55 protein-coding genes and 1 tRNA gene (1 of these 56 cut by a window edge) are annotated in these 56,143 nt (G+C 62.2%); 33 read left to right on the top strand and 23 right to left on the bottom strand.

The genetic code is table 11. The annotated features are described in order from the left end of the window. Positions 1 to 347, bottom strand: partial view of a diaminopimelate epimerase gene (gene dapF / locus WFP44_RS11790; RefSeq protein ID WP_336926760.1) — the 5' end (the start) only. Its footprint begins 466 nt before the window's first position; 347 of the gene's 813 nt are visible here — the first part of the coding sequence; its start codon is at positions 345 to 347; its stop codon lies off the left edge, out of view. 77 nt (positions 348 to 424) lie between these two features. Beyond that, entirely contained in the window at positions 425 to 2,128 is a 1,704-nt protein-coding gene (locus WFP44_RS11785) for a putative bifunctional diguanylate cyclase/phosphodiesterase (RefSeq protein WP_336926759.1), read from the bottom strand. Between the two features lie 137 nt (positions 2,129 to 2,265). On the opposite strand from WFP44_RS11785, the gene WFP44_RS11780 reads away from it, so the two are divergent. Next, positions 2,266 to 2,676 (top strand): EVE domain-containing protein, encoded by a 411-nt coding sequence (locus tag WFP44_RS11780; protein ID WP_336926857.1) that lies wholly within the window; start codon positions 2,266 to 2,268, stop codon positions 2,674 to 2,676. An 87-nt stretch (positions 2,677 to 2,763) separates the two neighbouring features. Next, positions 2,764 to 2,934, top strand: coding sequence for a CsbD family protein (locus tag WFP44_RS11775; RefSeq protein WP_336926758.1), 171 nt, complete (start codon positions 2,764 to 2,766; stop codon positions 2,932 to 2,934). A 60-nt stretch (positions 2,935 to 2,994) separates the two neighbouring features. Here the strand turns inward: WFP44_RS11775 and WFP44_RS11770 are convergent, their stop codons facing one another. Then, positions 2,995 to 4,650, bottom strand: a complete 1,656-nt coding sequence (locus tag WFP44_RS11770; protein WP_336926757.1) for a thiamine pyrophosphate-binding protein — start codon at positions 4,648 to 4,650, stop codon at positions 2,995 to 2,997. A 138-nt stretch (positions 4,651 to 4,788) separates the two neighbouring features. Here WFP44_RS11770 and WFP44_RS11765 point away from each other — a divergent pair, with 138 nt between their 5' ends. Next, the gene (locus WFP44_RS11765) at positions 4,789 to 4,992 is read left to right on the top strand and encodes a hypothetical protein (RefSeq protein ID WP_336926756.1); all 204 of its coding nucleotides are present in this window, start codon (positions 4,789 to 4,791) and stop codon (positions 4,990 to 4,992) included. Position 4,993: 1 nt separating this feature from the next. On the opposite strand, the gene WFP44_RS11760 is transcribed toward WFP44_RS11765, so the two are convergent. Further along, positions 4,994 to 6,313 (bottom strand): MFS transporter, encoded by a 1,320-nt coding sequence (locus WFP44_RS11760; RefSeq protein ID WP_336926755.1) that lies wholly within the window; start codon positions 6,311 to 6,313, stop codon positions 4,994 to 4,996. Positions 6,314 to 6,445: 132 nt separating this feature from the next. Between WFP44_RS11760 and pgsA the strand changes: the two genes are divergently transcribed. Further along, positions 6,446 to 7,039 (top strand): CDP-diacylglycerol--glycerol-3-phosphate 3-phosphatidyltransferase, encoded by a 594-nt coding sequence (gene pgsA / locus WFP44_RS11755; protein WP_336926754.1) that lies wholly within the window; start codon positions 6,446 to 6,448, stop codon positions 7,037 to 7,039. Positions 7,040 to 7,086: 47 nt separating this feature from the next. Then, positions 7,087 to 8,526, top strand: coding sequence for an amidase family protein (locus WFP44_RS11750; RefSeq protein ID WP_336926753.1), 1,440 nt, complete (start codon positions 7,087 to 7,089; stop codon positions 8,524 to 8,526). 1 nt (position 8,527) lies between these two features. Here WFP44_RS11750 and WFP44_RS11745 read toward each other — a convergent pair whose 3' ends face one another. From WFP44_RS11745 to rnd, 3 genes are all read right to left on the bottom strand, one after another. Beyond that, positions 8,528 to 9,424, bottom strand: coding sequence for a hydrogen peroxide-inducible genes activator (locus tag WFP44_RS11745; RefSeq protein ID WP_336926752.1), 897 nt, complete (start codon positions 9,422 to 9,424; stop codon positions 8,528 to 8,530). Positions 9,425 to 9,491: 67 nt separating this feature from the next. Further along, positions 9,492 to 9,761 carry a GIY-YIG nuclease family protein gene (locus tag WFP44_RS11740; RefSeq protein WP_336926751.1) on the bottom strand — a complete coding sequence of 90 codons (270 nt, stop codon included), beginning with the start codon at positions 9,759 to 9,761 and terminating at the stop codon, positions 9,492 to 9,494. An 83-nt stretch (positions 9,762 to 9,844) separates the two neighbouring features. Then, positions 9,845 to 11,152, bottom strand: a complete 1,308-nt coding sequence (gene rnd / locus WFP44_RS11735; protein WP_336926750.1) for a ribonuclease D — start codon at positions 11,150 to 11,152, stop codon at positions 9,845 to 9,847. A gap of 327 nt (positions 11,153 to 11,479) precedes the next feature. Between rnd and aspS the strand changes: the two genes are divergently transcribed. The 7 genes from aspS to WFP44_RS11700 all read left to right on the top strand — a co-directional run bounded on the left by aspS (position 11,480) and on the right by WFP44_RS11700 (position 18,177). Continuing rightward, a complete protein-coding gene (gene aspS / locus WFP44_RS11730) occupies positions 11,480 to 13,261 on the top strand; it encodes an aspartate--tRNA ligase (protein ID WP_336926856.1) in 1,782 nt (593 codons plus the stop codon). A gap of 143 nt (positions 13,262 to 13,404) precedes the next feature. Continuing rightward, positions 13,405 to 13,641: an acyl carrier protein gene (locus WFP44_RS11725; protein ID WP_336926749.1), complete on the top strand. Its 237-nt coding sequence runs from the start codon at positions 13,405 to 13,407 to the stop codon at positions 13,639 to 13,641. Positions 13,642 to 13,828: 187 nt separating this feature from the next. Continuing rightward, a complete protein-coding gene (fabF, locus tag WFP44_RS11720; RefSeq protein WP_336926748.1) occupies positions 13,829 to 15,088 on the top strand; it encodes a beta-ketoacyl-ACP synthase II in 1,260 nt (419 codons plus the stop codon). 3 nt (positions 15,089 to 15,091) lie between these two features. Further along, a complete protein-coding gene (gene mltG, locus WFP44_RS11715; protein ID WP_336926747.1) occupies positions 15,092 to 16,063 on the top strand; it encodes an endolytic transglycosylase MltG in 972 nt (323 codons plus the stop codon). Then, positions 16,060 to 16,581 carry a 2'-5' RNA ligase family protein gene (locus WFP44_RS11710; protein ID WP_336926746.1) on the top strand — a complete coding sequence of 174 codons (522 nt, stop codon included), beginning with the start codon at positions 16,060 to 16,062 and terminating at the stop codon, positions 16,579 to 16,581. The genes mltG and WFP44_RS11710 overlap by 4 nt, the downstream gene beginning before the upstream one ends. An 88-nt stretch (positions 16,582 to 16,669) precedes the next feature. After that, positions 16,670 to 16,746: transfer RNA gene (locus tag WFP44_RS11705), tRNA-Met, on the top strand. Positions 16,747 to 16,923: 177 nt separating this feature from the next. Continuing rightward, entirely contained in the window at positions 16,924 to 18,177 is a 1,254-nt protein-coding gene (locus WFP44_RS11700; RefSeq protein ID WP_336926745.1) for a tyrosine-type recombinase/integrase, read from the top strand. An 86-nt stretch (positions 18,178 to 18,263) separates the two neighbouring features. On the opposite strand, the gene WFP44_RS15850 is transcribed toward WFP44_RS11700, so the two are convergent. Together WFP44_RS15850 and WFP44_RS11695 are read right to left on the bottom strand one after the other, a co-directional pair. Beyond that, positions 18,264 to 18,461: a DUF5818 domain-containing protein gene (locus tag WFP44_RS15850; RefSeq protein WP_377923037.1), complete on the bottom strand. Its 198-nt coding sequence runs from the start codon at positions 18,459 to 18,461 to the stop codon at positions 18,264 to 18,266. Between the two features lie 16 nt (positions 18,462 to 18,477). Then, positions 18,478 to 19,140, bottom strand: coding sequence for a lytic transglycosylase domain-containing protein (locus WFP44_RS11695; protein ID WP_336926744.1), 663 nt, complete (start codon positions 19,138 to 19,140; stop codon positions 18,478 to 18,480). Between the two features lie 123 nt (positions 19,141 to 19,263). Here WFP44_RS11695 and WFP44_RS11690 point away from each other — a divergent pair, with 123 nt between their 5' ends. From WFP44_RS11690 to WFP44_RS11675, 4 genes are read left to right on the top strand one after another with little or no spacing between them, the layout of a single operon-like run. Further along, positions 19,264 to 20,199 carry a DUF7146 domain-containing protein gene (locus tag WFP44_RS11690; protein WP_336926743.1) on the top strand — a complete coding sequence of 312 codons (936 nt, stop codon included), beginning with the start codon at positions 19,264 to 19,266 and terminating at the stop codon, positions 20,197 to 20,199. Positions 20,200 to 20,236: 37 nt separating this feature from the next. After that, on the top strand, positions 20,237 to 24,478 hold the full coding sequence (locus WFP44_RS11685) for a strawberry notch family protein (RefSeq protein ID WP_336926742.1): 4,242 nt from the start codon (positions 20,237 to 20,239) through the stop codon (positions 24,476 to 24,478). Positions 24,479 to 24,530: 52 nt separating this feature from the next. After that, positions 24,531 to 24,944, top strand: a complete 414-nt coding sequence (locus tag WFP44_RS11680) for an MbcA/ParS/Xre antitoxin family protein (RefSeq protein WP_336926741.1) — start codon at positions 24,531 to 24,533, stop codon at positions 24,942 to 24,944. Beyond that, positions 24,941 to 25,672, top strand: coding sequence for an RES family NAD+ phosphorylase (locus WFP44_RS11675; protein ID WP_336926740.1), 732 nt, complete (start codon positions 24,941 to 24,943; stop codon positions 25,670 to 25,672). The genes WFP44_RS11680 and WFP44_RS11675 overlap by 4 nt, the downstream gene beginning before the upstream one ends. A 116-nt stretch (positions 25,673 to 25,788) precedes the next feature. Here WFP44_RS11675 and WFP44_RS11670 read toward each other — a convergent pair whose 3' ends face one another. Further along, on the bottom strand, positions 25,789 to 27,228 hold the full coding sequence (locus WFP44_RS11670; protein WP_336926739.1) for an IS1182 family transposase: 1,440 nt from the start codon (positions 27,226 to 27,228) through the stop codon (positions 25,789 to 25,791). A gap of 258 nt (positions 27,229 to 27,486) precedes the next feature. Between WFP44_RS11670 and WFP44_RS11665 the strand changes: the two genes are divergently transcribed. Continuing rightward, positions 27,487 to 28,299 carry a hypothetical protein gene (locus WFP44_RS11665; protein ID WP_336926738.1) on the top strand — a complete coding sequence of 271 codons (813 nt, stop codon included), beginning with the start codon at positions 27,487 to 27,489 and terminating at the stop codon, positions 28,297 to 28,299. Here WFP44_RS11665 and WFP44_RS11660 read toward each other — a convergent pair. From WFP44_RS11660 to WFP44_RS11650, 3 genes are read right to left on the bottom strand one after another with little or no spacing between them, the layout of a single operon-like run. Continuing rightward, positions 28,246 to 29,439: a hypothetical protein gene (locus tag WFP44_RS11660; protein ID WP_336926737.1), complete on the bottom strand. Its 1,194-nt coding sequence runs from the start codon at positions 29,437 to 29,439 to the stop codon at positions 28,246 to 28,248. The two genes, WFP44_RS11665 and WFP44_RS11660, sit on opposite strands and share 54 nt — an antisense overlap. Next, complete coding sequence (locus WFP44_RS11655) at positions 29,436 to 29,786, bottom strand: hypothetical protein (protein ID WP_296310928.1); 351 nt, start codon at positions 29,784 to 29,786, stop codon at positions 29,436 to 29,438. The genes WFP44_RS11660 and WFP44_RS11655 overlap by 4 nt, the downstream gene beginning before the upstream one ends. Continuing rightward, positions 29,786 to 30,352, bottom strand: a complete 567-nt coding sequence (locus tag WFP44_RS11650; RefSeq protein WP_336926736.1) for a hypothetical protein — start codon at positions 30,350 to 30,352, stop codon at positions 29,786 to 29,788. Before WFP44_RS11650 ends, WFP44_RS11655 begins: the two co-directional genes overlap by 1 nt. A 538-nt stretch (positions 30,353 to 30,890) precedes the next feature. On the opposite strand from WFP44_RS11650, the gene WFP44_RS11645 reads away from it, so the two are divergent. The 7 genes from WFP44_RS11645 (at position 30,891) to WFP44_RS11615 (ending at position 37,779) form a co-directional block, all read left to right on the top strand. Further along, positions 30,891 to 32,879, top strand: coding sequence for a ParB/RepB/Spo0J family partition protein (locus WFP44_RS11645; protein WP_336926735.1), 1,989 nt, complete (start codon positions 30,891 to 30,893; stop codon positions 32,877 to 32,879). A gap of 167 nt (positions 32,880 to 33,046) precedes the next feature. After that, the gene (locus tag WFP44_RS11640) at positions 33,047 to 33,988 is read left to right on the top strand and encodes an ArdC family protein (RefSeq protein ID WP_336926734.1); all 942 of its coding nucleotides are present in this window, start codon (positions 33,047 to 33,049) and stop codon (positions 33,986 to 33,988) included. An 11-nt stretch (positions 33,989 to 33,999) separates the two neighbouring features. After that, a complete protein-coding gene (locus tag WFP44_RS11635) occupies positions 34,000 to 34,422 on the top strand; it encodes a hypothetical protein (protein WP_336926733.1) in 423 nt (140 codons plus the stop codon). Between the two features lie 301 nt (positions 34,423 to 34,723). Beyond that, positions 34,724 to 35,668, top strand: coding sequence for a DUF2493 domain-containing protein (locus tag WFP44_RS11630; protein ID WP_336926855.1), 945 nt, complete (start codon positions 34,724 to 34,726; stop codon positions 35,666 to 35,668). Positions 35,669 to 35,782: 114 nt separating this feature from the next. Next, on the top strand, positions 35,783 to 36,241 hold the full coding sequence (locus WFP44_RS11625; protein WP_336926732.1) for a helix-turn-helix domain-containing protein: 459 nt from the start codon (positions 35,783 to 35,785) through the stop codon (positions 36,239 to 36,241). 12 nt (positions 36,242 to 36,253) lie between these two features. Continuing rightward, entirely contained in the window at positions 36,254 to 36,844 is a 591-nt protein-coding gene (locus WFP44_RS11620) for a VapC50 family PIN domain-containing toxin (protein ID WP_336926731.1), read from the top strand. A 545-nt stretch (positions 36,845 to 37,389) separates the two neighbouring features. Beyond that, entirely contained in the window at positions 37,390 to 37,779 is a 390-nt protein-coding gene (locus tag WFP44_RS11615) for a single-stranded DNA-binding protein (RefSeq protein ID WP_287890640.1), read from the top strand. 116 nt (positions 37,780 to 37,895) lie between these two features. On the opposite strand, the gene WFP44_RS11610 is transcribed toward WFP44_RS11615, so the two are convergent. Then, positions 37,896 to 38,126, bottom strand: a complete 231-nt coding sequence (locus WFP44_RS11610; RefSeq protein ID WP_336926730.1) for a DUF6437 family protein — start codon at positions 38,124 to 38,126, stop codon at positions 37,896 to 37,898. A gap of 325 nt (positions 38,127 to 38,451) precedes the next feature. On the opposite strand from WFP44_RS11610, the gene WFP44_RS11605 reads away from it, so the two are divergent. After that, positions 38,452 to 38,688 carry a hypothetical protein gene (locus WFP44_RS11605; RefSeq protein ID WP_336926729.1) on the top strand — a complete coding sequence of 79 codons (237 nt, stop codon included), beginning with the start codon at positions 38,452 to 38,454 and terminating at the stop codon, positions 38,686 to 38,688. 102 nt (positions 38,689 to 38,790) lie between these two features. Here WFP44_RS11605 and WFP44_RS11600 read toward each other — a convergent pair whose 3' ends face one another. Beyond that, entirely contained in the window at positions 38,791 to 38,985 is a 195-nt protein-coding gene (locus WFP44_RS11600) for a hypothetical protein (RefSeq protein ID WP_336926728.1), read from the bottom strand. 441 nt (positions 38,986 to 39,426) lie between these two features. On the opposite strand from WFP44_RS11600, the gene WFP44_RS11595 reads away from it, so the two are divergent. From WFP44_RS11595 to mobF, 3 genes are read left to right on the top strand one after another with little or no spacing between them, the layout of a single operon-like run. Continuing rightward, positions 39,427 to 39,759, top strand: coding sequence for a hypothetical protein (locus WFP44_RS11595; RefSeq protein ID WP_336926727.1), 333 nt, complete (start codon positions 39,427 to 39,429; stop codon positions 39,757 to 39,759). Next, complete coding sequence (locus WFP44_RS11590) at positions 39,749 to 42,220, top strand: type IV secretion system DNA-binding domain-containing protein (RefSeq protein ID WP_336926726.1); 2,472 nt, start codon at positions 39,749 to 39,751, stop codon at positions 42,218 to 42,220. Before WFP44_RS11595 ends, WFP44_RS11590 begins: the two co-directional genes overlap by 11 nt. Positions 42,221 to 42,257: 37 nt before the next feature. Continuing rightward, positions 42,258 to 45,182: a MobF family relaxase gene (gene mobF / locus WFP44_RS11585; protein ID WP_336926725.1), complete on the top strand. Its 2,925-nt coding sequence runs from the start codon at positions 42,258 to 42,260 to the stop codon at positions 45,180 to 45,182. A 27-nt stretch (positions 45,183 to 45,209) separates the two neighbouring features. Here the strand turns inward: mobF and WFP44_RS11580 are convergent, their stop codons facing one another. The 5 genes from WFP44_RS11580 to WFP44_RS11560 form a co-directional block, all read right to left on the bottom strand. Then, the gene (locus tag WFP44_RS11580) at positions 45,210 to 45,623 is read right to left on the bottom strand and encodes a thermonuclease family protein (RefSeq protein WP_336926724.1); all 414 of its coding nucleotides are present in this window, start codon (positions 45,621 to 45,623) and stop codon (positions 45,210 to 45,212) included. 24 nt (positions 45,624 to 45,647) lie between these two features. After that, on the bottom strand, positions 45,648 to 46,292 hold the full coding sequence (locus WFP44_RS11575; protein ID WP_336926723.1) for a S24 family peptidase: 645 nt from the start codon (positions 46,290 to 46,292) through the stop codon (positions 45,648 to 45,650). A 293-nt stretch (positions 46,293 to 46,585) separates the two neighbouring features. Further along, positions 46,586 to 47,341 carry an ImmA/IrrE family metallo-endopeptidase gene (locus WFP44_RS11570; RefSeq protein WP_336926722.1) on the bottom strand — a complete coding sequence of 252 codons (756 nt, stop codon included), beginning with the start codon at positions 47,339 to 47,341 and terminating at the stop codon, positions 46,586 to 46,588. A gap of 5 nt (positions 47,342 to 47,346) precedes the next feature. Further along, positions 47,347 to 47,781, bottom strand: coding sequence for a hypothetical protein (locus tag WFP44_RS11565; RefSeq protein WP_336926721.1), 435 nt, complete (start codon positions 47,779 to 47,781; stop codon positions 47,347 to 47,349). Next, positions 47,778 to 48,344 carry an RNA polymerase sigma factor gene (locus WFP44_RS11560; protein WP_336926720.1) on the bottom strand — a complete coding sequence of 189 codons (567 nt, stop codon included), beginning with the start codon at positions 48,342 to 48,344 and terminating at the stop codon, positions 47,778 to 47,780. Before WFP44_RS11560 ends, WFP44_RS11565 begins: the two co-directional genes overlap by 4 nt. Before the next feature lie 85 nt (positions 48,345 to 48,429). On the opposite strand from WFP44_RS11560, the gene WFP44_RS11555 reads away from it, so the two are divergent. The 4 genes from WFP44_RS11555 to WFP44_RS11540 are packed head-to-tail and all read left to right on the top strand — an operon-like array spanning position 48,430 to position 51,567. Continuing rightward, a complete protein-coding gene (locus WFP44_RS11555; protein WP_336926719.1) occupies positions 48,430 to 48,753 on the top strand; it encodes a DUF2188 domain-containing protein in 324 nt (107 codons plus the stop codon). Between the two features lie 7 nt (positions 48,754 to 48,760). Beyond that, a complete protein-coding gene (locus WFP44_RS11550) occupies positions 48,761 to 50,062 on the top strand; it encodes a nucleotidyltransferase domain-containing protein (protein ID WP_336926718.1) in 1,302 nt (433 codons plus the stop codon). Further along, positions 50,055 to 50,546: a type II CBASS E2 protein gene (locus WFP44_RS11545; protein WP_336926717.1), complete on the top strand. Its 492-nt coding sequence runs from the start codon at positions 50,055 to 50,057 to the stop codon at positions 50,544 to 50,546. The genes WFP44_RS11550 and WFP44_RS11545 overlap by 8 nt, the downstream gene beginning before the upstream one ends. Next, positions 50,536 to 51,567: a CBASS cGAMP-activated phospholipase gene (locus WFP44_RS11540; protein ID WP_336926716.1), complete on the top strand. Its 1,032-nt coding sequence runs from the start codon at positions 50,536 to 50,538 to the stop codon at positions 51,565 to 51,567. The genes WFP44_RS11545 and WFP44_RS11540 overlap by 11 nt, the downstream gene beginning before the upstream one ends. Positions 51,568 to 51,741: 174 nt before the next feature. On the opposite strand, the gene WFP44_RS11535 is transcribed toward WFP44_RS11540, so the two are convergent. Further along, on the bottom strand, positions 51,742 to 52,677 hold the full coding sequence (locus tag WFP44_RS11535; protein ID WP_336926715.1) for a nucleotide-binding protein: 936 nt from the start codon (positions 52,675 to 52,677) through the stop codon (positions 51,742 to 51,744). 4 nt (positions 52,678 to 52,681) lie between these two features. Beyond that, entirely contained in the window at positions 52,682 to 53,446 is a 765-nt protein-coding gene (locus WFP44_RS11530) for a helix-turn-helix domain-containing protein (protein WP_336926714.1), read from the bottom strand. A 126-nt stretch (positions 53,447 to 53,572) separates the two neighbouring features. Here WFP44_RS11530 and WFP44_RS11525 point away from each other — a divergent pair, with 126 nt between their 5' ends. Continuing rightward, the gene (locus tag WFP44_RS11525) at positions 53,573 to 54,448 is read left to right on the top strand and encodes a hypothetical protein (RefSeq protein WP_336926713.1); all 876 of its coding nucleotides are present in this window, start codon (positions 53,573 to 53,575) and stop codon (positions 54,446 to 54,448) included. 178 nt (positions 54,449 to 54,626) lie between these two features. On the opposite strand, the gene WFP44_RS11520 is transcribed toward WFP44_RS11525, so the two are convergent. Then, a protein-coding gene (locus tag WFP44_RS11520) for an IS3 family transposase (RefSeq protein ID WP_336926712.1) occupies positions 54,627 to 55,777 on the bottom strand; the annotation gives its coding sequence in 2 pieces (ribosomal slippage) (positions 54,627 to 55,525 and positions 55,525 to 55,777; 1,152 coding nt in all). Positions 55,778 to 56,143 lie beyond the last annotated feature (366 nt).

Below are 56,143 nucleotides of genomic sequence, written 5' to 3'. Positions count from 1 at the left end.
CGCGGCTCGCCCATATCGACCGAGATGCCGCCGGGGCTGGCCTGTGTTTCGAGGATTCCCGCAACCGTGGCGATGCGGGCCGGGCCGCCGGCCAGCAGGCCCACCGCGCGCGTGGCGTTGCCGCAGGCCTCCACCTCGCCCCCGTCGGCGTTGAAGATGCGCATGGCGAAATCGGCTGTGGCGCTCGGCTCCAGCAGGATCAACTGGTCGCAGCCGATGCCGGTGTGCCGGTGCGCCAGCGCTGCTGCCACGCGCGGCGTGATCGGGCCGGGGAGCGGCTTTGAACGGGCATCGAGCACGACGAAATCGTTGCCCAGACCGTGCATCTTGGTGAAATCGACGCGCATCAGCGCCAGTTAGAGGCTCCCGCCCCCTTCCGCAATGGGCGCGGGCGCGGTGCAGCGCCCAATGTGGAAGGGGCGGGCTAGCTGGCCTGTCGGCCAGGCAACGCGACAATCTCCGCTGCTGGTTCGTCCATTTCCTGCCTGCTGCCAGAGCCCGCCAGCAGCTTCATCGCGGCCAGCCTGGCGCGGGTGGTGCTGGCATCTTCGGGCATACCGAACAGATAGCCCTGACCTTTCATCCCGCCCAGATCGCGCAGCGCGTCGCGCACCTGCGAGCTTTCGATCCCTTCCGCCGTCACCGGCAGATCAAGCCCGCGCCCCAGCGAGACGATGGCAGCGACCAGATCGCCGCACTTGGAATCCTGCCCGATTTCCGACACGAAGCTGCGGTCGATCTTGATCCGGTCGAACGGCAGCGAACGCAGCTGGCTCAGGCTGGAATAGCCGGTGCCGAAATCGTCGAGGCAGACGCGCACGCCCTGATTTTTGAGGCTGGTGACAGCATTGCGCACCGCGCCGACATTTTCGTGCAGCGTGCTTTCGGTAATCTCGATTTCCAGCCGGCTGGGTGGAAAGCCGGCCTCCACCAGCAATTGCAGCAGCTTTTGCGCAAACCACGCGTCACGAAACTGCACCGGCGAGATATTGACCGAAAGCGTCAGCGACGGATCCCATTCACGCGCATCGGCCAGCGCCTGCCGGATGAGATTTTCGGAAAGCTCCGAAATCAGGTCCATTTCCTCGGCAATGGGGATGAACACTTCGGGGCTGACGAGGCCATAATGCGGCGAATGCCAGCGCGCCAGCATCTCGAAACCGACAAGCTTGCCCGTTTGCAGATCGACCTGCTGCTCGTAAAATGGCGCGAATTCGCCCTTGGCAATGCCGTCGCGGATAGCGGCTTCCAGGTTCCGTTTCAGCCGCAGATCATCTTCCAGCAGGGGCTGGAAGGCCACATGGCGGTTCCGGCCGCTTTTCTTGGCGTGATACATCGCAATATCGGCGCGATGCACCAGCGTGGCGGCATCGGTGGGCGCGCTGTCCGCCGTGTGCGGCTCGCTCAGCGCATAGCCGGCGGAAATCCGCGGCAGGATCATCACCCTCCCATCGGCCACGGGCTGGCCGACCTGTTCGATCAGCAGCGCGGCAAAATGGTCAAGATCGCCGTGCAGGGCCGGGTCCACGATCATCGCGCACACGAATTCATCGCCGCCCACGCGGGCGATCACGCTGCCAGCGGGGAAATGCAGGCGCAACCGGTCAGCCACCACGGTCAGCACCAGATCACCCGTCTGATGGCTGTTCAGATCGTTGATCTGCTTGAAATTGTCGAGGTCGATCAAGAACACTGCGACATTGCGCTTCACCTGCTGCCCCGTTTCGAGCAGGGCCTGGATTGCGGCGGTGCTGCTCAGGCGGTTGAGGCATTTGGTCAGCGGGTCGGTGCTGGCCAGCAGGCGCGCCTCTTCCTCGGTCTGGCGCCGGATCGCCACTTCGCGCTGCATTTCGGAATAGCGGCGCCAGCCCAGCAGCACGAGCGCGATATTGAGCAGCAACGCGTTGACCAGCAGCGGATCGGGCGGAGCGCTGCCCGTCAGCCATGAGCGCAGAACCTGCGGCATCAACGTGCCGGCGATGCCCACGAACTGGATAATGGCGGCCGCGGCAATACCAAAGGCGACGATGTCGTGCCGCCTGCTGCGGTTGCCGGCAGTCTTGGCCGAATCCTGGCCCGGATTCTGGCCCGGATTTTGACCCGCATTATGGCTCGTATTCTGGCCCATGATTTTCGCCAAGACGGCTTGCCCCCCAAAAGTGCAAACGACATATGCGAAAGCATGATCAATTTTCGGTTAATGCCGTTGCGCCATCGGCCACAAGGGCGCAACCGCACGCGCATTCGGGGCAAAGGGATATGGTTATGCATCGCTACTGGCTGATGAAGTCGGAGCCGGAAAAGTATGGCTGGGACGCGCTGTTGCGCGACGGCGAAACCGTGTGGGATGGCGTGCGCAACCACCGCGCCAGCAACAATATGCGCGCGATGCAGGTGGGCGATCAGGCCTTCTTCTACCATTCGGTGACGGGGAAGGAGATTGTCGGCATTGTCGAGATCAGCCGCACGGGCCTCACTGATCCGACCGATCCCGAAGGCAAGTGGGCGACCGTGATGGTGAAACCCGTGCGCGCGCTGGAACGCCCCGTCACGCTGGCCGAGATCAAAGGCGATGCCGCACTGGAGGGGATCGAACTGGTGCGCCTCTCGCGCCTGTCCGTGGCCGAGATCACTCCGTCCGAGTGGGAGCACATCCTGGCGCTGGCCGCGCGGTAAACCGGAACCTTTCCGCCCCCTAAGTCATTGGGTGATCAAGGATGGCGAACAGGTCGCCCTCCGCGAAGTCAACCAAGGAGACAACCAATGGGCGAGCTGATCGACAAGGCCAAGGGCAATATCAACGAAGCCATCGGCAAGGCCAAGCAGAATTCGAACAACCCGGAAACCCGTGCGGACGGTGCCGCGCAGGAATTGAAGGGCAAGGCCCAGCAGATGAAGGGCGAGGTCAAGGGCAAGCTTGGCGACAACATCTGAAACCTGCCGGTTTCGGACTGAAGGAAGGGGCCATCTGCACAAGGTGGCCCCTTTTGCTAGTCAGGCACGTGCGCGCAGCCCGCTGATTGTTGCGCCGCCTGCGCTCAATTGCTCAATATCAGTCAGGCAGTGAATCAGGCGCACGCCGCTTCGCGTCAGGGCATCCCTCAGCGCCTCGGAAAAGGCGTCATGCGTCTCTACCCGTGCGCCCCAGCCGCCAAACGCGGTGGCCATGGCCGCGAAATCCGGATTGGCCAGATCGGTGGAGGAAACCCGGCCGGGATATTCGCGCTCCTGATGCATCCGGATCGTGCCATAGGCTGTGTTGTCGAACACGATCACCAGCATATCCGCGCCATATTGCACGGCGGTCGCCAGTTCCTGCGCGTTCATCAGGAAGTCGCCGTCACCTGCCGCGGCAATCACCGTCCGGTCGGGATAACGCAGCGCGGCGGCCACTGCGGCGGGGATGCCATAACCCATCGCGCCGCAGGTGGGGGCAAGCTGGCCGGGCGCGCCGTGATAATGCCAGAAGCGGTGCCACCAGCCGGCGAAATTGCCCGCACCGTTGCAGATGATGGCATCGGCGGGAACCTGCGCACGGATCGCGGCCATCACGCGGTTCAGATCGAGCGCGAAATCGGCTTCCCCCGGCGTGGACCACTTCAACCATTCGCGGTGCGCGTCCTCGCCTGCATCGAAGGAGATGATCGCGTGATCGTCCCACAGGGCGGTGCTTTCGGCAAATTCATCGGGATCGGCGCAGATGGCGAGATCGGCGCGGTAAACGCGGTTCAGCTCCGCCGGGTCGGGGTGGATATGGATCAGCACTTGGCCGGGATGATCGGGGGTGACAAGGGTATAGCCATCGGTTGTCGCCTCGCCCAGCCGCGCGCCCACCACCAGCAGCAGATCGGCTGCTTTCACACGTTCCACCAAGGCTGGCGAGGGGCCGTAACCCAGATTGCCCGCGTAAACGGGTGAGGCGGGGGATATCGCATCCTGCCGCCGGAACGCAGTGGCGACCGGCAGGCCCAGCCGTTCGGCAAAGGCGGTGAAATGGTCGCGCGCCTTGGTGTGCCAGCCGGCGCCGCCAATGATGGCCAGCGGGGCGGCAGCGTCCGCGATAAGGGCCATCATCGCTTCCAGCGCATCGGGGCAGGGCGGCTGCGCGGGCTTGTGGACAAAAGGGCGCACCGACGCCTGCACGCCGCTTTCGTGCAGCATATCTTCCGGCAGGGCCAGCACCACCGGGCCGGGCCTGCCGCCAATCGCGGTGGCATAGGCGCGGGCGATAAATTCCGGGATGCGATCCGCCCGGTCGATCCGCGCGGCCCATTTGCAGATGGGGCCGAAGAAAGCGGGAAAATCCACTTCCTGAAAGCCCTCGCGGTCGCGCATTTCGCGGCCCACATCGCCCACGAACAGGATCATTGGCTGCGAATCCTGCATCGCCACATGAACACCAATGCTGGCATTGGTGGCACCGGGGCCGCGCGTGACGAAGGCCACGCCGGGGCGGCCCGTCATGGTTCCGTCCGCGCAGGCCATGAAAGTGACCCCGCCTTCCTGCCGGCAGGTAATTGTCTGAATTTCCGGCCGATCGCGCAGCGCGTCCAGCACGGGGAGAAAGCTCTCCCCCGGCACGGTGAACACGCGGTCGCACCCTTGCGCGGCAAGGCATTCGACCAGCAAGGCGGCAGCTTGGTTGCTCATGAAATCATCCTCTACCTGCTCGCCGTGCGCCCCGCAATTGCCGTTGTCGGCATCACGATCTTCTCCACTGTCCGGATTGTGGACAGGGGGAACCTCGCGGCTGGAAGATGGTTAGCAAAGAGTTAACAAGAGGCCCCCATGAGACGCGCACTTGTCCTCACCGATGAATCGGCCCGCCACCCGTTCCGGGCTTCGCTGCCCCCTTTGTGGCGTATGCTGGACGAGGTGGAGAACAAGCGCAGCTGGCGGCTCAATTTCTTCGGGCTGGACGGCGAGGATGCGCGCCAGTTCCTCGCCACCTATGTCGCCTGCTTCCTGGCGGTGACGGTGTTTTTGGCCTGAACTATTCGGCGGGAAGGGCCGCCAGTTTTTCCGCCGCATAGAGCCGGTAGCCCAGCCACGCAGACACAAGGCACATCGCCGCGCTCAGCAGCACCTGCTCCACCAGCGGAACCCCCGCCGCGCTGAGGCCCAGCGCCAGCACCGAACCGCCCACCATCGCGCCTGAATTGACGATATTGTTCGCCGCCACGGTGCGGCTGGCCTGGGAAGGGTCGACCTTGGTGGTGAGGAAAGCATAGAGCGGCACCACGAACATCCCCCCCGCAATCGCGATCAGCAGCAGGGTGAACAGCACCAGCGGGGCCAGCGGCTGGGCAATGAAGGTGGCGACATCCATCAATTCGCTGCCATGCGGCACGCCGTCCCACAGATGGCATACCCAGTAGAAGGCAGCGACGAACAATCCCATGAAGATCACCGAAACCGGCGAATAGCGGGCCGACACCGCGCCTTTCAGCAGCGCGTTGATCGCCACCGAACCGATGGCGACTCCGATCGAGAAGATCACCAGGAACAGGCTGGCGACCTCCTTGCTGGCCATCAGCACATTCTTGGCCAGCGGCGGGAACTGGATGAACAGCACCGCGCCGATCGTCCAGAAGAAGCTGATGGCGAGGATGGCATAGAACACCTCGCGGTTGTGCATCGTGTTGCGCACCAGCGCGATGGAGGCGCGGATGATGTGGCGATCAATTGCCTGCCCTTCCACGAAAGGCGGGGCAGGGGGCACCTGGCGGCTGGTGATATAGCCGATAATGGCAATTCCGATCACCAGCATTGCGGCCACCTGCACCGAGACGAATCCCGCCACGATCGTGCCGCCCATGATGGCGATATAGGTGCCCGCTTCGACAAGGCCCGTGCCCGCCAGCACTTCCTCGCGCTTCAGATGCTGGGGAAGGATCGCATATTTGATCGGCCCGAAAAAGGTGGAGTGGATGCCCATTGCCAGCAGTGCCAGCATCATCAGCGGGATGGCCATCACTTCGGTCAGCATCCCCTGCCATGCCATCAGCAGGCCTGCCGCGCCCACGGTCATGATGCCGATTTCCGCCGCCTTCACCAGGCGGATGATCCGCGCCTTGTCGCGCATATCGGCCAATTGTCCTGACATGGCCGACAGCAGGAAGAAGGGCAGGATGAACACCGCCGAGGCAACCCCGCTGAACACCGTTTCCGCCGCGGCCGAATTATAGACCGAGTACACGACGAACAGCACCATCGCGTTCTTGTAGAGGTTGTCGTTGAAGGCGTTGAGCAGCTGGGTCACGAACAGCGGGGCAAAGCGCCGCTGCTTCAGCAGATGGGTGGAAGTGAACATGGTGGCCGCGCGATACCCTGTGCCGTTGCCTGAACCCAAGCGTTTAGCCGCATTGGCCTGACAAACAAGAAACAGCTGCAAAATTGGTTGCGGGCTTTTTTGCCGGCGCAATGTGCCCTAAGGCTGCGTGCGATGCTGAGCCTGCCCAACATCCTCACCCTGTCGCGCATCGCCATGATCCCGCTGCTGGCGGCGCTGCTGTGGTGGCCGGGATGGGAAGTGGGCTATCTGCTCGCCTTCATGCTCTACTGCCTGATGGGCTTTACCGATTACCTCGACGGGATGCTGGCGCGCAGCAGCGGCGCGGTATCCAAGCTGGGCATTTTCCTCGATCCGATTGCCGACAAGATCATGGTGGTCACCGTGATCCTGGTGCTGGCGGCGATGGGCGTGCTGCGTGGCCCCTATGTGGGCGATATGCACGTGATCGCGGGCATGATCATCGTGATGCGCGAGATTGCGGTATCGGGCCTGCGCGAATTTCTGGGGCCGCTGCAAATCTCCATTCCCGTCAGCAAGCTGGCGAAGTGGAAAACCACCTTTCAGCTCGTATCGCTGGGCGCGCTGATTCTGGGGCAGGGGCTGCCGCGCTGGAATGTCGATTTGTGGGGCGAGGTCATCAATCTGCCGCACACGGTGGGTCTGACCACGCTGTGGCTGGCGGCTATCCTGACGGTGATTACCGGCTGGGATTACCTGCGGGTGGGTCTGAAGCACATGGATTGAGACGCGCGGTTGACCGTATTGGCGGCAATCAGGGGAGAGAGAAAAATATGTCTGGCACGGATATCGCCCTGCTGTCGGCGGGCGAACAACTGGCGCTGCTGCAATCGGGCGCAATCAGCGCGGAAGGTCTGCTCCACCTGATGCTGGGACGGGTTGATCGCCTCAATCCCCGGTTCAATGCGGTGATTGCCTTCGATCTGGAACGGGCGCGGAGCGAGGCACGGGCAGTGGACGCCGCGCGTGCACGGGGAGAGGCGCTTCCCCCGCTGGCCGGGCTGCCGATCACGATCAAGGAATGTTACGAAGCGGCAGGAATGCCCGCCTGCTGCGGCTTTCCCTTTCTGGCCGATCACCGACCTGCCGAAGATGCCGATGCGGTGGCGGCGCTGCGCCGTGCGGGCGCAATCATCTATGGCAAGACCAATCTGCCGCAGGGCGCGAGCGACTGGCAGAGCTTCAACCCCGTCTACGGCCTCACCCGCAATCCATGGGACGAGGGGCGTTCCCCCGGCGGTTCCTCCGGCGGATCGGCGGTGAGCGTGGCGCTGGGCCTGACCGCGTTCGAACTGGGCAGCGATATCGGCGGGTCGATCCGCATCCCGGCGCATTTCTGCGGGGTTTACGGGCACAAGCCGAGCTATGGCCTGGTGCCGATGCGCGGCCATATCCCGCCCATGCCCGGCGCGCTGTATCAGCCCGAACTGGGCGTGGGCGGGCCGCTGGCACGCAGCGCGGGCGATCTGGCGCTGGTGCTGCCTTTGCTTGCAGGGCGCGACCTTGCCCCTCCGCGCGGCGAGGAACTGGCGGATTTCCGCGTGGGCCTGTGGCTGGGCGAGGGATCGGATTTCGTGCTCGACGACGGGGTGCGCGCGGCGCTGGAAGCCCATGCCGAAGCATTGGCAAAGGCGGGTGCGCGCATTGAACGGGTGGCGATGCCAGTGGATGCCGCCAGTTCTCACGAGACCTATATGCGCACGCTGTTCGCCATTGTCGGCGCCGCCGCTCCGGGTGAGGCGGACGAGTTTGCCAAATGCATTCCGGACGATCCCACCGGCATTGCCGAACAGATGTCGCGCTATATGCGCTGCACCCTGCCCGAATGGTTCGAGTTGCAGGACAGGCGCGCGCATCTTTACCGCGGCTGGGCGCGCTACTTTGCCACATACGATGTGCTGCTGACCGCGCCCGTGCCCGTGGTCGCCTTCCCGCATATGGCCCAAGGGCAGGGGGTTCATTCCGAACAGCTTGCCCGCCGCATCACGGTGAACGGCAAGCCGGTGCCCTATCTCGATTTCACCTGGCAGGGACTGGCAACGGTGGCGAATCTGCCCGCCACGGTGATGCCGACCGGGCGTATGCACGATGGCCTGCCCGTGGGGATGCAGGTGATCGGGCCGTGGATGGAGGATCTGACCGCGATCCGCTTTGCCGAACTGGCGGCGCAGGCCGTTGGCGGTTTTGTTCCACCGCCCGTGGCGCAGGGGTAGATCAGCCCGCCTTCAATTCCTGCGCCAGCAGCCGGAACTCCTCCGCGCGCGGCGAATTGGTGCGCCAGATCAGCGCGATCTGGCGGCTGGTGTGGCGGCCTTTCAGCGGACGGGCGACCACGTTCGTTTCGTGCAATATGCCCGCCTCGATCGCCATTTGCGGCAGCATGGTGAGGCCAAGGCCGTTATCCACCATCTGCACCAGCGTATGCAGGCTCGTGCCGATCATCGTGGCGCTGGCGCGCATTTCGGGGCGGTTGCAGGCGGCGAGCGCGTGCTCTTTCAGGCAGTGCCCATCCTCCAGCAGCATCAGCCGGCCTTCGTCGATCATGCTGGGCGATATTTCGGCGGGCGGATCGCGCGGGTCGTCCTTGGGGAAGGCGACGTAGAGCGGATCGTCCCCGATAATCTCCTTCTCCACCTCGCCCGTGGCAAAGGGCAGCGCCAGCAGCACGCAATCCGCGCGGCCATGGTGGAGCGATTCGACCGCGTGCTCGCTCGTCTCCTCACGCAGGAACAGCTTGAGTTGCGGGCGCTCGCGGCGCAGGCGCGGGAGGATGCGCGGCAGCAGGAAGGGCGCAATTGTGGGGATCACGCTCATGCGCAATTCGCCCGAAAGCGGTTTTCCGGCGGCCTGCACCAGATCGGCCAGCTCCTCCGCCTCGCGCAGCAGGCGGTGCGCCTTGGCCACCACCTGATTGCCCAGCGGGGTAAAGCGCACCACGCGCCGGCTGCGTTCCACCAGCACCACGCCCAGCAGCGATTCCAGCTCGCGTATGCCGGCCGACAGCGTGGATTGCGAGACAAAGCAACTGTCCGCCGCGCGGCCGAAATGTTCATGCTCGTGCAAGGCGACGAGATATTGCAGCTGCTTGATGGTGGGCAGATAGGTGGACACGGCAGAACCCCGATTTCGTCATTGCGAGGAGCCGGAGGCGACGCGGCAATCCAGCTCCTGCACGGTGTTATGTAGCGATTTCCTGATAGAGGTCACGCCAGTCCGGATTGATGGCATCAATCAGGGCAATCTTCTTGCGTCGCGAACCCGCCTTGATCTGTTTTTCGCGGCTGATGGCGTGTTCCATTGTGGAATGGAATTCGAACCAGACCAGTTTCTTGCACTGATATTGCTGCGTGAAGCCGGCCACGACCCCCTGTGCGTGCTGCCAGACCCTTTGCGCAAGGGAGGATGTAACGCCTGTGTAGATCGCTCCGTTCTTGCGGTTGGCCATCATATACACGGCGGGCTGAAAATCGCGTGGCATGGGCGATGGATTGCTTCGCTATGCTCGCAATGACGAGGCTGGCGTTGCGCCGCTCACTCGGCGGCGTCCGCTTCCGTTTCGGTATCCACTTCAACTTCGGGCTGGTAGTCCTCCTCGCCCGCCTCGTCGGCCCAGTCCTCGACCGGGTCATCCTCCTGCCCGGCCACGGCGTGCACGCTGGCGCTGCCATTGGCGACATCGTCAATATGCGTCATCTTCAGCCGCCCGCGCTCCACCGCGAAGGCCAATTTGCCTTCAACCAGTTCCAGCGCATCGCGGCCGAACACCTCGTAGCGCCAGCCTTCGAGAAGCGGCAGTTTGCGCATTCCGGCGGCAAGGTTTTCCAGTTCCTCCGACCGGGCGAGCAGGCGGGCGGCCACGTCAATCTCGCGGCTGCGGATTTTCAGCAGCAGCTTGAGCAGGTCCGCCACCAGCGCGCCTTCCTTGCCCAGCGGCGCGCCGCGCTTGGGCTTGTCGGGCATTTCGTCTTCGGAAAGCGGCTGCGCATTGGCGAGAACGCGCATCAGCCTTTTGCCGATGTCGTTGTCCTTCCACGCTTGGCTGAGGCCGCGCACCTTGGCGAGATCGGCCTGCGTCTTGGGCGGGTGGCTGGCAATATCGGCCAGCGTTTCGTCGCGGATGATGCGTCCGCGCGGAATGTCCTTGGCTTGCGCCTCGCTCTCGCGCCAGGCGGCCAGCGCCTTCATCCGGCCCAGCACCGCCGGATTGCGGCCCGGCGCGCGCAGGCGGTGCCAGGCTTCCTCTGCCTCGTTGGCGTAATTGGCGGGATCGGCCAGCTTCTCCATCTCGGCATCGAGCCACGCGCCGCGCCCGGTCTTGATCAGCTTTTTCAGGATGCGCGGGAAAATCTTGGCGAGATAGGTCACATCGCCAATCGCATATTCGATCTGCCGTTCGGTCAGCGGGCGGCGGCTCCAGTCGGTAAAGCGCGCGCCCTTGTCGATCGTCTTGCCCAGCCAGCTTTCGACGAGATTGGCATAGCCGATCTGCTCGCTCTGGCTGATCGCCATCATCGCCACCTGCGTGTCGAAAATGGGCTGCGGCGTCTTGCCGGTGAGGTTGTAGATGATTTCCACATCCTGCCCGCCTGCATGAAAGACCTTCAGCACGCCCTCATTTTCGCACATCAGGTCGAGCAGGGGCTTGAGATCCAGACCGTCGGCCAGCGGGTCGATCGCGGCAGCTTCCTCCTCATTCCCGATCTGGATCAGGCACAGCAGGGGGTAATAGGTGTTCTCCCGCATGAATTCGGTGTCGACGCACACGAAATCGCTTTTCGCCAGCCGGTCGCACAGCGCGGCCAGATCGGCGGTCTTGGTAATGAGGGGATGTATCTTCATCGGGTCTTTTCGTTCGCTGGGTGGGCGGTTCACCGCCCGGCGCCCGCAGGGGCAAGGACAGGGCAGCAGCCATCCGGCGCGCCCTGGCGCTGGCTGTTAGCGCGCCCGTGCCCCCGCGCCAACCGGCGATGCCTGCATTTTGCGCAAGGCAGCGCAGTTTGTGCACAAGGTGTTGCAAGCCCGCTTCGCAAGCACTCGCGATTGGCGCTGGGGAAAGGGGGTGACGCAGGCGCGCCAAGGCGCTAATGCGCGCCGCTTGCCGGGGCTGTATCCCCGCACCTGTTCACTCGCAATTGCAAAGCCTGATCCATGACCATGCCAGAGTCGCTGCACCTCTACCGCACCCACACCTGCGCTGCTCTTGGCGCTGCCAATGTCGGCGAGACTGTCCGCCTGTCGGGCTGGGTTCACCGCAAGCGTGACCATGGCGGCGTGCTGTTCGTCGATCTGCGCGACCATTACGGCATCACGCAGATCGTGGCCGACAGCGACAGCGCGGCGCTGCCGGTGCTGGAAGGGCTGCGGCTGGAAAGCGTTGTTACCATCGATGGCGAAGTGAAGGCGCGCGATGCGGCCACGGTCAATCCCACCCTCTCCACTGGACAGATCGAAGTGTTTGCGCGCGGCGTGAAGGTGCTGAGCCGGGCGGAGGAACTGCCGCTGCCCGTGGCGGGCGAGCAGGAATATCCCGAAGACATCCGCCTGCGTTACCGCTTCCTCGATTTGCGCCGCGAAACGCTGCACGCCAATATCGTGACGCGCACCAAGATCATTTCCGAAATGCGCCGCCGGATGGAAGCGGCAGGCTTCACCGAATATTCGACGCCGATCCTGACCGCGAGCAGCCCCGAAGGCGCGCGCGACTTTCTGGTGCCCAGCCGCATCCATGCGGGCAAGTTCTACGCGCTGCCGCAGGCGCCGCAGCAATACAAGCAATTGCTGATGGTAGCGGGGTTCGACCGCTATTTTCAGATTGCGCCCTGTTTCCGCGATGAAGACCCGCGCGCCGACCGGCTGCCGGGCGAATTCTACCAGCTTGATCTGGAAATGAGCTTCGTCACGCAGGAAGAAGTGTGGGAAACGATGGAGCCGGTGATCGGCGGCGTGTTCGAGGCTTTTGCAAAGGGCAAGCCGGTGACGCCATCGGGCAGCTTCCCGCGCATCCCCTATGCCAAGGCGATGCTCGATTACGGCAGCGACAAGCCGGACTTGCGCAACCCGATCATCATCAAGGATGTGACCGAGCATTTCACCGATAGCGGTTTCGGCATCTTTGCCGGGATCGTGGCGGGCGGCGGCACCATCCGCGCCATACCGGCACCGGGTGCCGGCGCGGGCAGCCGCAAGTTCTTTGACGACATGAACAACTGGGCGCGGGGCGAAGGCTATTCCGGCCTTGGCTATATCAACATCAAGGACGGCGTGCCCGGCGGCCCGATCGCCAAGAACCACGGCGAGGAGCGCACCGCCGCGCTGATCGCGGCACTGGGCCTTGGGCCGGATGACGGCGTGTTCTTTGCAGCCGGCAAGGAAGAGCAGGCCGCCAAGCTGGCCGGTCTTGCCCGCACCCGCGTGGCCGAACAGCTCGACCTGATCGACAAGGACCGGTTCGAACTGTGCTGGATCGTCGATTTCCCGTTCTACGAATGGGACGAGGAGAACAAGAAGGTCGAATTCAGCCACAACCCCTTCTCCATGCCGCAGGGCGGGATGGAGGCGCTGACCACGCAGGACCCGCTCACCATCAAGGCGTTCCAGTATGACCTCGTCTGCAACGGCTACGAAATCGCCAGCGGATCGATCCGCAACGAGAATCCCGAAACGATGGTCAAGGCGTTCGAGATCACCGGCCTGACGCAGGCTGATGTGGAGGAGCGTTTCGGTGGCCTCTATCGCGCCTTCCAGTATGGCGCGCCGCCGCATGGCGGGATGGCGGCGGGTGTGGACCGCATCGTGATGCTGCTGTGCGGGGCGCAGAACCTGCGCGAAATCACGCTGTTCCCGATGAACCAGCGCGCCGAAGATCTGCTGATGGGCGCCCCCTCCTTGGCTGAACCCAAGCAACTGCGCGAACTGCATATCCGCGTGGTGGAGCCGTCCAAGAGCTGATTTGCAGCACACGCCACAGCCGGGCGGTGCAAAACTGGCGATTGCAGGGGCTGGCGCATACAGCGCCCCCTTGCAAGCCGCCCCGCCACTCTCTAGGGCGAAATTCAAATCAACCCTGCAAGCGTTTTGAAAAGGGATTTCACATGAGCGATACCGCCGACCGCGTGAAGAAGATCGTTGTCGAGAATCTGGGTGTTGAGGACGAGAAGGTCACTCCCGATGCCAGCTTCATCGACGATCTGGGCGCCGACAGCCTCGACATTGTCGAACTGGTGATGGCGTTCGAAGAAGAATTCGGCGTTGAAATCCCGGACGAAGCGGCCGAGAAGATCAACACCGTGGGTGACGCGATCAGCTTCATCGAAGCCAACGCGGGCTGATTGCCCGCCACCCTGTTCGCAACACGGCCCGCGCCAGACCAACGGGGATGGGCGGACGGGGATGGAAGGCTCAGCCATGCGTGGCTGGGCCTTTCGCAATTTTGGCCCGTGATGCGCAGGCAGACAATGCGCGGACGATCGGCCCGACACGCGACTGGCCAGAAGGCGATTGGAGAGAGTAGAGCTTATGCGGCGAGTGGTTGTAACCGGACTTGGCCTTGTCACCCCCCTGGGTGGCAATGTGGAAACGACCTGGGCAAACCTGATTGCCGGGAAGAGCGGCATCGGCCAGATCACCCGCTTCGACGCGTCCAACCAGAAATGCACCATTGCCGGCGAGGTAAAGCCCAAGGACCACGAATGGGGCTTTGATCCCGATGCCCGCGTGGATCACAAGGTGCAGCGGCAGGTCGATCCCTTCATCGTGTTCGGCATCGATGCCGCAGGCCAGGCGCTGGAAGATGCGGGCCTGGTGGATATGCCCGAGGAGATGCGGATGCGCGCGGGCTGCTCCATTGGCTCCGGCATTGGCGGCCTGCCGGGTATTGAGCTGGAATCGGTCAATCTGCACGAACGCGGGCCCAGCCGGGTTTCGCCGCACTTCGTTCACGGGCGCCTCATCAACCTTATCAGCGGGCAGGTCAGCATCAAATATGGCCTGATGGGGCCGAACCACGCGGTCGTCACCGCCTGCTCCACCGGCGCGCATTCGATTGGCGATGCGGCGCGCATGATCCGCGACGATGATGCCGACATCATGCTGGCGGGCGGGGCGGAAGCCACGATCTGCCCCATCGGCATTGCCGGCTTCGCGCAGGCGCGCGCGCTCAATTCCAGCTTCAACGACCGGCCCACCGAAGCCAGCCGCCCCTATGACAAGGACCGCGATGGCTTCGTGATGGGTGAAGGCGCGGGCGTTGTCGTGCTGGAGGAATACGAACACGCCAAGGCGCGCGGCGCGAAAATCTACGCCGAAGTGGTCGGCTATGGCCTGTCGGGCGATGCCTATCACGTCACCGCGCCGCACCCCGAAGGCAAGGGCGCGGAAATGGCGATGCGCATGGCCCTGAAGAAGGCCGGGCTGGGCGCGGGCGATATTGACTATGTCAACGCCCACGGCACCAGCACGATGGCCGACACGATCGAGCTTGCCTCGGTCAAGCGCGTGCTGGGCGATGATCTGTCGGGTGCGTCGATGAGTTCGACCAAGAGCGCCATCGGCCACCTTTTGGGCGGCGCGGGCGCGGTGGAAACGATCTTCTGCATCCTTGCCATCCGCGACCAGGTGGTGCCGCCGACATTGAACCTCACCAATCCCGATGAAGGCACCGAAGGCGTCGATCTGGTGCCGCTGGTGGCCAAGAAGCGCACCGTGCGCGCCGCGCTCAACAACAGCTTCGGCTTTGGCGGCACCAATGCCTCGCTGGTGGTGAAGAAGGTCGATTAAGCCGTGCTGCGGGCCGTTGCCGCCCTTTTCGGCTTCGCTCTGGCGGCGGTTCTGCTGGCGGGCGCGTGGTTCGCCTGGGGCTGGTATGGCTCCAGCCAGATCGCCGAAGATACGCCTTTCATCGTGTCCGACGGGTCCACGCTGACATCGGCGGCGCGCAAGCTGGAAGAGGAGGGGCTGATCGCCTCTGCCGACGGCTTCCTGCTGCGGGCAAAGGTGCTGGGCGGTTCCGATCCGATCAAGGCGGGCGAATTCCTGCTGCCTGCCGGCGCATCCCCGGCGCGGATTCTCGACATTTTCCAGCATGGCGAAGTGATCCGGCGTTTCATCACCATTCCCGAAGGGATGCCGTCGGTTCTGGTGCACGAAAAGCTGATGGCCGAACCGCTGCTGACGGGCGAGATCGACGTGCCTGCCGAGGGCAGCGTGTTGCCCAATTCCTATGATTTCGAACGCGGGGAAAGCCGGCAGGCGGTGCTCGACCGGATGCAGGCGGCGATGACGCGCACGATCGAGGAACTCTGGCCCACCAAGGGGCCGCGCAGCGTGGTGAACACCCCGCAAGAGGCGGTGATCCTCGCCAGCATTGTGGAAAAGGAAACCGGCGTTCCGGGCGAACGCGGCATGGTGGCGGGGCTGTATTCGAACCGTCTGCGCATCGGGATGCGGTTGCAGGCCGATCCGACAATCATCTACCCCATCACGCAGGGGCGCCCGCTGGGCCGCCGCATCCGCCGCTCGGAAATCGCGGCGGTGAACGGCTACAACACCTATTCGATGAGCGGCCTGCCTGTGGGGCCGATCACCAATCCGGGCCGCGAATCCATCGCCGCCGTGCTCAATCCGGACGCAACCGATGCGCTGTATATGGTGGCCGACGGCAGCGGCGGCCATGCCTTTGGCCGCACGCTGGAAGAGCATCAGGCCAATGTCGAAAAGTGGTATGCGCTGCGCCGCGCGCGCGGAGAGATGTGACGCATCCGCTTGTCGTGACGGCAATGCTGCCGCCCGATCTCTACAGCTGGGCCACGCAATTGCGCGCCGAGAATTACCCGGCGGAGCGCAATGTCCTCAAAGCCCATGTCACGCTGTTCCACGCCCTGCCGCCCTTTGTGGAAGGCGAGGCGAGGGAGGTGCTGGCGCGGCTGGCGGCACGCACCGCGCCCGTGCCTGCGCGGCTGGAGGGGGTGATGAACCTCGGCGGCGGCACCGCGCTGCGCCTGTCCAGCCCACTGCTGCTGACCTTGCGCGAGGAGATTGCCGATCGCTTCACCGGCCTGCTGACCGGGCAGGACAGCCACGCCGTGCGGCTGCACATCACCGTGCAGAACAAGGTTGTGAATGCCGAGGCCAAGGGGTTGCAGCAATGGCTGGCTGCGCGGGTGGAACCGCAGGACTTCACCTTTCGCGGACTGGAACTCCATCGCTACCTGGGCGGGCCATGGGAACCCCTGGGCAAGTGGCCGTTTCGCGGGCGCCCCGCAGGCCGATAAAGATCGCATATTGGGCATTGACCGGCGGCAGGCACCGCCCTAAATGCCGCGCCTTGCCGGGGGTTTCGCACCCCCTGCCATCGTGGATGGCGGAGTAGCTCAGCCGGTTAGAGCAGCGGAATCATAATCCGCGTGTCGGGGGTTCGAGTCCCTCCTCCGCTACCACAGGCCTTTCCGGAAGCTTCCGAATGCTTCCGCATTTTTCCAAAAATCCAAGAGAAAGCAGAGGGTTGCGGGTGATTCGCGTCCGCATGCGCCCGTGTCCATCCACATGCAGCCAGATTTGGTGTGGGGGTATTTTGGGGGTATTTTCGCGGAGTATCGGAAAGGAGCGATACCCCCATGCCTCTCACAGAGAACCAAGCGAAGAACGCCAAGCCGCTGGAGCGCGCTTACAAGCTAGCCGACAGCGAAGGCCTGTTTCTGCTCGTCCAGCCGAATGGCGCGAAGCTCTGGCGGATGAAGTACCGCTTTGCAGGCAAGGAGAAGCTGCTCTCCTTCGGAGCCTACCCGGCATTGGGGATCGCAGCTGCCAGAGAAAAGCGTCGGGCGGCTAAAGCCGTCCTCGCGGAAGGCAAGGACCCGATGTTGGCCAAGGGCCAAGTAACATCGGAGGGCGGGGACACCTTCTTCGCCGTCGCGAACCGCTGGCATGAGAACCGAAAGACTGCACTGGATCCGGCGCATGCCGATCGTGTCTGGTCCCGGATGGAGCGGGATGTGTTCCCCTACATTGGCCAAAGACCGATTCAGGAGATCACCGCGCCAGAGGTTCTGGAGATGATACGCCGGATAGAGTCACGCGGCGCGCTCGATATCAGCCGGCGTGCTAAGCAGGGGGTGGGTCAGGTCTTTCAGTTTGCCATTGCTTGCGGGTTGGCCTCCAGTGATCCGACAGCAAATCTTCGCGGCGCCCTAAAGCCACGGCCAAGGGTAAAGCACATGAGTCGCTTGCCACTTGTTGAGTTGCCCGCGTTTATTGAGAAGGTCCGAGACTACCAGGAAGAAGGTGACCGGCGCTCGGCAATCACGAGGGACGCCGTCATGTTCGCCTTGCTGACTTGGGTCCGGACCAAGGAGCTTCGCCTCGCTGTCAAATCAGAGTTCGAGGACCTCCACGGCAAAAATCCTCTGTGGCGCATCCCGGCTGCGCGGATGAAGATGGGGCGAGAGCACCTTGTCCCTCTTTCCGCTCAGGCTGCCCAGATAGCTAGGACGATGATATCGCGCGCGACAGGCGAATTCTTGTTCCCTGGGGTGAGCGCAGATAAGCCGCTGTCTGAAAACACTATGATCTACGCCCTATATCGGCTTGGTTATCATAGTCGGCAGACGGTCCATGGGTTCCGGGGGCTCGCCAGCACCTGGGCGAACGAGCAACTGGTCGAGCTTGGCAAACCTGCGATTTGGATTCGGAAGTACCATGAGGATTGGGTCGAGATGCAGCTTGCCCATTCCGAAAAGAACGACGTCCGAGGTGCTTACAACGCTGCCGAGTATCTCGTCCCTCGGCGACGCATGATGCAGGATTGGGCCGACTTCCTCGATGGGAACAAGGTGGTCCAGCTCAAAAAAAGAGGGAAGAGTGCCGCCTAATTTCCTGCTTTCTGCGCTGTTGGAGGTGGTTCTGGGGGGGGTGTGCCCTGAACCGTGCCATCAAAGATTGATCGATTTCGCGGTGGCTAGATCTGGCCGATCCAGTCAGCTTGAATTCGGTCGGCGGCCGTCGGAATGCCATCAACAATGACGTTTTTGCCGACAAGTGACTGATGAACATCCAGCGTCTCTACGATCCAGATATGCTCGTCAGAGGTCGTGAGAAGGAGGCTTCGAGCCCCCTTCGTCAATCGACCTGATAAGCGTTTCCGCTGGCTACTCACTCCAGATCATCCCCTGTTATAGCTTCCACCGGCGAAGCACATTCCGCACATAGGCCGGCGTTTCGCCATTCTGCGGAATGCCGCCAGCCTTCCTAACAGCCCCAGGCCCGGCGTTGTAGGCTGCCAAAGCGAGGTGCACCACTCCGAAACGATCCAGCATCTGCCGAAGATAGCGGGCGGCACCGTCGATGTTTGCCACAGGGTCAAAGCGATTGGCCACGCCGAGCTCTCTGGCGGTGGCCGGCATCAGTTGCCCGAGACCCGCCGCTCCGACTCCGCTGACAGCCAACGGGTTGTATCTGGATTCTGTCCAGACAAGGGCATCGAGTAAACCCGGGGGCAAGGCGTACTTTGCCTCGGCAGCATATACGTGAGGCAAATAGCTCGCTCTCCGAAAGCTCGATGTGCCCGTTCCAGCGGCATGCTGATCGCGGCGCGAAAAGTCGTCGCGTGCTGCGGCGCCGACATCGAAATTGGCGGGCGTGGGCTCGTTAGCCGGCCGCCAAAGCCCGTGCTCGACCAGCTGAAACCCGTTGGAAGCCACCGCGATGCGGACGCCGCTGATGGAACTTCCGGATACTTCCTGATCAGGTGCTCGCTTCCCTTCTTGCGCGCTGAGTGGGAAGGCAAGCGAAGCTGTGATGCAGGCGCTGGCGAACAACCGGATTTTTGGGGTCATTACTCGATCCTCAATGGCCGACTCACTTAAGAACATATATAGAACATAGAGCGGAGGGAAATCCGTTGGCGCGCATGCAGAGCGGAGGCTGCGCGGGAGGGGCACATCAAACGGAGTGGGTCGATGCCCCAACAAACGAATGCTCATCACCTCGATCGCCGCGCTCGCACGATCGTCGAAAGCCTCAACGGAACATGGCGGCAGAACAAGGGCATGTGCTGCTGCCCAGCGCATGACGACCGAACTCCCTCGCTCAGCGTGACACTGGGTCGCAAAGCGATCCTGTTCCATTGCTTTGCGGGATGCTCGAATGACGAGGTGATTGCCGCACTCGACCGCCAGGGTGTTCGCAGCCGTGACCTGTTCGATAGCTTTGGCGCCGTGGCCGCTGATCGACCGGAAAAAAGAGCCTTCAATTCCAACGCACGACGGTTGTGGCACTCTGCGACGGCGATCACCGGCAGCCATGCCGAAGTTTACCTCGCGCAGCGCGGGATTCTGCGTGCCTTGGATCAGCTCCGGTATCTCGAGCGCACGCCGCTCGGACCGCACGGGGCGGTCCAATTCCTCCCGGCCATGTTGGCAGCTGTCACGACTGACATGGGCATAATCGCGATACACAGGACGTTTCTCGATCTCGGAAGCGCCAAGCTGGCAGGTTTCGATCGGCCGAAGCGTGCGCTGGGAAGCCTCGGCTGTGGTGCTGTCAGACTTGCCCCGCCAGCCTCGGGCCGGTTGGGCCTTGCTGAAGGTATCGAAAGCGCCCTGTCAGCCATGCAGATGTTCGGGATCCCTTGTTGGGCAACGCTCGGGAACGAGCGGTTCGGCCTCGTCACGATTCCCGAGAGTGTGCGCGAGCTCCACTTGTTCGTCGACAATGATGCGGGAGGCGAGCTCGCAGAGCAGCGCGGGCTGAAGGCATATTCTGCGCCGGGCCGTATGATCCAGACGCGAGCCCCAGCGTCGACCGGTTTCGACTGGAACGATGAACTCACGGCAAGGCTCGCTCGGGAAAACCTGATCACCAAGCCAGAGGGGAGGGGGCCTTCGGCTGATTGAGGCCTGCGAGGCGCAGGACCTCATCAGGAGGTTCCCAATGTCCAATTCTTCTCTCGCCTTTGCATTCGATGAACCATCACCGCCGCTTGTCGTGACAGCAGCCAAAGCAATGGCGTCGCAGTTTGCAGCAGGCCGCGCGCTTTCACGCAGCGACGTGACGCGGATCATGACCGAGCACTTCGGGGGCAGCGATGCTATGGGGCGTTGGTCCGTTCGTGACGCTCACGCTGCGCTTGAGCTGGCGCAGGTTCAACACCTGCAAGCATCAGATCAGATCCAGCTCACGAGCCCGATCGACGAGGCGGAACAGTTCTTCTGCGGCCTCAATGCCCGAGTTCCGACCCAGACCAATCGCAGCGACGAGCAGATCGAATGGCAGCAGTTTGCAACGCCGCCGCGGCTTGCTTGGCTTGCCGCACGGGCCTGTGGACTGATGCCCAACGAGCTCGTGCTCGAACCCTCGGCCGGAACGGGGATGCTTGCGGTCTGGGCCGCCAAGGCCGGCACCCGCCTTGTCCTGAACGAAATTTCGCCGCTGCGCCGCGACTGCCTGACTGTGGCGTTCCCGGCTGCCCGCGTGACCGGACATGATGCCGAGCTGATCGACGAATTGCTCGATCCGGCCTTCGTCCCAAGCGTCGTGCTCATGAACCCGCCCTATTCTCACGGCGTCGAGCGGGGCCACGATGGCCGCACCGGGGCGAGGCATCTGCGCTCCGCGTGGACTCGGCTTGCCCCCGGTGGTCGACTTGTCGCGATCATGCCTGAATGGTTCGACTGCGGCAGGTTCCTTGCAGGGCTGAAGGGACCGATCTCGCTGCGGCTCAATGCTGCGGTCGAACGTGCGTTCGTCAAGCATGGCACCGGTATCAACACGCGACTGCTGGTTCTCGACAAGGTGGAAGGTTCCAACGAGCCCATCGCTATTCGCACGAACGAGTTCCGCCAGCTGGCCGATCTTGTCGATGCTTTGCCGCCTCGCGCCAGCCTGGACGTTGTTCGAGAGCAAACGCGCCTCCCGCTTCGTGCGCCGTTCCGCCTGGTGGCCGAGTCGCGCAGGCCGCTGCCGACACCAGCCAGGATCACTCCTTCAGCCTCCGCCATTGGGTCGCTCACCTACCAGTCGCTCGAAACCCCTGCGCCACTCGCCCCTCAGGTCGGCCATTATCTGCCCTATCGTCCGAGCAGGATCGTGATCGATGGCGCGGCCGGGCATCCGACGCCGCTTGTTGAGTCCGTCGCCATGGGGTCTATCGCTGCACCGAGGCCGGACGCGGTTCCGCAGCTGCCTGACGGGCTTATCGCCAAAGGGTTGCTTTCTGCTGCCCAGGCAGAGACCCTGATCTACGCCGCTAGCGCTCACGCCCGCGATCTTCCCGGTCGGTTCGAGCCTGAGGACAAGGGCTGTTCGCTCAAGGCATCTGCGGAAGGCCAGACCTACCGGCAAGGCTATTTCCTTGGCGACGGAACAGGCGCTGGCAAAGGCCGCCAGGTTGCGAGCGTCATTCTTGATCGATGGGTGCGCGGGGAACGCCGCCATATCTGGATTTCGAAGAACGAGGCGCTGTTGGAAGATGCCCGCCGCGACTGGGCTGCGCTTGGCGGCCTCCCGATCGACATCCAGCCTCTGGCATCCTGGAAACTGGGCACCCCCATCGCGATGCGCGACGGGGTCCTCTTCGTGACCTATCCGACCCTGCGTTCGGGCCGAAACGATGCAACGCGCCTTGACCAGATACTCGCCTGGGCCGGCGAAGATTTCGAAGGCGTGATCGTGTTCGACGAAGCGCACGCCATGGCCAACGCTGCTGGTGGCGAAGGCTCTCGCGGCAAGGTCAAAGGATCGGAGCAAGGCATTGCCGGGGTGCGCCTGCAGAACCTCCTCCCCCGGGCAAGGGTGCTCTACGCTTCGGCAACTGGTGCGTCCGACGTCAACAACCTCGCCTATGCGACGCGCCTCGGGCTCTGGGGGCCGGAGACTGCCTTCGCCAATCGCGAGGCTTTCGATGCTGACATTCGCGACGGCGGCATCGCCGCGATGGAACTGGTGGCGCGGGACCTCAAGTCGCTCGGCCTCTACACCGCGCGTGCGCTCTCCTTTGCAGGCGTCGAATATGAAATCCTCGAGCATTGCCTGACCGAGGATCAGATCGCGGTCTACGATGCCTATGCCGAGGCTTGGGCGATCATTCACGCTAACCTGCGCGAAGCGCTGGAGGCCACGCGGATCGTCGATAGCGAAACCGGCGGGACGCTCAACTCGGGTGCCAAGTCTGCAGCGCTGTCGATCTTCGAGGGAACGAAGCAGCGCTTCTTCGCGCAGCTCCTTCTGTCGATGAAGCTCCCTAGCCTACTGCCTGCGATCGATACGGCTATTGCCGAAGGGCATGCTGTTGTGGTTCAGCTGGTGTCGACCGCAGAAGCCATGCTCAACCGCCGGCTTGCCGACCTGTCTGACGAGGAGCGCGAAGCGCTGGAGATCGACCTGTCCCCGCGGGAATATGTGATCGACTATCTCACCAAGAGCTTTCCTGTCCGGCTGATGGCGGTGTTCACCGATGAAAACAGCAATCCGCGCTCTGAGCCGATGAGCGACGAGCATGGCGCACCGGTGCTGTGCCGCTCAGCGATCGCCGCGCGTGACCGGATGATCGAGCAGCTCTGTGCCTTGCCGCCCATCGCGACCGCGCTCGATGCCATCATCGAACGCTTCGGCCTCGAACAGGTTGCGGAAGTGACCGGCCGGACGAGGCGCCTTATCGTCGACCGCGATGGCCGCCAGAAGCTCCAGTCCCGTTCGCCGCGGGCCAACGTCGCTGAAACCCAAGCCTTCATGGACGGCATCAAGCGCATCCTGGTGTTCTCCGATGCCGGTGGAACCGGGCGCAGCTACCATGCCGATCTGGCCGCGAAGAACCAGGCCCGCCGCGTCCACTTCTTGCTTGAGCCGGGCTGGCGGGCTGACGCCGCAATCCAAGGGCTTGGCCGCACCAATCGCACCAATCAGGCCTCGGCTCCGCTCTTCAGACCGGTGACCACCGATGTGCGCGGCGAGCGCCGCTTCATCTCGACGATCGCCCGGCGCCTTGACAGCCTCGGCGCCCTGACCCGCGGGCAGCGCCAGACCGGCGGGCAGAACCTGTTTGATCCGGCCGACAATCTCGAAAGCATATACGCCAAGGAAGCGCTCCATCGCTGGTTCGGCCTGTTGTTCACCGGCAAGCTTGAGGCGGTCAGCCTCAAGCGCTTTCAGGAGCTGACAGGTCTCCGGATCGAAGCGCCTGATGGTTCGATAGTTGATGACCTGCCTTCGATCCAGCGGTGGCTCAACCGCATTCTTGCGCTTCCCATAGCCCTGCAGAACGCGATCTTCGACGAGTTCATGGGGCTGGTTGAAGCGCGCGTCGATGCCGCCCGTCAGGCTGGGACACTCGATCTTGGCCTCGAGACCATTGCCGTCCAAGACTTCACTGTCCTGTCGGACACGCTGCTGCGCGCGGATCCGGCCTCGGGCGCGACGACCCATCTGCTCGAACTGGAAATCGCCAGAGCCCTGAAGCCGCTCACGCTGAGGCGGCTCGAGGAGGTTCACGGCCTCACGGGGCAACGGCAGCGGCCCGTTCGGAACGCCCGCTCGGGACGGGTCGCGCTGATTGTGCCCGCCCGCAGTATTCTTGCCGATGATGGTACCCGCGTTTTCCGCTTCGAATTGCTGCGTCCGCTGGGGCGCAGTCACATCACCGAGGATCAGTTGGCGGAAAGCAGCTGGGAGGACATTGCCATGAGCGCTTTCCGCGAGGCGTGGGCCGCCGAAGTGGAAGAGGCGAGGACGAGCCACAAGCGCGAGCGCCTCTATCTTGCGACGGGTCTCCTGCTCCCGGTCTGGGACAAGCTGCCATCGGATTTCGTGAGGGTCAGTCGCATCTCGGCGGCGGATGGTCGCTCGCTCCTCGGCCGTGAGGTTCCCGTCCATTGCGTGCCCGAACTGTGCCGGGCGCTGGGTCTCGAACGGGAACAAACGCTGTCCGCCAATGACATTGTCCAAACCGTTCTCGCGACGGGCCGGGCCATGGAAATCGCGGGCCGCGAAAAGCTCATGGTCAAACGCAGCCTGGTCAACGGCTCACAGCGAATTGAACTGACCGGTTGGAGCGTAGCCCGCCTCGACTGGTACAAGGCGCAAGGCTGCTTTACCGAGATCATCCGCTACCAGACCCGGCTCTTCGTGCCGATCGAGGGTGCGGCGGGCGTGATGGCCAGATTGGCATCATGTGCCTAAATCTTGCCAAATGGCATTATTCAGCATATATGGTGCCATATGGAGAACTGCCATGTTAGCTCTGCAACCCGTTGATACTGCCGTTACCGCTTTCCGTCCCGATCCGATTACCCAGGATGAGGCCGCTGCCATGTTCCGGGCAGTCCTCAATCTATTCGGCAAGTGGGATCTGACCGACGAGCAGGCGGCAACGCTGCTCGACATGCCGCTGCGCTCCTATCGGCGATGGAAGGCGGAAGGCCCTGGGCGCGTATCGCGCGATGGGCGTGCGCGTCTGTCCAACCTCATGGGCATTCACAAGGCGCTTCGGATCATCTTCTCGGAGGCCACCCGCGGGTATTCTTGGATCAGAGCAGCGAATGAAGCGTTCGGCGGAGCCAGTGCGCTCGACGTGATGCTGGGAGGCGAGCTTACCGACATCATGCGGGTGCGCCGCTGCCTGGACGCCGAGCGCGGTGGCTGGTGAGCGGAACGGCGGATATCCCCGTTTCTCGAGTTGAGTGGAAAGGCGCTGTCAGGATCATCCGCAGTGCCTTTCCGCCAATCGATCTGTTCGAAGATATCGCTGATCCAGCTGACTGGCCGCTGCTGATTTCGGCAGAGCAGAAGACTAATCCTCGCATCATGGCGACGATTGGCAATCTTGACCTCGTTCCAGAAGGGCGGCGCGTGGGCGGCAACGGGGCTTCCTACCTCATGGCGCCCTTCACGCACGTCAGCACCGACCGGCCAAGCCGCTTTACCGACGGCAATTACGGCGTTCTCTACGTCGGGGATCGGTTCGAAACTGCGCTGTTCGAGACGATCCATCACCATGCCCGCTTCATGGCGCGCACCAAGGAAGCACCTGGCTGGACCTCGCAATTCCGGGAAATCGTCATGTCGGTCGATGCAGGCCTGCATGACCTCCGACAGTTGGCGGGTGAGCTAGTTCCGGCGCTCAATGCCGACAGCTATGCTGCGTCCCAAGCGCTCGCGCAACAACTCAGGGGCGCGGGATCGGACGGGATCGCCTACCCGAGCGTCCGGCATCCGGATGGGGAATGCGTTGCGCTCTTCTATCCGGACTGCGCGTCAAACCCCTTGCAGGGGCGGCACCTCGATTATCACTGGGATGGCCAGCGCGTTGACCTTGTCCGCGATGCCGGATCCGGGTCTGTTTTCCGAGTTGTAAATTTGCCGAGCATTGGCTGAGTGCCGAATACGTGCTGATGATTGGCAGATCTCGACCGAGGCTGTGTAAAAACGCCCAGTTGGATTGGGTCAGCCGGTTCTCCGTGGTGAGGGAAGAGCTGACGATAATGTTGTTTTCAGGTCCGGATCGCCTCAAGCAGCGCTGGGACGCCCATCATCCTGATCATCCGCTTCATGTTGTAGGCAAGAACGCTGAGGCTCATCTCGGTTCTGACGTTTTTCAGTGTTCTGGTGAGGAAGTGCGTACTGCCCATCCATGATTTGAGCGTGCCGAAGACATGTTCGACGGTTCGGCGACGGATGGCCATGGCTTCGGGCAGCAGATCGAGCCGTTTCTGCATGGCCTCGAGCACAGCTTCATTCGCCCACCGCCTTATGCGCTTCGCCTTTTCGGGTGTGCAGCGCGGTCTCAGCTCGCACGTATGACAGGCGGTGAGATTGCGATATTTGTATTCCTCGCCGCGATGGTCAGAGCGTATCGAGGTTCTCGTGAGCTGCGCGCCTGCCGGGCAGGTATAATGATCTTTATCCGCATCATAGACATACTCGGCTTTCGTGAAGAGGCCACGCTGCGCTTTGCCCGAGGTGTCGGTCTTGGGCACGCTCGGCAGGATGCCAATGGCATCGCATTCCAGTACCTGCTCCGCATTGTAATAGCCGCGATCTGCCAGGACGGTGATCTCGTCGGCGCCGATGGCGTCCTTCGCCTGGCGGCTCATCGGCGCGAGCTGCGTTCGGTCATGTCCTTCATTGACGACTTCGTGCGCGACGATGAGGTGGTGTTCGGCATCGACCACCGCCTGGACGTTATAGCCGACGATCCCGGTCCCACGGCCGCTCGTGCTCATGGAACGCGCATCAGGGTCGGTCAGCGATACCTGACGGTCAGGAGCGTTGTCGACCTGTTCGGCCATCCCCTTCAGGAACTGCATTTGACGACGCAAGCCAGCGATCTTCTCGCGGATCTGGTCGACCCGAACTTCGGGAACATCGCTGCCTTCACGGTCGGCGCGATCAAGGGTGGCAAGATAGCGATCGATACTCGCCTCGACCTGTTCGATCCGTTTCGCAGCCTTGTGCACCGTGTAGTTGCGGTCCCGGTTGTTTACCGCTTTGAACTTGCTGCCATCAACAGCGACAACGGCCTGGGTGAGCAAGCCAAGCCTGCGGCACAGCATGACGAACTGGCGGCACGTCGCCCGGATTGCCGGGCCGTTCTCACGCCGGAAGTTGGCGATCGTCTTGAAGTCGGGCGCCAGCCTGCCGGTCAGCCACATCAGTTCGATATTGCGCTGCGTCTCGCGCTCGAGACGCCGGCTCGACTGAACCCGGTTCAAGTAGCCGTAAAGGTAGATCTTGAGCATCGTCGAGGGATGGTAGGAAGGTCGTCCCGTGCGGGCAGGCGTTGCACCGGCAAACCCCAACACATGCAGGTCCAGTTCGTCGATGAAAGCCGCTATAACCCGAACAGGGTTGTCCTCAGACACATAGTCATCGAGCGATGCTAGCAACAGAAAGCCTTGCCGGCAGTCCTGACCTTCAACGAAACGGCCCATCTCAAAAGCCTCCTGAAACTCAGGAGATCATAGCATTTTCTCGCGTTTTTACACAGCCTCGACCCAGACACGGTCGTTCAGCACGGCCAATAGGAATGTCCGCTCCTGACACAAGCTGCCGATAGAACGCCCAGACGCTTATAGTCAGCAAAAGGCCGCAATTTGGAACGTTTGACGCAGCCTTTGGCAGGCGTAGTTCCGGATCATCGTTGATTGAAAGAATGGTAGGAGTTGACCAAGTCCTTGTGATATTGGGCAATGATGCACGCCCTTCAGGCTCAGTTCTCTGACGTCGATGATCTCTTGCGAGAGGCAGCGCATGGGAGGTTGCGGGATCACGGTTCGATCGTGATTGAGAACTCGGGCCGCATCGGCCCAGTCATTGAGTTGCTGGCAGGTGCTCAGCAATTCCCGAGTGAGTACGAATCTATTTCATTCGCGGGGGCGTTCGCTTCTCAAGTTCGTGAGGCATGGGCGACGGGTCAACCGTTCGGCGGTGGCTTTAGCGATCAGGCAGGAGTCTTCCCACTTCCTCTTAAAAACCCTGTAGAGACCGGTGATCCGGTCTGGCAGCAATGGCTGCTCCATGCGGAAAATGCGGCGAAGAACCGGGGTTTTCCCGCCGGGCTCGTTGCGTCGCTCATCGGAGCGATGGGTGAGATGCAGGACAATGTCTACGAGCATAGCGGCGCGGCTCATACGGGACTGGTCGCCTATGCCGTCACGGATCGCTCCTTCGAGTTTGTAGTGGCGGATCGTGGCATGGGTGTGCTGGAAACGCTACGGCAAAATCCCGACTACGCGCATCTGCCGGATGCAGGGGCGGCGCTGGCCGAGGCGATCAAAACCGGTGTGTCGCGCTTCCCTTCGGCAAGTGGTCGTGGGCAGGGATTCGTACAGCTTTGCCGGTCCATGGTGACTGACAGAGCGGAGCTTCGCTTCCGCTCTGGCGATCACGCGCTCATGCTTTGCCCGACGCATGATCCCCTCAATGGCGATCAGCGACTAAGTCATACGTCAGCACTCGAGGGCCTGACGATCAGCGCGATTTGGCGCGCGGAAGCCCTCTGACCAAGGGCCGCGCCGTTTTTCGGCGTGCGTGCGCGCCAGAATGATGTGGTGACTGTGGAGCGCCGCGACGTTCTGCTGCAACAAAGCATCGATCGGCGCGCCAGGCGGGGTCGGATGCTTGTGCCACACCAACTTTCCATCGTGCCGGAATTGCGCCTCCTGGCGGCAGCGGGTCTTGGTGAAGGCGTCGCTATCGATCATCGTCACCGCCGCAAAGGCTGCCCGCAGCGGTTCGAGCGCGCGCATGCCACCACGAACCACCAAACCCAGTGGTTGCGGCACGCGCGCGGCAAGGGCTGTTAGCTGCGCCACATGCCAATCCAGTCGTTCGCCACGGCCTGCGCCGGTCGCAAACTCGAACGCGAGGTATTGGATCTCCGGGCGCTCGGCGATCAGCTCGCCCCAGCGCTCATAATCCCGTTCCGTGCGCGCGTTGGGATGCAAAGCGGTCGGCAGCCCCGCCTGCATCATCTCCACCGTCGCCATGAGGATGCGCTTCATGGCATGCAGGTTATCAGTGCGGGGCACATCGGTCAGCACGCTGAAATTGGGAGGCGTGATCAGCGCGATGTCGAGGGCAGCCAACTGTTCAAGCATGACAGGCCTGTCATTTGAAGCCCAGTAACGCTCGATCTTCCTGTCCCGAGCCACCCCGGAAACCACCAGCCGGGCATTCGGGTCGATGCCGAATTTCTGGCTTAGCGCTGCACGGTCGGGATAACGTAGCGTGCCCGCGTCGATGTTTAAAAGGGCATAGAGCGGCAGCGCCACAATCGGGGAGTTGAGCGTGCCGACACGCGCGGTGGCATGATCGATCAACGGGACCATCGGCGGCAGTGCCTCGATGGGCACGACTTGAGCGCGGGGCACGTTGGCGAACTCCAGCCCACCGACTTCCCTCAAGCGTTCCACAAACTGCTTCGGCTTGCCTCGGCAGACGAGGTCACAGGTCGCCTTGTCCTTGCAGCGGCAGTAATCGCCGCAGTCGAAGAAGCTGGCACCATTATGGACACCACCGCAGATGGGGCGGTCAATACAGGTCACACAGCCCAGCGAAGAAGGCATGGTCGCGGCATCGTCCCACAGACTCTGCGCATTGCGCACGAGGCGGGGCAGCGAATGGTTGTTGGCATTCTTCATTGCAAACGAAGCTCCGCGCTGTTGCCGAACCGACTGACCCGTTCGACGATTCCGAGGGCGACACCGCCGCATTCAGTAATGGATGCGTGCATGTCGGATGGCAGGCCATTCACCGCGCCAATGCGGCTTTGTCCACGGCACACCATGGCGTTGCCAGACCCGCATTGCACCACCAGCTCGTCGCCAGGCTGCACGCTCAACCCGGGATCGATGTCCGCCGTAATGGTGCGCTGCTGCGCTCCAAACTGAACATCAAACAGCCCCGGTTCCTTGAGCCGGTCCACGCCCTTATTCCAGCGCTTGCGCCAGGGCTGACCGGACTGTTCGCGGATAAAATCGGCACCCATCAGATCGCCTCCATCACAGGGCTAAACAGCTTGGTTTTGCCGTGGCGCACTTCCTTCAGCATGCCCTTGGCGGAAAGCGTCGCCAGCCGGTTGTTCCATGCGGTCGTGCCGATCTTGTCGTCGGGGCGGAGCTTGGCCAGGTCCGGCGCGGAAATCGGATGATGCGCGGCGATAAGTTGGATGGTGCTCATCTGCCCGGCGTCCAGCTCGCCGAGGATGTGCGGGTCGGCGGTTGTACCGTCCGTGTCGAGGGTGCATGCCCAAATGGCATCGTTGCGACCACGAAGGTAGGTCGCAAGCTCTTCCTCGATGGTCGCATTGGCATTGGCGACCACGGGGTAGATCATGCCCGCCGCGTTGCGGCAGAAGTCGCGGAAGCCCATGACGGCCTCACGAAGAAACGACCCCGTCGCGATGTCCACCGCGGCGAAATCGAGGAAGGCGAGGGTGGGCTCGGCCACCGGCGTCGTTTTCTCGATTAGCTGGGCAAGCATCTGCCGTCCCATGGCGCTACCAGCCAGCGTTGTGCTTCCAGCGGGGTGGGCCAGCATCGGGTATCGAATCATTTCATATCCTCACTCATAAAAGTGAGATAGGTGAGGGACGGCGATCCGTCAAGGGTTTCTCCGAGACCATGCGTGTGCTGTGGACGGGTCGGGCCAGCCACTGAGCCACCGTCCAAGCCCTTCGGGCGGCCATACGACCGCCCAAATGATCGCTTTTTCGGTGAATACGAGCATCACGACGTCGTCTTGCAAAGGGATCTCCCGAAGCAAGGAGAATGAAAGCTGGGACCATATGTGTTACAAATTAGGAGGTCCGGCTGCTCCCCAGCGCGCCCACAAGCGGATAGTCAGCAATCGGCCCAGGTGCTGTCGGAATGCCGTTAGGGTTGGATAAACGCTCGTTGTCGGCTCGTGGCGGATCCCGCCGTACGGCAGCTTGCGGTTTGCTGGCAGCAAAGTACCAGCAATCGTCATCCCTCGCTGCCGACCGGGCTGTGAAACTCGGAGCAATCGTCCAAGAGAGGAGGGGGCTTGCCCTGATTGAGCCATTTGGGCGTCGATGGTCGATGCGCCGGGCTCACAATCAGGAGTGTGTCCCATGATCAAGTCGATCCCGCTGAACAAGCTCGTTCAGTCGCCTCGCAATGTCCGCCGCCACGGTGATCCGGCAGCAGATGCTGAACTCAAGGCCAGCATCGCAGCCCGCGGGCTGCTGCAGAACCTTATTGTTCGGCCAGCCGCCAAGGGTAAGTTCGAAGTCGAAGCCGGGGAGCGTCGTCGCCGCGCTATGCTCGCGCTGGCTGAAGAGAAGCTTCTCGCCCGCGACCATGAAGTTACATGCCTTGTGCTCGAGGACAGCGCCGAAGCAGCCGTCGAGACCAGCCTCGCCGAGAACTTCCACCGCCTCGCCATGAACCCCGCCGACGAAGCCGAGGCCTTTGCCGCGCTCGTGTCTGGGGGTGCAACTGTTGAAGATGTTGCCCGCCGCTTCGGTCTGACTTTCCGCTTCGTCGAGGGCCGGCTGCGTCTCGCAACGCTTGCGCCCGTCGTGTTCGAGGCGCTCGCCGCCGGAGAGATCACCCTCGACATTGCCAAGGCCTTCGGTGCGACGTCCGACCAGGAGATCCAGACCCGCGTCTTCGAGCAGGTGTCCTCGGCCTACTATGCGCCCAACCCCGATAGTGTCCGGCGTATGGTCCTGTCCGGGACAGTACGGGGCAGCGATCCGCGCGCCCGGCTCATCGGCCGCGATGCCTACATTGCCGCCGGCGGGCGGATCGAGCGTGAGCTGTTCGACGACGACGACAGCGAATCCTGGGTCGATGTCGCGCTGCTCGAAAGCCTCGCGGCGGCAAAGATGGAAGAGCAGGCCAAAGCCCTCGCCGCCGAGCAGGGTCTTGCCTGGGTCAAGCCGACGCTCGATCCCTATGCCAGCCACGATCTGGTCGATGGGCTTGTCCGGCTTCCCGCCGAACCGGCGCCTTTGTCCGAAACCGAGGTGGCTAGGCTCGACGAACTCGATGCGTCCTATGACGAGCATGCGGCGATCCTCGAGGATGAGGACAGTAACGAGGAGGCCGTGGCAGCAGCCGAAGCCGCCATCGAGGCCATCGAACGCGAGTGCCAGGAAATCCGCGCCCGACCGCCCGTCATCGCGCCCAAGCTCAAGGCCGAGGCAGGAATGGTGCTGGTGCTTTCCCGCGATGGTACGCCGGTTCTCCAGCCGGTGTTCTACGGCGAGCGTCAGACTGATCCCGCCGAAGCCAACAGCGAGATCGCGGTCGTCTCGGGCGGGGAAGGTTCAGAGAAGCGCCGGACCACTTTGTCCAAGCGCCTGGTCGACGAGCTTGCCATGCAGCGCCGCGATGTTCTGGCATTGCACATAGCATCCGACCCCGGGCTCGCGCTCGACATCATGGTCTTCACGCTTGCCGATGCCGATACCCACGACTGGCGGGCGCGCCCTTCGACCACGCTGCGCGCGCCTGTTTCGGCAGGCCCGATCATCGGATTCGAAGCCAAAGATGCACCTGCAAGCAGCGCGCTTGCCGAGCTCAGGTCCGGTCTCGACGAACGCTGGCGCGGCGGTGAGGATGCAATGTCCCGCTTCGACCTGTTTCGGGCGCTGCCCGATGACAGCCGCGCGGCTTGGCTGGGTTACGTCGTGGCCCGGTCGCTCGAGGCGAGCCTCAACATGTCCGGTGAGCGCCAGCTGCCGTTCCAAGATCACCTTGGCAGCCTGATCGGTATCGACATGGCGCAGTGGTGGCGCCCGACGGCGGCCAACTACTTTGACCGGGTGTCGAAGCAGGTGATCCTCGATGCGCTGACCGATGTCGGCGGTCTCGAGCTCTCCTCGCGCTTCGCCTCGGTCAAGAAGGGTGACCTCGCAATGAGCGCCGAGCGCGTCTTCGCTGGTACCTACATCACCGAGGTCGACGTTCGCGAGAAGGCCCTGGCCTGGGTGCCTGAGGTCATGTGCTTCGCTTGCCCTGCGCCGGATGCTGGCGAAGCCGAGATCGGCCCCGCTGGCGCGGAGCAGGGCAGTGACGACGAACATCAGTCTCCCCGCGAGCTGGCCGCCTGACCTCCTCCTGACAGGCTAGGCCACTCGCACCTCGTGAAGCGGTCCTTCGGCTTATGCCGGAGGGCCGCTTCCTTTTTGCAAGGGAGAGCAGAGGGGGCTCGGGAACCTGTGGCACTGACCGGCGAAGCCGTCGCCGACTGTCAGATGCCTCATTCAGGAGAACAGTCATGGCCTATCGCAAGGGGCAGGGCGGCGGCTTGTCGCCCGCCACCCGCATTACCCAGGAAATCATCGCCCGTCTGGAAGCGGGCACCAAGCCGTGGATCAAGCCATGGCGCGGTGTCCCGGTCTCCCGGCCCTTGCGGGCCTGCGGGATTCCGTACCGGGGTATGAACGTATTTTGGTTGTGGATGGTCGCCGACATGTGCGGCTACGCCTCGCCATTCTGGATGACCTACAATCAGGCAAAATCGCTCGGCGCCCAGGTCCGCAAGGGCGAGAAGTCGACCATCGCGATCTTCTACAAGAGCTACACCAAGGAGGTTGAAACCCCCGATACCGGCGAAAAGACCGACGAAGCTCGCCGGGTGCTGAAAGCCTATCCGGTCTTCAACGCCGATCAGGTGGAAGGTCTGCCGGAACGCTTTCATCCGGCCGCAACGCTTGAACTGGTCGAGCCTGAAGGGCGGGAAGCGGAGCTCGACGCCTTCTTCGCCGCTATCCCCGTCAATCTGCGTCATCAGGGCTGTGAGGCCTACTATGAACCGACTGCGGATCGCGTGACGATGCCGCCGGCCAGCCTGTTCAATGGTTTCGATCACTATTACGCCACTCTTGCCCACGAGCTATCGCACTGGACAGGCCATGCCAGCCGTCTGGGACGTGATCTCAAGAACCGTTTCGGTACGGCTGCCTATGCCGCCGAGGAACTCATCGCCGAGCTCTCGAGTGCCATGCTGGGTGCTGAGCTGGGGCTACCAGTCACCCATCTCGACAGCCACGCGAGCTATATCGAGCATTGGCTCAGGCTGCTGAAGGACGACGACCGCGCCATTCTGACTGCTGCGTCCAAGGCCGAAGAAGCTTCGAGCCTGCTGCTGAGGCTCGGCGGGAGGGTCACGCCTGAGCAGTTCGATGACGCATCAGACGACGCTGCACTCGCGGCCTGAGGGAGGGTGTCATGGGCAGATCTGTCAGCTATCCCAGCGGCGCTATCGTCGCGTTCACCGTGCTCGAGGTCGAAGCCGAAGACGATTGGGAATTCGAGTACGAATGGCTGCGCGAGGACTTGCGCGAGCGCGCAGCCCGAGCTTTCCCGTCGCTGATCCCCCATGACGGCTGGCGCGGCCGGGAAGACCGGATCCTTATGCGCAATGCCTACGCCGATTTCGGCGTATCGATCTACGGAGGGCTGGTGGCTGTCTGGATCGTCGAACGCGAAGACGGGGCCTATTGGGACGCCGATTGGCGCACGGCCCGGTCACCGCGGGCACAGCGCTGGCTGTCCCAGATCGCATCCCGCTTCGATGCCATGTTTGGCGACTATGACTGCCTCGGGCATATGTCGAACGGCGAGGGGGTCTACACAAAGCGCGCAGCTTGAGGTTTGCGAGTTGGTGAGGCGCAGCGCTGGGTTGCCATCCCTCACTGAACTTTGCCGTCCACTCATGGTCTGTCGCCATGCGAGAGAGGCCCTGGGCCAGCCGCCAGTCTTGCGCAACCCGGCTTGGACGGGCCCGTGTTGGCCTTGGCCCTTCGGGCTGAAGGCCTGCCCGCACCAGCCCGCCAAGCCGGGTTCCCCCTGACGGGTGCGCAATCCTGCCTGAATGCTGGCCCTGACGGGCTCTCGCTGGCGCAGCCATGAACGCGTGCGTCGGCCTCACGCCAGTCAGGAGGAAATTCCCATGCACACGTCATTTGCCGATCAACTCGCCGGGCTTGATCTTGCCGGCTTCTCCATCGGTCCCGCTCCCCTATCGACCAGCGATTTCCCGGTCCGGGAGGCGGTCGTCCAAACCCTCGAAGCGGTCTGGTCCGATCTTTTTGCCATGGTGTCCGGCACCGCGCTCGAAGCCGATGCCGAGGATCTTGGCTGGGCCTTCGTCAACATCTTTCACCGCTCTGCGACCCGCAAATCGACATCCCTTGACCGGGCGACCGACGAGGTCCGCGCGCTGATTGCGACGGCCGATGGATCCGAGGTTCATACCCATGATCTTGAGACCCATGTCGAGCGGGCGCAATGCGCCGAAAGCGCGATGCTGGCGCTCGAAGAGATGCGCGAAATTGCAGCCGCCCTCTACCTCAACGAGTTCGGTTCCTCCTGGAAGCCGGTCTCCAGTTCGCGCTTCAATCACAGCGCCATGATGACTTCTGCGCTCGTCGAAGGGCGCGATTTCCTGCGTGCCCGTGCCGAGGCCAAACGCCGTGCGGCGGTGCCCGAAGGAACGCCAGTCGTCTTCGCTGGCGGGCGCACCCGGCATGCTACCGAAGATGATGCCCTGATCTTCGGCAACAATGTCTGGGCCACGCTGGACAGGGTCCGCGACCGCGTGCCTGACATGGTCCTCATCCATGGCGGCGACACCAAGGGCGTCGATCGCTTGGCATCGAGCTGGGCGGAACGCCGCGGCATCCCGCAGGTGACGTTCTCACTCGATATGCGGCTGGGCGCCCGTGCTGGCTTCAAGCGCAACGAGCGGATGCTCTCGCTCGATCCGCGCTATGTCGTCGCTTTTCCCGGCAATGGCGTGCTCGAACGTCTGGTCATCGAAGCCAAGGCTCGGCGGATCACCGTTGTCGATCGCCGTGGCCCGCTGGGGACATCCCCGAAAGCACCGCCGGGGTGAGCGGCTGCCCTGATTAGCCTTTGTTGAGGAAATCGGAAAGGCCGCGCCGATTGCGATGTGTTGCGTTTATTTCGAATATTCCCTAGATAGCAATCCACCAAGCCGGAGAGACCAATGACATTGCCAGCAAGCGCCTTGCCGTTCGGCAACAGGCTGCCATCTGCCGATGACCGCCAGATCGCCAATCAGCTTCGTCAGATCCTGGCGGCACACAAGGCCGGCGAAGCGCATCTGCAGGTGTCCGATCCGGCGACCAAAAAGCCGGTCGATATCACCCTGACACCGGCAATGTCGGACCTGTTCCTCGAGCTGCTGCGTTACATCGGCAGCGGTGACGCCGTCACCTTGCTCCCGATCCAGCAGATGCTGACCACGCAGCAGGCGGCTGATTTGCTGAATGTGTCGCGCCCGTACCTCATCAAGCTGATCGAGAAGGGCGATATTCCTCACTCGATGGTGGGGCGTCATCGTCGGCTCAAGGCCGAGGATGTTTTTGCCTACAAGTCCGCGCGAGACAATGCCCGGGCCGAAGCGCTGGATGAGCTCATCGCGGATAGCGCGGATCTTTATTGACCGACGCGATCCATGTTCGCCAATCGCTATACTGCGCTCATCGATGCCTGCGTGCTCGTCAGTGCGCCCCGCCGCGACCTTCTGCTGACGCTTGCCGAAGCCGAATTCTTTCGCGTCCGCTGGTCCCGGAGCATCATTTCGGAAACGCAATCGGCACTGCGCAACATCTTCGAAGAGCGAGGTTTCGAAGATCATTATGCCCGAGCGGCCCGGGCAGTGAGGGCGATGCAGACAGCTTTTCCTGAAGCTCTTGTCGACGATCAGGAAGCGCAGCAACCGATGACGTTTGGCCTGCCGGACCCCAATGATGAGCATGTCCTTGCGGCTGCCGTCCAGACCCAGGCGCAAGCGGTTGTCACTGACAACCTTGCTGACTTTCCGGCGTCCATTCTGTCCCCAATGAACATTGAGGCGCGCACGGCGGACGACTTTATTGCGGACACCATCGCTCTTGATGAGGGCAAGGCCGTCGCCGCGATCAGAGATATGCGGATGCGATTGCGGCGGCCCGACATGTCGCCACAGGAATTCCTGAAATCGCTCGAGACGCACCGCCTGTTTGTGACCGCATCGATCCTCAACAATCACGCAGATTCGATCTGATCTGTCGGTCGAGCTGACGGCGCGCGTAGGCAAGCTGTTGAAGATGCGATCAAGGCTACGAGCCGTGCTGGGACTTCGTCCTGCTGCCGATAATGGTTGAACGACGTTCCGACGCCAAGCTTGCCAAGTGACATTTCTGGCTCGTTGACAAGGCCGTAAGGTTTCATGGTGGGCATCGCTCCTGCCGTGCTGCCGTCAGCCTCAAAGATGCCTACGTTAGGCAGGCCGGTTGCAAAGTCAGCGAGGAGAGGCCTCCGTCGTCAGGGGGTGGGTTAGGGTCCCATCGGCCAAAGGTTGCGAGAGTGAATGGCACGCCTGCCCAACGCATCCAGCTCCACCCGGCTTCGATGCAAACCTGTCCCTGAATCACCCCCCGTCGAGACGCGCAACCCCGATCAGGTCCGGCCGAGTTGCCGGGCTTTGCCCGGCTGCCCGCACCACCCGAACCAGATCGGGGTTTCCCTTCGGTGCGCTTCGCCGCGGGGCGCTTCTGCTCGGGTTTTGCAGCCGGGATGGACCCGGAATGCTCGATCAGGAGAGTACCCATGACCAATCTCGTTATCCTCGTTGGCCGCATCGCTCGCGACCCCGAAACCCGCACCACTCAAGGTGGAACCAGCATCACCTCGGTCTCGGTTGTGACCGATCGTCCCGCCCGCAAGGAAGGCAAGACCTACAAGGACGAGAACGGCTACACCGCCAAGGACAGCGAATTCCACCGCGTGACCTGCTTCAACGGCCTCGGCGAAAACGTCGCCAAGTACTGCACCAAGGGCCAGATGGTCTCGGTCGAAGGTCGTATCCACTACACCCAGTGGGAAGACGAAAGCGGCACCAAGCGTTACGGCTGCGAGATCATCGCCGACAAGGTCGATTTCCTCACCAAGGGGCGCTCTGGCAGCAACGAGGATGCTCCCGATATCGACGAGGACTGAGTGTCCTTGCCTCACGAAAAGGCCCCGGTGGCACACGCCATCGGGGCCATTTCTTTTGTTGCCTTGCGATGCGGCGGCACGGGGCATCGAACCCCGTGCCGCCGCCCTGGTGACACTTACGCGGGAGCAATCCGCTTCAGCGTTTCCTCGATGCCGAGCGCCATCGATGCGCTGACGATCTGGCGCAGCTGCGCCGGATCGATGGTCTCTGCGCCGCACTCGATCAGCACTCTGCCGAGCTCGATCGCCACCTCCTGCCGAAGACGAACCTCCTCGCCGTCGAGCTGGGCACGCTGTTCACGCAGTTTCTTCAGCGCATCGCGCGCGCTGATTTTGGACCTGGCCATAGGGTGTTCCTCCTTGTTGGCCGTTGGTCCCCTCCGTCGACGAGAGTGGCACTGCGCGGGCAAGTAGGGAAGTGGTTTGTGGGGCTGACCGACGCGCTCCCACACAACTGTTGGTGGGGGGCTCTCTCGCAGATAGGCCAAGTGTGATGCGGGCTTTGGGGCTGCGTCAAGGACGACGGGGCCCCACCATTTTTGCCGTGCAAGCCCGACAAAAATCGTTGCCCCCATCGCCGCTTCGCGGCCGCTGACGCGGTCCCTGACCCAGCCCGTCACCCACATCCTCGCAGCTCCTGATGCGACGCATCGAACATCAGGAGGAAAGATCATGTACGCTTCACATTGCACGGCCGATAACGGGTACCACGCAGATCAGGCAGCCTTCGTTGCGGCTCTCGATCAGGCCCATGCCCGGTCCTATCACAGCTACTTCACCCAATACGTGTTGACCGATGGCGAGGCCGGTTACATCGCGGTCGATGAAGGCGATTACGGGGCATTGCCAAAGGCCTTGCAGAACCGCGTCATCGATACGGTGCCCGGCCGCCTCAGCGATGAATTCTGACCCGGAGGATCAAGGGGGGAAGTCCGTCAGGGCTTCCTCCCTTTGTTTTTTGCTCGGATCCCGCAGCTTCGCGTTCGGGTTAATACGGCCGCTGATTGAGGGTCAGCCGGCGAGTTCCGATCTGTCGATTTCCTCGAGGCGTTCGGGCATCTCAAGCATCTTTATCGCCGCTGCCGAAATAGCCTCCGCAATCGTCGGGTATGTCTCAGCCGAGCTTATCGAGACGCCATAGGGATAGGTGATCGTCCCCTGAAAGCCGTTGCCTTTCGGTGTTGCACTCAAGCTGATCTGGGCCATTGCCTGCCTCTCTTTCCGTTCGTTCGATTGCGGTAACGTACGCTTCGGGGGATATCCTGGATACGTGAATTGCAGGGTCGGCAATGCGCGGCGAATCCGGCAGGAAGGACATGACAAACCGCATCATCGGTTACAGGTTCAAGGCCTGGTTTCTCATCTGGCAGTAGGGGAACAGTGAGCACACCCTACGCGACGGGTCGCAGCATCTATTAGTGCAAATCGTTATTATAAAACAGAGGCTGGACGAGCATCCCCTGGAAATGGCAGCTTCCCATTCAAATTTGGACAGGTCCGAAACTGGCAATCAATTCTGATTGAAGCCTGGTCGTAATGGCGGAATTCCGCCAATGCCAACGTTCTTGACATGTTCTCATTTCTGAATTAGTTCTTCTCTCGCCTTTCGCAGTGCGTTCCGGGCTCCTCATCACAAGGAGTCCGTGCATGACACGGCCAAAATCTCTCCAAGTCCATGTCTCGTTCGAGCTTGCCGAGCGGGTTCGCAGTGCGGCCGAGCGCCGCGATATCAGCGTGAGCGAATGGATCCGCTCGCTGTTGCAGCAAGCCTGCGACGAGGACGATCTCAAGGTCGGCCTGAGTGCCTGGATGCAGCGGATGCACCGTCAGGCCCTCTTCACGGTGGTGGGCATCGACGCGCTGCTTTCGGGCCATTCAGACCCTGACCTGCGCGATCGTGCACGCGGGGCTTACGCCCGCAGGTGCGCAGAATTCGGCCTTGTGCAGACTCCCATCGAGGGAGGGTTCGATGAAGCGTAACCTCGCCAATTTCACGCGCGGCAGCCAGCTCCTCGGGCACTTCGGTTTCATGTTCGCTGCAGGCCTCAAGGGCCCGCTGATCATTGCCGCCGCGGTGATTTCATCGACCTCATGGTGGACCCTTTCATCGGCGCTCACCGACTATGAGATCTACCTCATCTGGATGCGCATCTATGCCGCGGCCTACGGCTTCATGGAGTTCAGCCCCGACAAGCTGGTGACCGTCAAGACAGTCTTCGGCGGCACGATGGAACTGCCGATCGGAATGCTCGGTTCCTTCCCTCCGGTGGTCCGGGCGTGGGACCACATGACCGACCTCGTCGCCAGCGCCGCGTGGCGTTCGGCCCTGTTTCTCATCCCCGCCTTTGTGCTGTTCTACGGGTTCGCCGCCCGCTTCGGCGGCAAGGCCAAAGATCGCAAGTTCGTCCGCGGCGCGCAGCTCGTTGACCTTTCCGAACTGGTTCGGCGGCTGCGCAAGAATAACCGCGAAAAGCGCAATCGCGAACGCACTGCCGCGATGGGCTGGAAGTGGCGGCTTTGCCTGCCTTGGGAACTCGCGAAAGTCTTTCCCTATCGTCCGGCCCATATCGCCGGGGTCGTCTATCCATGGCGCCTTGAACAAAGCCACGCCATGCTGATCGGCACCACCGGCACCGGCAAGACGGTCGCCATTTCAGCCATGATCGAAGAGGCCCGCGCCAAGGGCCAGAACTGCGTGGTCTTCGATCTGACCGGTGCCTTTATCGAGCAATTCTACGATCCCCGGCGGGACACCATTCTGAACCCGCTCGATGCGCGCTGCCCGCAGTGGAGCCTCTTCGACGAGTGCCGCACCGAAGCGGATTTCTGGACTGCGGCCGATGCCCTGGTCCCGCATGATGGTGGCGGCGACGCGCAGTTCTGGGTGCTCGGTGCGCGCGCGCTGTTCGTCAAGTTTTGCGTCGAACTTGCCGCCCAGGGCAGGGGATCGAATGCGGCGCTCGCGCAGGAATTGATGTCCGCAGACCTCTCCGATGTCCACGAACTGGTAAAGGATACGATGGCGGGTCCGATCACCGCACCCGAGGCTGCGCGGATGGCGGAATCGGTGCGTGCGGTGTTCAATGTCAACGCCAAGGCGCTCGAACTGCTGCCGACCGAAGGTCCGCGTTTCTCGGTGCGCGAATGGATCGAACAGGCGGCCGAGAACTCTGCGGGACGAGGCTCGATCCTGTTCATTTCCTCGCGCTATGTCGACATGAGCGTGACCTCGCAGCTCCTCACCTTGTGGCTCGATACGGCCATGAATACGCTCATGACCTCCGCGCGCACCAATAAGGTCACGTGCTGGTTCTTCATCGACGAGCTTGGCGCGCTGCATCGTCTCCCCGCTCTCGAAAAGGGGCTTCAGACCGCCCGCAATTTCGGCGGGGCGATCGTTCTGGGCCTCCACGCCTATGCCAAGCTGAAGGAGGTCTATGGTGAGAACATGGCGGCCACTCTGGCGTCGCTTGCCCGCACGAAACTGATCCTCTCAGTTGCCGACCGGGATACCGCAACCTGGTGCAGCGACGTCATCGGACACGAGGAGGTTGTCGATGTCGATGAGGGGTTCTCTTTCGGGTTTAACAATGCCCGCGACGCGGTCAGCCTCACCCGGCGCACGACGATCAAGCCGCTGCGAATGCCCGACGAGCTGATGAACATGAAGAGCCTTGAGGGCTATATCAAGTTCCCGGAAGACTTCCCCGCAGCGCCCGTCAGGCTTCGTCCGGTAAACCGCCCGAAGGTGGCCGACGCCTTTATTGTGCGGGGGCTCAATCGGCCTCTACCGCCCGCGCAGCTCCACGCTCCGATGCCCTCGCGACCGAAACCGGGAGGGCAATCCGGGGAGGGTGCCAGGACGCATACTTCGACCAGTGATGACGGGGGCGGGAAGTCGACGTTACGCCACCATTCTGTCTCCAGGCAGGGCGAGCTCGCCTTCGATAAGGCGGCTGGCCAAGCACCGCAGCCCGATCGCGCAGTTGCATCGGAGGCGGCGCGGCATCTGGGTACAGATGCGTCGGGCAGGCTTGCTGCCGGCACCGATCCGGAACGCGCAAACGGTAACCAGGCGCCTGTTGAGAAGGGCCGGTATGGCCATCCTGCTAACCACTCCAAGGCCCTCGACAACCCTGACGGCAATGATCGCCCGGCACTCAAACCGGGGCCCAAGTCGGGCGCCAGGTTGAGTGATCGTGCGATCAGGCAAAACGCGTCACCTGGTCGGCAAAAGGCGAAGGACGGGGCCGAGCGTAGTGCTAATCCCCCAGCCAAATCTGCCGGCTCAAAGGTCACTGACCCACCCTCCCGAAAAGGAGGCGCACCGGCAAGTCCGCCAAGATCTTCGGACGTTCGGAGGCTGCTGGACGAGGACGGAATCCCTGAGCGAAGCGAGCCTCCCAAGGACACGCGCGACTTAGGCGATCTGGAGATTTGACGATGGCAGTACTTGCTGTCTTGCGAGGGACCTATCTGTGCTCTCGGTAGCCAATGTCCGAACCGCAGGCGGAGCCGCCAGCTACTTTGCAGCCGACAATTACTACACCCGGGCCGATGCCGATCGGTCCGGGGCGTGGCTCGGCAAGGGAGCCGAAGAACTGGGTTTGTCGGGCGCAGTCGATGCCAAGACTTTCGAAGCCGTCCTCAAGGGTTTCCTGCCCGAGGGGAGCCGCGTGGGCCGCGACCACCGGGCACACCGCGCAGGTACCGATCTTACCTTCTCCATGCCGAAAAGCTGGTCGGTGCTCGCGCTCGTCGGCGGCGACAAGCGGATCCTCGATGCCTATGGCGCGGCGGTCCGCGAGACCCTTTCCTGGGCCGAGAAGAACCTCGCCGAAACCCGCATGGAGGTGCGCGGCAGCGAGCGGGTCGTCAGGACCGGCAACCTTGTGGCTGCGGTCTTCCAGCATGACACCAACCGCAACCAGGAGCCCAATGCGCATTTCCATGCCGTCATCGCCAACGTCACCCAGGGGCCGGACGGCAAATGGCGGGCGCTGCGCAATGACAAGCTCTGGGACCACAATACCCTCCTCAACGCCATGACCATGGCGCGCTTCCGGCTCAGCGTGGAGAAGCTCGGCTACGAGGTGGGCGAGTTCGGCAAGCACGGCAATTTCGAGGCGGTTGGCGTGCCCAAAGAGGTGCGCGACGCCTTCAGTTCCCGCCGCGCCGAGGTTCTCACAGCTGCCGCGCAGATGAACTCACAGGGACCAAAAGCCCTCGATGCTGCCACCCTGATGACGCGGGCCCGCAAGGAAGCCATCGAGGACCGCGCTGCCCTGACGCAGCAATGGAAGGACACCGCTGAAAAGCTCGGGTTCGACCCGGCAATGGTTATCGCGCGAGCGAACGCACGCAGCGCCAAGGACCTCGGCAATATTCCCGGATTGGGGTCATCGGTCCGCAAGGTGGTCGAGCAGGGCAAGCAGATCGCCCACGACTTCGCCGAGCGCCTCGGCATCGCGAAAGGCGACCCGCTGATACCCTCGCGGCTCGGCAATCGTAGCCCCGAGGAGGTCGCAGCCATCCATGGCGTCGCCTCGGCTATCCGCCATCTTGGCGAGCGCGAGGCGGCCTTCAGCAAGGTCGAGATCTACCGCACCGCACTCGGCTTCGCCCTGCCCACAGCCTTTGCCGATATCGAGCGCCGGGTCGATCAGCTGGTCCGGCAGGGATATCTTCAGACCGGCAAGGGCGCGGATCGCGACATGCTCACCACCCACGATGCGGTCAGTCTCGAACAGCGCATCCTGGCGGGCGTCGAGGCCGGACGCGGCGCTGCGCCCGCCATCGTTTCTGCCTTCGATGCCGGAACGTACCTGCAAGCCGTCTCGCACAAAAGATATGGGATCATACTGAACAAGGGGCAGGAGGGGGCGGGCCGCCTGCTGCTGAGCTCGAACAATCGCATCGTCGCAATACAGGGCGTAGCCGGCGCAGGCAAAAGCACGGTTCTGAAGCCGGTCGCCGATATCCTGCGCACGGAAGGCAAGACCGTGTTGGGCCTCGCGGTGCAGAACACGCTGGTACAGATGCTGGAGCGCGAAACCGGCATTCCTTCCATGACCGTAGCGCGCTTTCTCGGGCAGCATCAGGACCTCCTCAAGGGTGAGGGCGGCCTGCGCCTTGAAGCAGCGCGCATGGCGATGAGCGGGACCGTGGTGGTGCTCGACGAGGCATCGATGGTCGGCAATGCCGATATGGAAAAGCTGGTGCGTCTGGCCAATCTCCTGAGGCTGGATCGGTTCGCCAGTATCGGTGACACCAAGCAGCTGGGAGCGGTCGATGCTGGCAAGCCCTTCGATGTCATGCAGCAGGGCGGTGTTGAAGCCGCGCAGATGGACACCAATTTGCGCGCGCGCGATGAGGCGCTGCGCAGTGCCCAACGCGCGGCCCAGAGTGGCCGGATCGGCGAAGCGCTCGCCCATTTGGGAGACAACGTTGTCGCTGCTGGCGAGAATGCGGCCGTTGATGCAGCTGCCGCGTGGCTCTCGCTCGCACCCAAAGAACGAGAGGTGACGGCAATCTATGCATCCGGACGAGCCTTGCGCGGCGAGGTCAACGAAGCGGTCCAGACGGGCCTAAAGGCCAACGGCGAACTGGGTCCCGGTGCGGTGAAACTTGAGGTGCTCTCGCGGATCAATCTGACGCGCGAGGAGCTGCGCTATGCGAGGAGCTATGCCCCCGGAACGGTGCTCGAGGTTGATCGCCGGCAGAGGGGGCAGGGGCTCCAGAAGGGAAGCTATGCAGTGGTGGCAACCGATCTCTCCCGCGAGCGAGTGACCCTGCAGAACGAGCGCGGGCGGCAATTCGAGTTTCGTCCTGGCCAGCTTCGACCTCAGGGTGAGAAGGATCCGGTGAAGCTCTATGAACGCCGCGAGATCGAGATCCATGACGGCGACCGCATCCGCTGGACGGCGACCGATCACAGGCGCGGCCTGCTCAATGCCGACCAGGCGCGGATCATCGCGGTCGACGCCAAAGGCGTGTCGCTGGCGACCTCGGTTGGCGTGTTGCACCGCCTTGCTCCCACCGATCCGATGCTGAAGCGGCTTGATCTTGCCTATGCGCTCAATGCGCACATGGCGCAGGGCCTGACCTCTGATCGCGGCATCGCAGTGATGGATAGCCGCGAGAAGAACCTGGCCAACCAGCAGACCTTCCTTGTGACCATCACCCGGCTGCGGGACCGTCTGACCCTGTTTGTCGACAACGCTGGCAAGCTCGAGGCGGCAGTGGAGAACAATCCCGGCATGAAGCGCTCGGCGCTAGAGACAGCCGACCTTCTGCGGAATGCAGCTGCCACTGGCGCGGAGAAGGGGAGGGCGTCCGAGGCTGAACGAAAGGCGCCCGAACTCGACCGCTCGATCTCCAAAAAGTTCGACATGGGCCTGTAGCGTGTTCTTGCCCTGTCACGCTTGCCCTCAGCGGCAGGCCGGACCCTTCCAGTAGCGGTCCCAGCGCAGCACCGTGCGGGTGCGGATCATCGCGCAGGACAGGTCTGTGCCGCTCGGCAGTCGGCACCACGCGGCGGTGCGATTGCCTTCGGCAGGACCTTCAGAGCGGCATGTCAATCTAGGCCCCCTTACCAGAACATGTCCGGTCGATGCAGTTCCGCGCGAACCGCCCAATATCTGCACCAGCGCATCGCGTGCCTGGATGCCGGAACTGCGTGGACACGGATGATGGGCGCGGCAGGTGCCGTTCATCTCGCGCGCGGCAATACCGGCAATGCGCAAGCGAGGCCCTTCCGCACACCAGACTGGCCCATCACCGTCCCACACACGGACCGGGGTGCAGGTGAAGGTTTGCCCCGCGGCAATCACGGATGCGGCCATCAGGCTAAGCACGTCGATGCATCTTCAGCGCAGCGTCCGGCCGAACCAGAGCACCCGGCCGACGATATTGAGCATTCGCTTCTCGAGACCCCGCCAGCTCGGATAGGTCGGGTTGTCGCTCAGGACCGATACCCGCTTGCCCTGCGGCTCGATCGCGATCCGTTTGACGCTCAGCATGTCGTCCATGCGCAGCACATAGATCCCGTCGCGCAGTCGCGCCTGACCGTCACCCAGGTCGACCATGACCTCATCGCCATCGTGCAAGGTCGGCTCCATCGAATCCCCGAGGACCCCGATGATCGAGAGGTTTGAAGCTTTGCTTGCTGTAAGGCGGCGCAGCCACTTCTCGTCGAACCCGAATTGCGCAGAGTTGCCTTCCAACCCGGCGAGCGCACCATATCCCGCTGATGCTTCCACATCGAGGATGGGAATGTGTACTAGGTCGGCATCAGGACTTGAGCGGCGCGCCGGGCCGCCGAGCACCTTTTCGTCCACCCCGAAGAAGCGGGCGAGGACCGAGCGATCCTGGTCATCGAGCTGTTTCGGGCTGCCACGCCGGATGTACTGCTGGATGTAGGCAGCATTGCGCCCCAGTAGCCGCGAGATTTCGGAATAGTTGCAGCCGCGCTTCTGGATCAAATCGTCCAGCGCTCTACGCGCATCATCCATGCCGCTGCTCCTCTCGCGTCCATCTAGGAAGCGCAATCCCACAATCTAGGAAGGTCTCCTATTGAGAACATAGAAAGAACGCAAGTGAATTACTAAGTGCAGGCGAAGCGCGGAGCGGGTTATCGAAGGTGCAATTGTCCCAATGCCGGTCGGAAAAGCATCCTGTCAAAACGTCCTCCAAGCGGAGGGTTCTGAGACGAGAGACGTGTTGCCCGTCTTCTCATTCAATCAGGCACGTAAGAGAACAAACATTCGAGATGGCGGCCCCAATGCGAAGAGGCCTGAATTGAATTTTAATCGAGCATTGCCGCAGACTTAATCACTACCAGAGTGAGGGCGTCACCAGTCGACATACGAACGGTCTGCTCATAGACTTCGTAGCGCTCCGCGTCCCAGCGATCGAACCAAGCTTCGGCGCCAATCAGACTTCTGGTCGTCCGTTCTTTGGTGCCGTGAAGCACTTCAAGAGCGTCGGAATCTGCATCAATTTCGTTGCGCGGAAACCAGCGGTCAGGAACGGCGGGGCCGCGTTTGAACCAGCGTCTTCCATTGGGGCCATGACAAACGAGCAATACAGGTTCCGGTCCATAGTCCACCATCCTGAGTGCCGTTGCGGTCCGGCTAGTTTGAAATTCGGCTCTGACCTGATCCACTGCCTCGAAGGTCGCTCTGCCGCAGAGCTTCGCCATTGGTGCAAAGAGGAAACCGGGCAACAGAAGGTCGGCGGCATAAGCGTCTGCTACGCGCTCTGGATCGGTGGCGCTGCGCTTCTGATTACCGATATCGTCAGAGCGACAAACGAAAGAGCGTCCTCGATGATATTTCCAATGTCCGAGCTCATGCGCTACCGAGAAACGCTGCCGTTGCCAAATGCCGCTTGAGTCGACAGTTATGATCGCTCGATCACCAAAGCCGATTATGCGAGCCTCGCAGCTATCGAGCTTAGCGAACCGCACCTCTGCACCCGCGTCCCAGGCGATCGCCTCGACATCAATGTCCTTGGCGGCGTCAATGCCTAGTTCCCGCAATAGCTTCTCGGCGGCGGTCATCGACCTCAACGTGGATTGCCCTGATCGTCGATTGCACCCAAGTCGCGTAGATCCATCAGCATATCATCGATCTCACGCTCGGACGCTCCCTCGCCCTTACGAGCGGCCATTGTTATTCGATCCCGGAGGCGGCCGTCATTTGCTGCAAACTGGGTAAGAATCTCCTGCTTGCGCGAGATTGGCAGGAGGAACATGCTTGACGAAGCGCGATCCGCACGCGCGCCGGCCAGTCCAGCGCGAGCGCGCGCAAGACGCGACTTCCCGCTTTCAGCAACCAAACTCTCAATATGAGCGCGAAGTTGTGCAGCAACATCTTCCGGTTCGAGACCATCGTCTCGAAATTCGGCGAAAATTTCTTCGTCGGACCGGGTCATCCAATCCTCGATCAAAGCGTCTGCCAATGGCAACAGCGTCTGCTTGGGGGTCAGCTTACGCGTCATTGTGCCCAGCCTTTCGGAAAGGCCGCATTGATGCGCCGACGCATCCGGCGCCGTATCGTTGCGAAGGCCCCTTCATCCCAACCACCGAGCGCACGGATTTCCGCTGCATCCATTCCCTCGAGATCGCCTAATAGAACGAGCTGCGCGTCTTCATCGTCCTGGAACAAAGCCTCAAGCGCCTTCAGCCGTTTCTGAGAGTCCTCGCATGCAAGCAGCGCCTCCTCTGCATTTCGATCGGTGGACCGCAGTTCCGTAAGAAGCTCGCTATCGTCCAAAGTGGAACTCATACTTTCGATCACGGGTGCCTCCTTCCCGCTCTCGCGCGCGGCCCAGGCCATGCTGCGCATTGCGCCGACAAGAAAGATCAAGAACGGCAGGTCCTTTGGGCATTTCCGTGTGCCATCGAGCGCCCTTCGGATGGCTTCGTTGACGACATCTCGAGCCTCAACCCCAATCCCAACTGCATAAGTGACGGACGCACGTTCCAAGCGCAACAGGTCGGCCACCGTTAGGGCGGCAAGAGCGTCTTGTATCTCCTGTGCCGTGAGGACCGGCGTGCTCACATCATTGCCTCTGTTCCTGCATTCACAACCCCATAGGCTGTGTGGGCGCTGAACTCGGACGTTAGGAGAAAAAAATATTTGGGCAATGTCTGAGGCTCAGCTCCCGCCAGCCTACGTCTTCAGAAGATCAACTGGTGGCGAAGCCATGCGGATTGTTGATCGGCGAATTGATGAGGCAACTATCGTGGCAAGAAAAAACCAGCATGTTGTTCCGCACACGAATGGATGGGCGGTTCGGGGGGCGGGCAATAGCCGTGTGACCTCGGTGCATGAGACCCAGCGCGAGGCGACCGAGCGAGCGCGTGACATCGCGAACAATCAGTCCAGCGAAGTGCTGATTCACGGTCGCAATGGTCGCATTCGTGAACGCAATAGTTACGGCAACGACCCGTCCCCGCCGGAAGGATAAACGAATAATGGCAACTGCTCCCGCCCCCAAGCTTGATACCTCTACGCTCGATGAGATTCTTCTCGACTTGGCTGTTCTCATCGAACTCAGCCCCTACGATCGTGAGATCGCGGAAAACCGTTATCGACGACTCAAGGAATATGTCGAGCGCTCGAGTAGCCCGTTGCGGCCCTATCTCGTCGATGGCGAGAGCCTGATCTATGCGCAAGGGTCCGTCGCCACCAGCACGACGATCCTGAGCGGCGACAACGACGACCGTTTCGACGTCGACGCCATTGTGGAAATCGATGTGCCGTCACACTGGTCCGAGAACGAACCCCTCGACCAGCTTTTCGAGACTCTGAAGAATTTTCCCGGCGCTGTTGAGGTCATCCGTTGCACTCGCTGCGTTCAGATCCGCTTTGCCTTCATGCACATGGACGTCACCATTATGGATCGCCGGCAGAGGCTGAGTGGCGAGCGTCCCGGTCATATCTTCCATTCGCCAGATACTGGACCGGCCTATCGCGTCGCTTCGAATCCCTGGGGCTTCACGGTTTGGTTTCGGGCCCAGGTGGGTATTGGCGAGCGCCTGTTTGAGCAGCGGCTCAAAGCTGCGCGAAAGGCGGCAAGCGTGTCCCGCCTGACTTTGCTCGACGAGGCTGAGCGCCGCATCCTCGCCGACGCGGAGCAGGTGCCGCTGCCGCCGATGATCCCGTCTCGGATCGACGCGCAGGAAGCGGTCGCGCTTAAGCTCCTGAAGCGCTACCTCAATCTTCGCTACACGCGATCACGTCTGAAGCGGCCGCCGTCGATCTGGCTCACCAAGCTGACCGGTGACATGGGACTGATTGAGGGCGGGCTTACCCTTCAACTCTACGCTCTGGCGAAGTTTATCTCGGATAACCTTCGCAAGCACCTCGCCCATCAAACCGTGCCCCGCGAAGCAAACCCGAGCTATCCGCCGGACAAGATTAATGACCGCTGGCCGCGTCCGTGGCCGGAGGCTGAAGTCGACATGCGCACGCTTGCGGATCATCTCGACCAGCTAGCTGACGCGATCGAAGAGATGAACCGCTCTTCGCAGAGCGCGATCCTGAGTAAGATCGACGATCTGTTCGGCGAACGCTTCGGGCAGGAAGAACGTCGCATCCTCAAGGATCGCTACGATCGGCGGGGCACCAGCGGTCGCGATCTGCTCATCAAGCCGGGTTCCGGTACGATTTACGCTCCCGCCGTTGTGGGATCGCAAACTGAAGCGCAGCCCATCCCGCGCCATCGCTTCCATCCCGTTCGCTTGCCGTCGAAGGGAGATGTCTCGGGTGGCTGACAGTGCTCGGTCTACTCATGCTCAATTGAAAGCCATGCGTCTGCAGTGGCAGGATTTCGACGGGCGGCGTCGCGACAATGGACTGGTTGTCTGGCGTGGGATGCTAAAGCCACGCGCAAAAGCCTACGCGGTGAACATTCTTTGGTGGCCGGGGAAGATCGACCGGCCCTACGTAGTGATTGCCGATCCGCCGATCGAGCCCAGGCCCGGAGGCACTTATGACCAAATCCCCCACCTGATGTTCGATCCGGACAACCCCACTAGGTCCGGGCTTTGCCTGTTCGACCCTGACGGCCTGGAGTGGAGCGACGCGGATCTCATTGCGGAAACCACTGTGAAATGGGCAAGCGAGTGGCTGTTCTACTACGAACTGTGGCACCTCACGGGTGAGTGGCTGGGGCCAAGTGTGGGAGCTGAGTCCGCCGCACAGATGACAGCGGCCGAAGCAGAGTCAGTTCGCGTGGCGGCGGCTGATGTTCACTGACCGCCGCGCGGGTAGCTTAGTGTCTCGCCGGGTTCGCCAGCCCTGGCCGAAGGACAAGGTTTTTAAGATTCTCTCCCTCGACGGTGGTGGGATCAAGGGTATCTACAGCGCGCAGCTCCTCGCCCGCTGCGAGCGGGAGCTGGCCGCTGGCAAGCCTTTGGCATCATATTTCGACATGATCGCCGGAACGTCCACCGGCGGAATAATCGCGCTGGGTCTGGCACTCGGCTATTCCACATCCGAAATTCTGGATTTCTACACAAACGACGGGCGCAGGATATTTCCTCCCCTTCCAACCGCCCATATTGGCAGGTGGTGGCGAAGTGCCCGGTGGCTGTTCCGGCCGCATCTCGACCATCGTGAATTGGAGAAGGCGCTACAGCACCGGTTTGGCGACCGTTTACTCGGCGAAGCAACCACGCGGGTCGTCATCCCTGCCTTTATGGTCCCCAAGACCGAAATCGCGGTGTTCAAGACCGACCACCATGCCGACTTCCGGAACGACTATAAGACGCGCGCGTGGGAGGTTGCCCGGGCGACTTCCGCGGCTCCTACCTATTTGAAGGGGCACGAACACCTGCCCTCTGGCCGGATCTTTATCGACGGCGGCGTTTGGGCAAACAACCCGGTGATGGTGGCGCTCGTGGACGTGTTGAGCGCCTATGATGTTTCGCCCAACCAAATCGATGTCCTCAGCATTGGCACCGGCAATCCGCCGTTCGAATTGCGCCCTAAGGCGGCGCTAGGCGGGGCAGTGTCTTGGCGAGGCGCGATAAAAGCGGCGATGTTCCTGACCACCGACAATGCTACGGCTCAGGCCAAGTTGCTGCTTGGGCCTGATAGATGTGTCCGGTTCGAGCCCTTTTGCGATGATGGCGCTATCGAGATGGACGATTATGATCGTGCTTTAGCTGTCCTTCCAAGATCAGCGGATAGGGACTTTGGCCAATCGAAAGACGAGCTCGCGCGATTTTTTGCCGAAGCTGCGCTGCCAAGGGAACGTCACTATACAGATGCGTAGTTCAAGAAGCGTGCGCTATGGGCTATGGATTGTATCTGTCGATGCACGGTGTATCGTGCGCGAAACTTCCGACCTATTTCGTGACGCCGATACCGCTGCTTATTGTGACGACAGGTCCCGCAAGCGTCGTTGCCGAATTTTGATCGACGATACCGCCAGCAATGAATTGCGGACCTAAGGAGCCTGCCACCAAGTCGGCGAGACCGGCACGTTGGCGGCGTGCAGCTCGGTGACAAGTTTACGCTGCCATCCTTCCTGATCGTCGAAGGGTACGTAAACGATGCCATCATAGTCGGATGGCCGCTCGACGTTTGGCGGAACGAGCGCGCAAACGCGATCGGCGCCGAGCTGGCCGATGAAAAAGCCCATCTCGAAAATTACGTTCTGACGCGGGCGCGGCACGGGATCAACGGGCAACACCCCGGCCGGCAAAAGCCCCGGGCGCAACTGACCTAAATCATCGGGCGTCATTAGGATGATAGCATAGGCGGCGCCCTCGGCCTCCTCCTGGAACTTGGTGAGGATCGACCGACCCTGATTGGGGCGCTCGCTCAGGATGACCACGCCGAGGCCGACCCGGGTCTCTAGGAACCGTGCGACCGCATGTTTGGCGGCTTCGTCACGGCCATGGACGAGGAAGACCTTTGCCGGCACGACATCAACGGCAGGTGCGACCTCCGCCTCGGCCGGCGCTTCGACCGCCTCCGGTGCGGCGTCCGGGATCAGCCCTTGCTGGCGCAGGATCGCGTACAGATCGCCTTCCTTGACCGCCCAATGGGTGCGGCTGAACTCGAAATCAGAAAGCTGCAAATCCCATTTGGCTGCCGCGATTTGCTCGAGCGTGAGCGCGGGCACGTCCTCGTCGAATTCGAAGATCACACGAAATTCCGAACCGCGCTGCTGTATGCGCTTTATTTTTCCGAGGCGCGGCGTTCCTTCGGTATGCTGCTCGTACATGAAAAGAGTGGGGAGCTTGGCAAGCTCCTCGAGCGCGTCTGGGGTCAGTGCCTTCAGGGCATCACGTATGGCGTCCTCGGTGTATTCGAGCATCCGGGTGCGATCCCAGACATAAACGCCTTCTTCCCACGCATTGTCGCCAGCGGTGACCATTACATTATACATTGGCGCCCGGTCCCTCCTCGCCCAACGGTGGATTGGATCCGATCCCACTCCAACTTTTCGTCCAATCGCCATCATCGCGCGAGCTGGGCGGATAAACCAGCGCGTCATCGTTGGGCGTCTCCCATTGCCCGAGGCTGTCGAATACAAAAGCGCGATCGAGCGTCCGCCCGACCCCGACGCGCAGCACTGCGATGGTCTCGTCCCATCGCGCGCAAAGGATGACGATGCCGGCCCCGCTGTCATCGTCGACCTCATGCGCCGTGATCGCTAGCGTCGCCCCGCTCACGACGAAACCGCGATCGGACAGCGCTGCTAGCATCGAACGCGCTTCGAGTTCGCTGCGAGTGATCGCGAGCGGCGTCGCCGGGGCAGCATCGCCAACAAGTCCTGCGCAGAGCATATGGAACGCCTCCAGCATCTCGGCCTGATCCATTGTGTCGAGCTCGTCGAACTCGAAATCTAAACGCGAGCAGCCTGTCAGCAAACGGATTAGCGCGCGGCCACCATTGATCGGTGCAAGCGGCAGAAAGGGGCGGTCATCCTTTGGAGCGGCGGTCAACGCCTCAGCGCTCATGCCGATTGCGGCAGCGATCGAGGCGATGGTGTCAGCTCCGACCTTTTCCCCGCGTTCGATCCGCTGCACCGACGCGACGCTTCGTCCCGCCAAGGCGGCGAGGTCTTCCTGCGTCAGCGCGCGGGCGGCGCGCAGCGCTTTGATTCGGTTGGCAGTAGCCTGCATTAGCTGCGAAGCAATCATAGCGGCGTCTCCGTGTCGATGTGTTTTTCATTGCGCCGTCGCCACCCATCAGGCCACCTCAAAAATCCTTCAATGCCAACGCAGTCGCTGGCACAGTCGGGCCAGCGAAGAGAAGAGTATAGACCCATGGCCAAAGTGACCTTCGGCAACCGCCAGGCCGGCATCTTGTGCAATCTCCCAACCGTGCGGCGCCTAGACCTGATCGCTGAAGGATTACCGGTGATTCTCGCCAGCGCCGAGAGCTTCTGGACGGCGGCAGCTAATCTAAAGCACGCGCCTCGCGAAGCTCGCGTGCTTGCAGGGTTCGCCGAGGAGGAAGCCGCCAAGATTTTGATCCTGATGGATCTTGTGCGATGCCCGCCCAAGCTCGTTGCAGGGCTCAGCGGCAAGATCGTCCGGACCTTCTACGATCACCTCGGTCGACTGATCTATGGTGACGCGCAAAGCTGGCGTCCAGTCGATGTGTCGCAGCTGCGCGAATATGTCGATAACGCGCGACAGGCTCATTATCTCGATGGCTATGCTGGAGAATATATCGTGCCGAACTGGAGCCGCTACAGCCGCGAGGCGGCGATGTACGCCGATATTGAAGTGCTTGAGAATGGCAGCGCGCACTGGAGCGAGCCGCTGCGATTCGGGTCGGTCCGGGCGCTGAGCGAGCCGGGCGCGTTGATGCTTGGCAGGGCGATGGCGGCGGCGGGGATGTTCACCCGCGCGGGTCTGCAAGTAGTCACCGATGTCTGGGGCGAAGTCGAGTTCGTCGACACGGAGGGCTATACCGAACAGACAAAGCTTACGCATGCGATGTTCAAACAGCTTGATTCCGCGCAAGTCGTAAAAGAGGCAGCCACAGCGGATCACGTCAGATTGCTGCGCCATCATTGGCAGATTCCGATGTATCATCTCGACTTCAAGGAGGTCGCGGTGCCGATCGAGACGCTGCAGGCGGAGCGCGAGGCACAGCTTTGGGCCGAAGCCAGCTATGACTTTGGAGACCGCTGATTGTCGGCAACCTTCACCTAGAGAACATCACCTCGAAATCGTCAGGGTGTTTCTCTCGCGTTCCCGCGCGTCTCGAGCGCGGTCTGGATCCTCCTTAGACGGGACAGATTCGATATAGCGACTGACATAGTCTGGTGGCAGGTTATGCTCGGTGACATGCTCCCCTGATTGTTACCAGTCAGAGGTAGAGTCTGGCTCCTTCATGATGGTTGTTTGATGGGTTGGCAACGTGTCTGGGGGCATGCCCCCAGACACGTTGGCCGGCGATCTCAGCGGGGGTTTTCCCGCCCAGTTTCGAGTGTGGCCTCACCGTGTTGTAATCGTGCCGCCAGGCGGCCAGCACGAACCGGGCATGAGCCAGCGAGGTGAACAGGGTCTCGTTGAGGCATTCGTCCCGCAGGCGGCCATTGAAGCTCTCGACGAAGCCGTTCTGCATCGGCTTGCCCGGCACGATGTAGTGCCACTCGACCCGTCGCTCCTGCGACCAGCGCAGGATGGCCGACGAGGTCAGCTCGGTGCCATTGTCGCTGACCACCGTATGCGGCTTCCCCCGGATGCCCATCAGGCCGGTCAGTTCCCGGGCCACCCGTGCACCCGACAGCGACGTATCGGCCACCAGCGCCAGGCACTCCCGTGTGTAGTCATCGACCACGCACAGGATGCGGAAGCGCCGACCGCAGATCAGGCTGTCGGAGACGAAGTCGAGCGACCAACGCTGGTTAGGGCCATCCGGCAGCACCATCGGCCTGCGCGTGCCCAACGCCCGTTTCCGGCCGCCACGGCGACGCACGCGCAGGCCCTCCTCGCGGTAGATGCGCAGCAGCTTTTTATGGTTGGGTGCGATGCCTTCCCGTGCCAGCAGATAGCCTAGGCGGCGATAGCCGAACCGGCGACGCTCCGCCGCCAGCTCGCGCAGTCGTTGTCGTAGCGCCCCGTCATCCGGCCGCGTCGGCTCGTAACGGATCACTCTGCGGCTCACACCAACCAGTGCACACGCCCAACGCTCGCTCACCCCGTGATGCTCCCGGGCATGGGCGACGGCTTCCCGCTTGGCGCCGGGCGTTACCATTTTTTTGATGCCAGATCCTTCAGCACCGCGTTGTCCAGCATCGCTTCGGCCAGCAGCTTCTTCAGCCGGGAGTTCTCCTCCTCGAGCGACCGCAGCCGCCGGGCCTCGGACACATCCAGACCGCCGAACTTCGACTTCCACTTGTAAAATGTCGCCGAGCTGATCCCGTGACGGCGGCAGACCTCCGCCGTCGCCATGCCCGCTTCCTGCTCCTTCAAGATCGCAATGATCTGCTCTTCGTTGAACCTGCTTCGCTTCATATCGTCCGACTCCTTGCGTCAGACTCTACCAAAAAGCGGTCACATTTCAGGGGAGCACGTCAGCGGCGCAGCCTGCGAGGACAAAATCCCTTTTCCAGCAGTAGGGCGAGAGGCTGTCGTCGATAGCATCTGAAGTCGCACTATCCGTCAGAACCTTGCGACGCCGCCCCTCTTCGTTGATGACCGTGACTGTTGCGTGCTCATACCGCGTCACTGTTCTTCAAGTTCTAGTTTTCGTCGTCGATTACGAAACTGCTATCGTAGGGTTCTCATGGAACAATCGATCCAAGTGGTCTGAGCCCCTAGATTTCTTCCAGTGATAAGTAGAGTCCGGCCCTGAGAAGGAGACGGACGAATGAAGCGGAG

The organism is Alteraurantiacibacter palmitatis (assembly GCF_037154115.1).
GTDB classification, from domain to species: Bacteria; Pseudomonadota; Alphaproteobacteria; order Sphingomonadales; family Sphingomonadaceae; genus Alteraurantiacibacter; species Alteraurantiacibacter palmitatis.
This window is presented reverse-complemented; position numbering and strand designations above follow the sequence as displayed.

Bases quoted from the DNA above. Each gene is read 5' to 3' on its own strand.
- WFP44_RS11750 (WP_336926753.1), top strand. From the start codon at position 7,087: ATGTCTGGCACGGATATCGCCCTGCTGTCGGCGGGCGAACAACTGGCG.
- WFP44_RS11785 (WP_336926759.1), bottom strand. From the start codon at position 2,128: ATGGGCCAGAATACGAGCCATAATGCGGGTCAAAATCCGGGCCAGAAT.
- WFP44_RS11535 (WP_336926715.1), bottom strand. From the start codon at position 52,677: ATGGTCACCGCTGGCGACAATGCGTGGGAAGAAGGCGTTTATGTCTGG.
- WFP44_RS11740 (WP_336926751.1), bottom strand. From the start codon at position 9,761: ATGATGGCCAACCGCAAGAACGGAGCGATCTACACAGGCGTTACATCC.
- WFP44_RS11590 (WP_336926726.1), top strand. From the start codon at position 39,749: ATGAAGCGTAACCTCGCCAATTTCACGCGCGGCAGCCAGCTCCTCGGG.
- WFP44_RS11780 (WP_336926857.1), top strand. From the start codon at position 2,266: ATGCATCGCTACTGGCTGATGAAGTCGGAGCCGGAAAAGTATGGCTGG.
- WFP44_RS11570 (WP_336926722.1), bottom strand. From the start codon at position 47,341: ATGACCGCCGCCGAGAAGCTATTGCGGGAACTAGGCATTGACGCCGCC.
- WFP44_RS11610 (WP_336926730.1), bottom strand. From the start codon at position 38,126: ATGGCCAGGTCCAAAATCAGCGCGCGCGATGCGCTGAAGAAACTGCGT.
- WFP44_RS11695 (WP_336926744.1), bottom strand. From the start codon at position 19,140: ATGACCCCAAAAATCCGGTTGTTCGCCAGCGCCTGCATCACAGCTTCG.
- WFP44_RS11595 (WP_336926727.1), top strand. From the start codon at position 39,427: ATGACACGGCCAAAATCTCTCCAAGTCCATGTCTCGTTCGAGCTTGCC.
- WFP44_RS11540 (WP_336926716.1), top strand. From the start codon at position 50,536: ATGTTCACTGACCGCCGCGCGGGTAGCTTAGTGTCTCGCCGGGTTCGC.
- rnd (WP_336926750.1), bottom strand. From the start codon at position 11,152: ATGAAGATACATCCCCTCATTACCAAGACCGCCGATCTGGCCGCGCTG.
- WFP44_RS11665 (WP_336926738.1), top strand. From the start codon at position 27,487: ATGATGCACGCCCTTCAGGCTCAGTTCTCTGACGTCGATGATCTCTTG.
- WFP44_RS11555 (WP_336926719.1), top strand. From the start codon at position 48,430: ATGTCTGAGGCTCAGCTCCCGCCAGCCTACGTCTTCAGAAGATCAACT.
- WFP44_RS11725 (WP_336926749.1), top strand. From the start codon at position 13,405: ATGAGCGATACCGCCGACCGCGTGAAGAAGATCGTTGTCGAGAATCTG.
- WFP44_RS11615 (WP_287890640.1), top strand. From the start codon at position 37,390: ATGACCAATCTCGTTATCCTCGTTGGCCGCATCGCTCGCGACCCCGAA.
- WFP44_RS11575 (WP_336926723.1), bottom strand. From the start codon at position 46,292: ATGGATGATGCGCGTAGAGCGCTGGACGATTTGATCCAGAAGCGCGGC.
- WFP44_RS11645 (WP_336926735.1), top strand. From the start codon at position 30,891: ATGATCAAGTCGATCCCGCTGAACAAGCTCGTTCAGTCGCCTCGCAAT.
- WFP44_RS11670 (WP_336926739.1), bottom strand. From the start codon at position 27,228: ATGGGCCGTTTCGTTGAAGGTCAGGACTGCCGGCAAGGCTTTCTGTTG.
- WFP44_RS11620 (WP_336926731.1), top strand. From the start codon at position 36,254: ATGTTCGCCAATCGCTATACTGCGCTCATCGATGCCTGCGTGCTCGTC.
- WFP44_RS11775 (WP_336926758.1), top strand. From the start codon at position 2,764: ATGGGCGAGCTGATCGACAAGGCCAAGGGCAATATCAACGAAGCCATC.
- WFP44_RS11635 (WP_336926733.1), top strand. From the start codon at position 34,000: ATGGGCAGATCTGTCAGCTATCCCAGCGGCGCTATCGTCGCGTTCACC.
- WFP44_RS11650 (WP_336926736.1), bottom strand. From the start codon at position 30,352: ATGATTCGATACCCGATGCTGGCCCACCCCGCTGGAAGCACAACGCTG.
- WFP44_RS11770 (WP_336926757.1), bottom strand. From the start codon at position 4,650: ATGAGCAACCAAGCTGCCGCCTTGCTGGTCGAATGCCTTGCCGCGCAA.
- WFP44_RS11525 (WP_336926713.1), top strand. From the start codon at position 53,573: ATGGCCAAAGTGACCTTCGGCAACCGCCAGGCCGGCATCTTGTGCAAT.
- WFP44_RS11605 (WP_336926729.1), top strand. From the start codon at position 38,452: ATGTACGCTTCACATTGCACGGCCGATAACGGGTACCACGCAGATCAG.
- WFP44_RS11580 (WP_336926724.1), bottom strand. From the start codon at position 45,623: ATGGCCGCATCCGTGATTGCCGCGGGGCAAACCTTCACCTGCACCCCG.
- WFP44_RS11765 (WP_336926756.1), top strand. From the start codon at position 4,789: ATGAGACGCGCACTTGTCCTCACCGATGAATCGGCCCGCCACCCGTTC.
- WFP44_RS11700 (WP_336926745.1), top strand. From the start codon at position 16,924: ATGCCTCTCACAGAGAACCAAGCGAAGAACGCCAAGCCGCTGGAGCGC.
- WFP44_RS11640 (WP_336926734.1), top strand. From the start codon at position 33,047: ATGGCCTATCGCAAGGGGCAGGGCGGCGGCTTGTCGCCCGCCACCCGC.
- WFP44_RS11625 (WP_336926732.1), top strand. From the start codon at position 35,783: ATGACATTGCCAGCAAGCGCCTTGCCGTTCGGCAACAGGCTGCCATCT.
- WFP44_RS11685 (WP_336926742.1), top strand. From the start codon at position 20,237: ATGTCCAATTCTTCTCTCGCCTTTGCATTCGATGAACCATCACCGCCG.
- WFP44_RS11660 (WP_336926737.1), bottom strand. From the start codon at position 29,439: ATGAAGAATGCCAACAACCATTCGCTGCCCCGCCTCGTGCGCAATGCG.
- WFP44_RS11630 (WP_336926855.1), top strand. From the start codon at position 34,724: ATGCACACGTCATTTGCCGATCAACTCGCCGGGCTTGATCTTGCCGGC.
- WFP44_RS11655 (WP_296310928.1), bottom strand. From the start codon at position 29,786: ATGGGTGCCGATTTTATCCGCGAACAGTCCGGTCAGCCCTGGCGCAAG.
- WFP44_RS11760 (WP_336926755.1), bottom strand. From the start codon at position 6,313: ATGTTCACTTCCACCCATCTGCTGAAGCAGCGGCGCTTTGCCCCGCTG.
- WFP44_RS11690 (WP_336926743.1), top strand. From the start codon at position 19,264: ATGCCCCAACAAACGAATGCTCATCACCTCGATCGCCGCGCTCGCACG.
- WFP44_RS11550 (WP_336926718.1), top strand. From the start codon at position 48,761: ATGGCAACTGCTCCCGCCCCCAAGCTTGATACCTCTACGCTCGATGAG.
- WFP44_RS11600 (WP_336926728.1), bottom strand. From the start codon at position 38,985: ATGGCCCAGATCAGCTTGAGTGCAACACCGAAAGGCAACGGCTTTCAG.
- WFP44_RS11565 (WP_336926721.1), bottom strand. From the start codon at position 47,781: ATGACGCGTAAGCTGACCCCCAAGCAGACGCTGTTGCCATTGGCAGAC.
- WFP44_RS11680 (WP_336926741.1), top strand. From the start codon at position 24,531: ATGTTAGCTCTGCAACCCGTTGATACTGCCGTTACCGCTTTCCGTCCC.
- pgsA (WP_336926754.1), top strand. From the start codon at position 6,446: ATGCTGAGCCTGCCCAACATCCTCACCCTGTCGCGCATCGCCATGATC.
- WFP44_RS11530 (WP_336926714.1), bottom strand. From the start codon at position 53,446: ATGATTGCTTCGCAGCTAATGCAGGCTACTGCCAACCGAATCAAAGCG.
- fabF (WP_336926748.1), top strand. From the start codon at position 13,829: ATGCGGCGAGTGGTTGTAACCGGACTTGGCCTTGTCACCCCCCTGGGT.